This window comes from Stenotrophomonas sp. Br8, from assembly GCF_014763005.1.
Lineage (GTDB): Bacteria > Pseudomonadota > Gammaproteobacteria > Xanthomonadales > Xanthomonadaceae > Stenotrophomonas > Stenotrophomonas lactitubi.
On record NZ_JACGTN010000004.1, the window covers coordinates 228,037 to 285,707 of the forward strand.

Below are 57,671 nucleotides of genomic sequence, written 5' to 3' on the forward strand. Positions count from 1 at the left end.
ATGGTCGGCACCAGATACAGCAGGCGCGGCCGGCGCAGCTGGCAGGCCTCTTCCAGCGCATCGGGCAGCATGCCTTCGGCGTCCATCGCCACCGGCACCACGCCCCGCTGCAGTACGCGCGCAGCGGCCAGCAGGCCAGGGTAGGTCAGCTGTTCGGCGGCGATCAGTTCGCCCGGCTGGGTGCGGGCCAGGATCAGCGCGCACAGCGCGGTCTGCGCACCGGGGCAGATCACCACCCGCTCGGCGCCCACCGGGCCGAGGATCGGCGCCAGCCATTGCACGGCCGCAGCGCGGTCGTCGCGGCTGCCGGCGCCGACGTGGTAGCTCATCAGCTCGCCTTGGCCCAGCTGCTGGCCCAGGTGCTGGAAACCGGCCTCCATGCCCTGTGCGAACGGCGCGCTGCCCAGCAGCGGCGGGATGTTCATGCTCAGGTCGACCGAGGTGCTGCGGTTGCCCGCGGACATCGCGATGAAGGTGCCGCCGGCGCCCTGTGCGTCCAGCAGCCCGGCTTGGCGCAGTTCGGCGAAGGCGCGGGTGACCGTGGTCAGGTCCACGCCCACCTGCTGGGCCAGATCGCGCTGCGGTGGCAGGCGGTCGCCCGGGCGCAGCACGCCATCGTCCACCGCCTCGCGCACCTGCTGGGCGATCTGCAGGTACAGCGGTCCTGCGCCCTCACGGAAGGGGCGAACCCAGGTCCGGTTGGGGTGTTTCAGGCGGCGGCCGGCAGCAGGAGGCGTCATCGGTCGGATTTTTCCATACGTGCAGATGCACAAGTCCATACAATGCTGTATCTTGTATGGGCTTGATTGGAGTGGTTCGCCTGCTTGTAGGCGACCTCGTACCCACAGTGTAGCCGCTCCACGCCCGGGCGCTGCGCGCAGGCGAGCCGGTCAAGCGCGCATCTTCAACAGGGTTGACCTCCAATGAATATCTGCTGGAACCGCATCCGCCTGGCGCTGGTCGCCCTGGCCTGCATCGCCCTGACGGGCTGCGATTGGGTGCTGCTGGATTCGAAAGGCATGGTCGGGATCGCCCAACGCGACCTGATCCTGATCTGCATCGGCCTGATGCTGATCGTCGTCGTGCCGGCCATCGTGCTGACCTTCGTGTTCGCCTGGCGCTTCCGCGCCGGTAATACCAAAGCGAAGTACACGCCGGACTGGTCGCACTCCACCAAGGTGGAAGTGGTGGTCTGGGGCGTGCCGTTGATCATCATCGCGGTGCTGGCGGTGATCGTGTGGCAGTCCACCCACGAGCTGGATCCGTACAAGCCGCTGGACGTGGCCGGCGAGCCACTGCACGTGGACGTGATCGCCACCGACTGGAAGTGGGTGTTCGTATACCCGGACCTGGGCATCGCCACGGTCAACCAGCTCAACTTCCCGGCCAACCGCGCGCTGGCGTTCAACATCACCTCCAACTCGACGATGAACACCTTCTTCATCCCGCAGCTGGGTGGGCAGATCTACGCGATGGCCGGCATGCGCACGCAGCTGCACCTGATCGCCAACGAGCCCGGCCAGTTCCGTGGCATGTCCGGCAACTACAGCGGCCATGGTTTCTCGAACATGAAGTTCATCGCCACCGCCAGCAGCAACGAAGACTTCGATCGCTGGGTGGCCGAGGTGCGCAGCGCGCCGGATGCGCTCAGCTTCGAACAGTTCAAGGCGCTGGCCGCACCGTCGAAGAATGCGCCGGTGCAGCACTTCTCCAGCGTTGAACCGCTGCTGTTCAAGAAAGTCATCGACCAGTTCATCGGCGTCGGTGAGAACACCGCTGCTGCGGCCCCGGCCGGTACGGCCGCCGGTGCCCAGGTTTCCCAGGAGTAACGAACATGTTGGGTAAATTGACGTGGGAGGCCGTGCCGCTGCACGAGCCGATCGTGGTGGTCACGCTGGCGGCCATGGTCCTGGGCGGCCTCGCGCTGCTCGGCGCGGTGACGTATTTCAAGCTGTGGGGCGTGCTCTGGCGCGACTGGTTCACCACCGTGGACCACAAGAAGATCGGCATCATGTACGTGGTCGTCGCGCTGGTCATGCTGGTGCGTGGCTTCGCCGATGCGCTGATGATGCGCGCACAGCTGGCGGCGGCCGGGCCGGGCAGTGATGGCTTCCTGCCACCGGAGCACTACGACCAGATCTTCACCGCGCACGGCGTGATCATGATCTTCTTCGTGGCCACCCCGTTCGTGGTCGGCCTGATGAACATCATCGTGCCGTTGCAGATCGGCGCGCGGGACATGGCGTTCCCGTTCCTCAATGCTTTCAGCTTCTGGATCTTCGTGGTCGGCGCTGCGCTGATGATGATCTCGCTGGGTGTTGGCGAGTTCGCCATGACCGGCTGGGTCGCCTATCCGCCGCTGTCGGGCATCGAGTTCAGTCCAGGCGTGGGTGTCGATTACTACATCTGGGCGTTGCAGGCGTCCGGCATCGGTACGTTGCTGACCGGCGTCAACCTGTTCATCACCATCCTGCGCATGCGTGCGCCGGGCATGACGTTGATGAAGATGCCGGTGTTCACCTGGACCGTGCTGGTCACCAGCGTGATCATCATCGCCGCCTTCCCGATCCTGACCGTGGCCCTGGGTGCACTCACCTTGGACCGCTACCTGGACTTCAACTTCTACACCAACACATTGGGTGGCAACCCGATGATGTACGTGAACCTGGTGTGGGCCTGGGGCCACCCGGAGGTGTACATCCTGGTGCTGCCGGCGTTCGGCATCTTCTCTGAAGTGACCGCTACGTTCTCGCGCAAGAAGCTGTTCGGCTACAAGTCGATGGTCGGCGCTACCCTGGCGATCGGCATCCTGTCCTTCATCGTGTGGCTGCACCACTTCTTCACCATGGGTTCCGGCGCCAGCGTCAATGCCTTCTTCGGCATCATGACGATGATCATCGCCATCCCCACCGGCGTGAAGATCTTTACCTGGCTGTTCACCATGTACGGCGGCCGCGTGGAGTTCAGCGTGCCGATGCTGTGGACCATCGCCTTCCTGGTCACCTTCACCATCGGTGGCATGACCGGCGTGCTGCTGGCCATCCCGGGCGCGGACTTCCTGCTGCACAACAGCCTGTTCCTGGTCGCCCACTTCCACAACACCATCATCGGCGGCGCGCTGTTCGGCTACCTGGCCGGCTTCGTCTACTGGTTCCCGAAGGTGTTCGGTTTCACTCTCAACGAGCGTCTGGGCAAGTGGTCCTTTGCCTGCTGGGTGATCGGCTTCTACCTGGCCTTCATGCCGCTGTACATGCTCGGCTTCATGGGCATGACCCGGCGCATGAACCAGTACGACAACCCGGCGTGGACGCCGTACCTGATCGCTGCGTTCATCGGTGCGCTGTTCGTGTTCGCGGGCATCATCCTGATGCTGGTGCAGATCTACGTCAGCGTGCGCGACCGCAAGCGCAACCTCGACCTCACCGGCGACCCGTGGAATGCACGTACGCTGGAATGGGCCACGCCGTCGCCGCCGCCGTTCTACAACTTCGCCGTGGTGCCCAAGGCCGATGAGCTGGATGCCTTCCACGAAGCGAAGAAGCGCGGCCTGCCGCCGCCACCGAAGAAGTACGCGCCGATCCACATGCCGAAGAACACCGGCGTGCCGTTGATCCTCAATGTCTGGATCCTGGTGCTGTGCTTCGCCCTGGTCTGGCACATCTGGTGGATGGCCGGTGCCAGCTTCATCGCGATGATCGTCACCCTGATCGCGCGCTCCTACAACGAGGACGTGGATTACTACGTCAGCTCCGAGGAGGTGGCGCGTACCGAAGCGGCCAACCACGCCAAGCTGCAGGAGGCACGCGCATGAACCTGTTGACCCGTCCGCAACTGGACAGCGACGCGCTGGTCCACGACGACCACCATGAGCATGACCATGCCCACGAACAGGGCGGCATGAAAGTGTTCGGCATGTGGGTCTACCTCATGTCCGACCTGGTGCTGTTCGGCTCGCTGTTCGCCTCGTACGCGGTGCTCAGCACCGCCTACGCCGGCGGCCCCACCGGCAAGGAGCTGTTCTCGCTGCCGTTCGTGATGGCCGAGACCTTCATCCTGCTGGTGTCCAGCATCACCTACGGCCAGGCCGTGCTGGCCATGCACCGCCTGGACAAGGCCGCGGTGCTGCGCTGGCTGGGCGTGACCTTCGTGCTCGGTGCCTCGTTCATCGGCATGGAGCTGTACGAGTTCTCGCACCTGATCCATGAAGGTGCCGGCCCCAGCACCAGTGCCTACCTGTCGGCGTTCTTCGCCCTGGTCGCCACCCACGGCCTGCACGTGGCCAGCGGCCTGATCTGGATGGCGGTGGTGATGCACCAGGTGTATCGCCGTGGCCTGACCCCGACCAACATCACCCGCGTGTCCTGCCTGAGCCTGTTCTGGCACTTCCTGGACCTGGTGTGGATCTGCGTCTTCACCTTCGTCTACCTGATCGGAGCCTTCTGACATGGCCCACGTCGAAACCTCGCGCGCCGGCAATGCGCACGGTTCCACCAAGTCCTACCTGATCGGCTTCGTGCTGTGCGCGCTGCTGACGGTGGTGCCGTTCGCGCTGGTGATGAACCCGGTGCTGTCGCGGCCGGTCACGCTGTTCCTGCTGGTCGGCTTCGCCGTCGCGCAGATCCTGGTGCAGCTGGTGTATTTCCTGCACATGGACCGCAAGTCCGAAGGTGGCTGGAACCTCGCCAGCTTCGTGTTCACCCTGGTGATCCTGTTCATCGTGGTCGCATTGTCGATCTGGATCATCTGGAGCATGCACTACCACATGATGATCAACTGACCGTGGCCGGGGCGATCGGCATGGAATGCACGATCGCCCTGGCACCTCAGCCCTCTCTCCCCCAGGGCAGGCCTGACCGAGACCGCGCCCACCTCGTGTTGGTGGTACCCGTGATGCGTGTTGCTTCCGTTGTTCGTTCCCTTCGCCTGCCGCTGCTTGCCGCAGGCCTGGCACTCGGCCTGCTGGCCGGCTGCAGCGCGCAGTCGCGCATGGATTTCTATTCCAAGGACATCGCCTGCGAGGAGCTGGGCCAGCACTGGACCATGCCCGACAGCGCCGGCACCCTGCGTGGCCCGAAGGACCTGCAGGGGCAGGTGACCTACCTGTTCTTCGGCTTCACCAGCTGCCCCGACGTGTGCCCGACCACCATGGTCGAACTGAGCCAGGTCAAGCACCTGATGGGCAAGGATGCCGACCAGCTGCAGGTGGTGTTCGTCAGCGTGGACCCGGCGCGCGACACCCCCGAAGTCGCACACACCTACGTGCACGCGTTCGATCCGAAGGCGATCGCGCTGGTGGGCGATGAGGCGCAGCTCTCGGCGATGGCCAGTGACTTCAAGGCGTTCTATGAGAAGGAGCCCGGCCAGCTGCCGGACACCTACACGATGAGCCACATCGCCGGCGGCTACGTGTTCGACCGACAGGGCCGCCTGCGCCTGTTCGCCCCCTATGGCATGCCGGTGGAACAGCTGTTCTCGGACGTGCAGCGGCTGTTGCTGGAGCCGGAACATCCGGCCGCCGGCAGCGAAGCACTGGCCGCGTGCAAGCTGCCGCACAATACCAGCCTCGCCGCCCGCTGAGCGACGCGTCCGCTCCGGTGGGTGATGCCCGCTCCGGTGGGTGTCGACCTTGGTCGACACGATCACACATGCGCCAATCCCCCGGCCGGCCAGGAGAGCCAACCGGCCAGGGGCACCACTCAACGCCTTACTTGGTTTCTTCCCACTGCACCACGTCCGGCTCGGCAGCCTTGATGCCGGCGGTCGACAGCAGCTTGGTGGTCGCATCCAGCGCCGCGTTCACCGACGGGTACTCCACAATCGCGCGGCCCGCGGCCTTGGACACCTTCACCACGGTGCCGCCGGTGGCGGTGGCCGCACGCTGGGCCGAGGCCGCATCGGTGAAGAACACCTTCACCCGTGAGGTCGCCACCACCGGCGCACCATCATTGGATACCGCCGCCGCGAACTTGCCGGCACCGGCATCAGCGCCGCCTGCTGCTGCACCATCCAGCGAACGCTTGCTGCGCGCGCTGGTCGTGGTCGCCGCCGCCTGCGGGGTGATCGTGAACTGACCGCCTGCGGCCTGCTTCACGGTGGTCGAAGGAGACAGCTGGAAACGCGCGCCGCCCACATCGAACGAACGGCCGGTAGCGGAAGCTTTCAGTTCCTGCGCATCCACGGTGGACAGGCTCCGGGCCGGTGGGGTCTGCCCCGAGCTCTGTGCCCAGGCAGGGGAGGTCATCGCCGCGAAGGCGAGCGTGCTCAACAGAATGGTCGTCTTCATCATCAGTGCCCCAGAACGCGGATCTTGAAGAATTCGAGGTTGCCGCGCGATGCAGCGTTTGCGGCCTGCCCCATGTCGGTTACTTCCAGCGTCCAGGTGCCGGTGGCGTTCTCATCCAGGAAGGCATTGCTGGACAGCAGATCCCAGTTGGTGAAGTTGCGCTGCACGCCCCCCGTACCCGAGCCGATGGCGGTAAACGCCGGCTGCACCACGCTACGCGTGCCACTGGGCGAAACCAGCACGAACTGCAGCTGGCGGGTGTTGCTGTGGTTCACCCGGAAGCCCAGCTGCACCGATTCGATGTTGCGTGCACCATTGGCTACCTGGAAGGTCAGCCGCGCAGCCGCGTTGGTGGTGTTGCCGATGGCAACGGTGCGCGTGGTAGTGCGCCAGCCGGTGTCGACCAGCGGGCCCAGCGACTGGAAGTTCTCCGCTACCTGCACGGCACGCGCCGCATTGACCACACCGAAGCCGTACCAGTTGCTGTACGCGCGGTTGGCGGCGTTCACCGTCCAGCCCGGCACCAGCGTGCGCCCGTCGGCCAGCGTCACCGCCGGCTGGTTGGGATGATTGCGCGTGGCGGTAGTGGCCAGGATGTATTTCACATCGCGGTAGGACAGGTTCGGATTCGCTTCCAGCACCAGCGCCGCCACGCCCGACACCATCGGCGTCGCTGCCGAGGTGCCGTTCATCCTGCCGGTGTAGTTGCAGGTGCTGTCGAGGGCCGACAGGTTGCTGTCCAGCGCGTTGTAACGCTGGGCATTGGTGTTGCTGCCCTGCGCGCAGCCGGTCACGTCGGTGGTGAGGATGGCCGGATCGTAGCGAACCGCCAACTGGTTCGGCACGTACTGCCGCTGCCAGCCGTTCTCGCCACCAAAGCCGGACACCCAAAGCGCCGAACCGGTGGACGAGTACGACGAACGCACGCCGTCGGCGCGTACTGCCGCCACGGTGATCACGTTGAACAGGTTGTTGCGTGGATCGCGGCCGGCCGGCACGCAGCCGGTTCTGCGGTTCCTGGTGTCGGCGGTGCAGACGTCCTGGAACTGGTTGATCGCGGCGTTGTCGAAGTTGTTGCCCGCCGCCTTTACGTAGATGCCGCCGCGGCCGCCACGCGTGCCGGACAGGGCCTGCTCATTGGATGCCACGTCGTTCTGGCTGAAGGCGAACGGCAGGTTGGGGTTGCTGGGACCGGCGCCCCAGCTGTTGTTGAACACCTGCACATCGGCCGACTCGGCACCATCCCACCACGAGTACTCGATATTGCTCAGCTGGTTACCCCCTGCATCCGAGGCCAGCACGTTGAAGCCCTTCAGCGTGGCGGCGGGCGCAACGCCGCGGACGCCCACGCCGTTGGCACCGACCGCGCCGGCGATGCCGCCGACCATCGTGCCGTGGTTGTCCCTGTTGGGGTCGGACGGCGAAGGGTTGTTGCTGCCGTTGGCGAAGTTCTTGCCCGCCACCGCCGCCACGTTGGCCGCCAGGTCCGGGTGGGCGATCTGCAGGCCGTCATCGACGATCGCGATGGTGACGCCCTGACCGCGGATGCCATTGCGGAACAGCCCATCCACGTTGAGATCGTTGCCGGCCACGGGCAGGGTATCGCCCAGCACCGCTTGCCCGGTGTTGAGCAGATGCCATTGTCGACCGGCCAGCGGATCAGCCTGTTGTGCCTGGGCGGTAAGGGCCAGGCTGCCCAGTACCAGGGCAGTGGCCAGGGCCAGGCGCGCAGAGCGCGGTGGCGCGGAGCGTTGCGTGTGTCGCTTCATACACGAATCCTTCTGTTGTGAATCGGCATGGCAGGACGGCGGGGCGGATCTGCCCCATCGCAACGAGCCAAACGCGACACAACGAACAACTCCCTACCTCTTCACGCAGCCAATGTGCTGATGTGCCAAATGCGTCACAAACACTTATGCCGCCTGGTAATCACCACTGCGCCGCTCTGGCCTGAGCTTCGGTAGTTGCCAACCTTGGTTGGCACCAGGCATCCACGCATGGTGTGGATCTACGAGGTCATCGCACCCCCTCCCACCCCCCTGTGCTACTACAGCCCGTGCAGCCCTTCCCCGTACGGAGCACGACCATGGTCAACCCCGTCGCCCAGACCCACCGCGGCCTCGGCACAACACTCTTCAGCCTGTTGAACCCGATACCGTTCGGCTTCTTCGTGGCCGGCCTCATCTTCGACATTCTCTACCTCAACACCGCTGAAGTGATGTGGGGCAAGTCGGCGGCGTGGCTGATCACCTTCGGCCTGCTGATCGCGATCCTGCCGCGGCTGATCAACCTGTTCGCGGTCTGGCGCCGCAACGGCACCGCCACCGGCACCGACCGCCTCGATTTCCTGCTCAACCTGGTCGCCATCGTGCTGGCCATATGGAACGCCTTCGTGCACAGCCGCGACGCCTATGCGGCGGCCGTACCGGGCACCATCCTTTCCGCGCTGACGGTGGCACTGATCGCGCTCGGCTTCATCCTGCTTTCGCTGCAGCAGCCGGTGCTGCAAGGAGCCCGTCATGGCTAAGCGCATCCTGCCCGCCGTGGGCGTGCTCTCGCTGGCATTGGCGTTGGCCGCGTGTGCCGGCAAGGCCGAGTACCACCCGGCCGATCAGTCCGGTGCGCAACCTCCGCTGCCCGCGCCGCAGAACTACCTGATGCCGCCGATGCAGGTGCCCAAGGGCGTGGGCTGGGCCGAGGGCCAGGCACCGTCGGTGGCCGACGGCCTGAAGATCGAGCGCATCGCCGCCAACCTGCAGCATCCGCGCCGGCTGCTGTCGCTGCCCAATGGCGACGTGCTGGTAGTGGAGGGCAACGGCCCCGGTGAAGAGCCGGTCACCACGCCCAAGCAATGGATCGCCGGCAAGGTGAAGGCGCGCTCGGGCAAGGCCGGCAAGGGCGGCAACCGGGTCACCCTGCTGCGGCGCACGCCGGGTACCAACGCCTGGACCCAGCATGTGTACATCGAGAACCTGCACTCGCCGTTCGGCATCCAGCTGATCGGTGACACGCTGTATGTGGCCAACACCGGCAACATCATGAAGTACCACTACGTGCCCGGCGAAACCCGCATGTCCGACAAGGGCAGCGAGTTCACCGACCTGCCAAGCACCATCAACCACCACTGGACCAAGGAACTGCTGGCCAGCCGCGATGGCAGCAAGCTGTACGTGGGCGTGGGCTCCAACAGCAACATCACCGAGAACGGCCTGGCCGTCGAGTACCGCCGCGCGGTGGTGCTGGAAGTGGACGTGGCCACCAGCGGCAGCCGCATCTACGCCTCGGGCCTGCGCAACCCCACCGGCCTGGACTGGGAGCCGAGCACCGGCAAGCTGTGGGCGGTGGTGAACGAGCGCGACGAGATCGGTGCCGACCTGGTACCGGATTACCTCACCTCGGTGCAGGAGCATGGGTTCTACGGCTGGCCCTACAGCTACTACGGCCAGCACGTGGACGAGCGCGTGCAGCCGCAGCGGCCGGACCTGGTGGCCAAGGCGATCCGCCCGGACTTCGCCATCGGCTCGCACGTGGCACCGCTGGGCCTGCTGTTCTACACCGGCCAAGCGTTGCCGGCAAAGTACCACGGCGGTGCCTTCATCGGCGAGCACGGCAGCTGGGACCGCTCGCCGTTGAGCGGCTACGAAGTGGTGTACGTGCCGTTCAAGGACGGCAAGCCGGCCGGCCGCCCGGAAGCGGTGGTGAGCGGGTTCGCGTCCAAGGATGAGAAAACGCTGATGGGCGCGCCGGTAGGCATGGCCATCGATTCGGAGGGTGCGTTGCTGGTCGCTGACGATGTGGGCGACGTGGTGTGGCGGGTGTCGGCGAAGTAACCGGCCACCCGCGCATCGCAGGCTTTCTGTAGAGCCGAGCCCATGCTCGGCTGACGTGCGCAGCGCGGGGTTTCTACGCCCAGATGGAAGAGCAGCCGAGCATGGGCTCGGCTCTACAGCGCTGATGGCCCGGTGCGCAGCCCACTGAACACCGATTCGGCCGCAAACCCTACACCGCCCAGCAGTACGCCGAAGTACACCACCGACGCCACCACGAAGCCGTAGCCGGCCGCCACTGCGGCGCCATCGCGCTGGATGAAGCCGATCGCAAATGACATCAGCGCCAGCGCCGACAGCGTGTTGCTGAAGGGAATCGGCCCGGCCGGCAGCATCAGCAGGATCGTGGCGAACACCAGCGCCAGGTTGTTCAGCCGCATCATCTTCTTCGAGCGCACCATCGCTGCCAGCCGCATCGGCCGAGACAGCCGCTCCATCCGGTGCACCCACTTCAGGGCACGGCCCAGGTTGGCCTTCAGCTTGTCGGTGGCGATCTGTTTGTCGGCCAACCGCTGCGGCACCCACAACGGGCGATCGCGCACGCGGCTCAGGCCGATCAGCAGGATGGACGCACCGAATACCGTGCTCAGCCCGGGAATCGACACCGGAATCAGGAAGATCGCCGACAGCAGGATCACCACCAGCATCAGGCCCTCGTCGCCCAGCGCATGCAGCAGCGTGCCGACACGGATGTGGTCGCCGGGCAGGCCGTCGATCAGGTCTTCAATCTGCTGGGCAAGCGGGGCAGTGTCGTTGGCGTCGGGCGCTTGGTAGGTCATGCGTCGAAGAAGTGTCCAGGGAAGGGCGGTCGATAGGGCCGTCCTGCGGTGGGGACGCACAGGCCCCATGAGTATCTCCGGCCGGCGCGGCGCGGAGGTGAACCGGGCATGAGGCCGGCAGTGCCCCGCAGCCTGGCCTAAAATGGGCGTCCCCCGCACTGGTTGAAGATGATGGACATGGGTCGCAGGAAATCGACCATCGAACTGGTCGCCATCGATATGGATGGCACCCTGCTGGATCCCGCCCACAAGCTCACCCCGCGGGTGAAGCAGGCCATTGCCCAGGCGCGCGCGCTGGGCGTGCATGTTGTACTGACCAGTGGCCGCCCGGTGCCGGGGCTGGTGCCATTCCTGCATGAACTTGGCATCGATGGCGACGATGACTACTGCATCGCCTGCAACGGTGGTCTGGTGCAGCGCATCGGCCCGCGCGAAACCGTGGTCGAGTATCCGCTCAGCTTCGATGATTTCGTGTACTGCGAACAGGTCGCCCGCGAGATCGGCGTGCATTTCCAGGCACTGGACGCGCAGCGCATGTACACGCCCAACCAGGACATCAGCATCTACACCGTGGCCGACTCGCATCTCTCGCGCATGCCACTGTCGTACCGCCGCGTGGCCGACATGGACCCGGGCATGTCCTTCATCAAGCTGATGATGATCGACGAACCAGAAGTGCTGGACGCCGCCATCGCGCGCCTGCCAACCGCATTGACCGAGCGTTTCGCGGTGCTGAAGAGCGCGCCCTTCTTCCTGGAAGTGTTCGACCGCCGCGCCGGCAAGGGGCCGAGCCTGCAGAAGCTGGCCGAGCACCTGGGCATCGACCGCGCCAACGTGATGGCCATCGGCGACCAGGAAAACGACCTGACCATGCTGCAGTACGCCGGTACCAGCGTGGCGATGGGGAATGCCATCGATGCGGTGAAGGCGACCGCGCGTTTCGAGACCGCGACCAACGCCGATGAAGGCGTGGCCAAGGCGATTGAGCGGCATGTGCTTGCATGACCCAGGGCCATCCGCAACGGACGCTCCCTGCAGGAGCGCCCTCCGGTTGCATACGTTTGCAGCGTCAATGCGCGCCGATGCGCCACTCGTGGAGTGAACCCAGTGGCTGCAAAGGCTCGGAGTAGTCTGCTTGCCTTTTCAGGCCTGCGGCCAGGTACGCCGATGCGATGCCACTGCTGTCACCAAACCATACATCCAGCAGTGTGGCCCCGTCGTTCACAGTGAAAAGCGGGTGGTAGAAATCCTTGTTTTCCATGTAATCCAGCGGAACCCGGAAGCTGAAATGACAATCAGGATCTGAGCGCACGGCGTCGAGATGGACGGTTTCTTCTGGTCGATAGTTCAGGTTATAGCTATCCACCAGCTTGATGAACGCATCCGCCCTGTCGTTTTCCGAAAGGAATCCAGGGAAGGAAAATTCCTCGGATGCAAGAACGGCAAGCGCGTGTTCAAGAAGCTCGCCTGTTCTTTCAACTTTCGGCTTATCTGCCCCGAAGCGAATCGCGGCATCGTCCCGCATATCCTTGTCGGGATGCGTCTCGGCCATCTCCGAAAGGCGGTCCAGATACGAGGATACGATGGAAAAATCAACGTCTCCTGCGCCGCTACGCAATGCCAGGAGCGCGTTTCTGATGCCATGCAAGCTGGTATTACAACGGTACTCGACCTGATCATTGCTATCCAGACCGATATCAACGTGGACGCTCAGCGTGGCTTTCAGGTGCTGGGGCTGCGGAGCCGGTTGCGAGGCTGTGCTGCCTTTACGTCCCTCAACATGGCCACATGCCTTGAGGAAGTCGAGATGAGAGGCTTCCACTGCGCCGCGCTCGCGGACGCCTGCGAGCAGTCGTACCGCCCGGGCGTGAGCTTCTTCCGGATGCTCGACAAGGCTGCGAATCAAGCGCGCGAAGGCAGCTACTTGTTCTTGGACGGCAGCTTCGCTGGTATGGCCCAGGAAAGAAAGCGATTCAAGGTTGGAGATCTGCCCTGACTCTTGCACGAATCGATAAAAGCCCGAGTTCTCCGCAACGATCAGCGGCACGCAGCAGCACATCGCCTCCCACGCCACGAGGCCGAAACCCTCATGGACCGAAGGCATGAGAACCAGGCTCGCATTCTTGACGACCGACAGCATCTGCCGGCGAGAATCGACGAACTCGAGGCATTTGACCGGAACCTCGTAGCCCGCCTCCTCATTGATCATCGTCTTGAACTCGCCGATCTGGGGCGAGTTGCGATCGAAGCCGTACATGTCAACAGTGGCGTCACGCATGCGCGCACCGGGGGCGCGAAGCGCGCGTCCGATGGCCCTTGCAGCCAACGCTGCCTGCTTGACCGCGTCGTTGCCATCCTCAATCCGGCCGGAGTACAGAATTCGAGGTGCGGTTCGAGCATTGGCAGCCGGTTCAATCGATAGAAGCGGTGGCAGCAACAACTTGGGTGGCTTCATCGAAGACGATGCCCGCTGCATGTCTTTCAGGCTGTCCACAAGTATCGGGCCAATGCCGAAGCACTGATCAGCCTTTGGAAAGAGATCATTCTGTCGATTCTCTTTGCCAAGAGCGTTCTGCGAGTCGCGCATCAATGCGCTGTACCTTCCATATGCCATGTGATGCAGCAGGATGGTTCTTGCTCCGATCCGCTTTCCAATCTCCAAGGCAAGTTCACCGGTCACGACATCATGCCCAACCACTGCATCCACCTGTCCATGGGCCGCCAGCTTTCCAACCGCAAGATCTGCGTCATCGGCGATTCCAAGGAATTCCTCACCCGAGCTTCTCAGCGCAACCGCCGTGGCAGTCGATGCCAAGTCTGGGTCAACGCATGCACCACTTGGAACAAGGCAGAGCAGATGCAGTCCTGCCGTAGGGGAAAGTGCTGAAAGAAGCTCGGCATTCAGCACGTTGATGCCGCCGAGATTGGCGCGTAGATGGCTTGCTACAAATACGATCGTTGTCATTCCGTGACCCTCGCCAGTGCTGCGTTTTGATGATTGACGCACTGCCGTCGAATTTGACTTCCCATGACGTGCAGCCCTGCATGGGGCTATCGGCCGGGGCGGGCGCAACTTGAGGCGGCTTGGAGCCGAATCTATACATGGGTATACGTTCGATATGCCCGATGCCATATGTGATGTACCACCGCGCGATGGCGAAGGCGGGAATCCAGTGCAAGAATTCCGCTCGTCGAAATCATCCCGCCGCATCACCCGGAAGATCACCGCTTCCATCCGCTGCCGACCGGCGCGCACCGCGCCGTCATTCCTTCAACGCAATCGCCGCCAGCCAGCGCGCCGCACACCGGCGCTGCATCGCGCTGGGCGTGCGCCTGCGCCACCTTTCCCCTGCACCCTGGATCTGGCCATGAACACTCCACCTACGCTTCTTGCCCTGGCGATCGGCACCGCTCTCGTTGCACCACTGCACGCTGCCGAGTCGACCGACGCCGCCCATGAGACCCCCACCACCCTGAACGCGCTGCAGGTCATCGCCACGCCGCGCGGTGCCGCTGTCGCCCCCACCCAGGTGGTCGGCCCCAACCGCTACGTCATCAACGCCACCGACCTGGATGCGATGGTGTCGGGCAACAACGGCCTGTCGATGCTGAAAAACGTGCCGGGCGCGAGCTACACCGCCACCGACGGCCTCGGTCTCGACATCTCCGCCACCAGCCTGTTCGTACGCGGTTTCCGCATGAATGAAATGGGCATCACCTTCGAAGGCGTGCCGCTGAACGACAACGGCTTCCTCTCGCTTACCGGAACCAGCGTGGTCAACGTCGGCGTGCCCGATGGCATCGGCTCGATCACGGTCAGCCCGGGCGGCGCGCCGGTCAGCGTGTTCTCGAGCAGCGTCAACGGCGGCAGCCTCGAGTACCGGCTGGCAGAACTGCAGGACACACCCAGCCTGCGCATCAAGCAGGGCGTGGGCAGCAACAACACCCTGGTCACCACGGTCTCGGGCCAGAGCGGCCAGCTGGGCGAGCACGGCCCGAAGCTGCTGGTCGACCTGCAGCGCGTGTCGGCCGACAAGTACCAGGGCGCCGGCACGCAGAAGTTCCTGCGCGGCGACCTGAAGGCCCAGCAGGATGTGGCATGGGGTGACTTCACCGTGTTCCTGTCCGACAGCAAGGCCGCGGTGTGGGGCTACAACAACATCTCCTTCGACATGATCCGCAAGCTGGGCTGGAAGGCCGACAGCTTCTATCCGGACTATGCGTGGGCGTACTACGTGGCCTCGCCGGAGAACGCCGACAAATCCTGCGGCGCCTACACGTGCGGTGAGCTGTCCGAACTGATTCCGTACGACACCGGTCAGGTGACCCGTGACCGCGTCGCGTCGATCAACCACCGCTTCCAGATCACGCCAGCGCTCAGCGGCAACGTGCAGCTGTACAACGCCAACAGCCACACCCAGGCCACCTTGACCGACCCGACCGTGCCGTCACCCAACGGTGCGCCCTTCTCTGAACAGGTGCAGACGCCGCACCTCAATCGCTTGGGCGGCATGTTCAACCTGCAGTTCGAGACCGGTGCGCACACCATCACTACCGGCTTCTGGCAGGAGAAGAGCAAGGCGGCCGCCAAGACCGAGTGGTACCAGCAGCCGCTGCTGGGGGAGGGCAAACCACTGAAGGCCACCGGGCCGTTCGATGTGTACGGGCCGGAGTTCCAGACCGACAACGCATCCAGCTGGGTGACCCGTTCACGGCAGTTCTACCTGCATGACAACTACGCTGTCACCGACACGCTGGTGCTGGGGCTGGGCTTCAAGGCGGTGGACTTCAGCACCACCGGCGGTGGGATCGGCGACGCGCCGGAGCGGCCGGTGAACGGCACGCTGCGCGCCAAGAGCAACTTCCTGCCGCATGTGTCGCTGTACTGGAGCCCGACCGAGCGGACCGATGCCTTCATCGACCTGGCCAACACCATGAACGGCTATCGCGTGGCCCAGCGCGGCAACATCGGCTACACCGCATCGGCCTGGACCATCACCGACCAGGAAGAGTTCGACCGCGTGGCCGGCACTCTGCGGCCGGAGAAGAACTGGAACCTGACGGTCGGCGCCAGCCATCGCTTCGACCGGCTGACGGTGACGGCGGACGTGTTCTACAACGACATCCGCAACCGCCTGCTGTCGGCGGCGGTCGGCACCCAGTTCGCACAGATCAATACGGTGCGGCTGATGCCGAAGATGCATGTGATCGGCGCCGACCTCGGTATCACCGCCGACCTCACCGATCATCTGCAGTTCTACCAGGGCCTCGCACTGGCGCGCTCGTACTACGACAGCGATTTCGTGGTGGGCGATACCGTGTACCCGATCAAGGGCAACGCACAGCCGGGCTATCCGCAGCTGTCGCTGGTCAGCGACCTGTCCACGCACTTTGGCGGCTGGCGCTTCGGTGCCACCAGCACCTCGTACCTGCGCCAGCCCTTCACCTATGAAAACGACATCCGCGTGCCGACGTTCTGGCAGGTCAACGCATACACGGCCTACAAGCTGGGGCCGGACAGCCTGGTGCCGGGGCTGGAGCTGCGGCTGGACGTGAGCAACCTGTTCAACCGCAACAACATCGGCACCGCCACCATCGCCGGTTCGTCGTTCTCGGGGGATTACCAGACCCTGCAGCGCAGCGCACCCCGGCAGGTGATGTTCAGTACGTCGATGGCGTTCTGAGATACGAAACGGGGTCCGGAACGGGGTCGGATCCCTTTGCCACGCAAAGGGCTCCGACCCCATCCGCTGTTTGCACGATCTGCACTGATTTCGTGGCACCAACGCAAGGTTCCCACAATGTTGCTGGGTCATCCTGTACGCATGGCACAGCAGAACCCCCGTTTCCCTCCGGTCCGCAGACGCGTCCATGGACGTCCGCGTCCGGTGCCGTTCGCGGCACCGGCGGTCGACCTGGAGGCCGAGTACCAGTTCTGGCAGGTCTATGACCGCGTGGTCCGGCCCCTGCCCGGGGGCGGCTTCCGCCTGGCCTGGCTTGTGCTGCAGACCGTATACCGGGCACGGGCGCGCTATCCCGGCGACACCCACAAGCTCGCGCTGTCACGCGTGCTGTTCGGCGCGAACATGACCGCCGACCGCGCCGCCGAGCTGGAGGAACTGTACGCGCTGGTCAGCCGGCGGCTGGCGGCGGTGGCGGTACGCGGCCAGGATCCCCTCCGCATGATGGGGTCCTGATCCGTCCCGCATCACCCACCACGCGCGGCACCGCCTCCGTCAGCTGACCTTGCAGGGCATGCAGATCCGTCCCACCCCGCCGGCACCGGCACGCAGGTCAGGGTCGAAGAACTCCTCCTGGCTGCGGATCTGCCCGCAGCGGCTGCAGACCTTCTTTTCCTTCGACTCCAGTCCCTGCACCTGCTCGATCACCTGATCGACCGCTGCCGAGCGGATTTCCGTGCCGGCCACCTCAATCAGGCGATAGAGCCGGTCGGACAGTGTCTGCACCGGGTCGCTGCCGAGGTTGAAGCGGTTGATGCGCAGGAAGCGATAGCCGTAGCTTTCCAGCGTCAGCTGGCGCTCGACATCGGCCTCCACCAGATAGCGCTCGTGGTTGCCCACATGCACCGGCTTGTCGCGGCGGAAATGGAACTCGAAGCCGTCGTACTCGATCACGATCTGCAGTGCGCCGCGCACGGTCTGCACGGTCACCAGGAAGTCCACGCGCCACGCCGGGTGCTGGTAGGTCGGGTCGAGCTGGCGCAGGTAGTCGCCCACCGGGAACTGCGGAATGATCTCGACCGCATCGCCATGTTCCAACACGAACGGCGTCTGCTGCAGCCACTGCAGCACCTTCGATTCCATCGGGCTGCGCGCGTCGGTCTGCGCGGCGTCGGGCGCGGGGCGATCCAACTGGCTGGCGTAGTAACGCAGGGCATTGCCGATCGCACCGCGGAACGCATCGACCGGCATCGAATGGACGAACCAGATCGCCTCCTGCGCACGGGAGAAGCCGACATTCAGGCGCTGCACCTTCAGCTTGTCCTCCACCGCATCCACCGCGCCGCTCAGGCTGACCGGGAAGATGTAGTTCAGCGCGTCCTGGCCGGCGGTCGCCACCATCGAATAGAAGATCAGCCCGCGTTCCTCACCCTGGCAGGAGTCGACCGTCATCACCTTCAGCCGAAGCCGCTCTTCGAACTCGCGGCCGCGCGGATGATTGAACAGCGCCTTGGACAACAGCGTCTGCTGCTCGCGGAACGGCGTGATGATGCCCACCGTGGGCGGCGCCTCCGTATCCAGCAGTTCAACCAGGCGCTCGGCAATGAACGCCGCTTCCGCGTCGTTGGTGCTGCGGCTGGTGCGGTGCCCGCTGGCATCGACCTGGCTGAAGCGGATCACCTCCTGCAGCGGCCGGCTGCGGATCTTCAGTGCCTGCAGCTGGTGGTTGTAGAAGGTGGAGGACGAGAAACCAATCAGTTCCGCATAGCTGCGGAAATGCTTGCGCAGCATCACCGAGTACGAGGCCGAGAGCGAACAGAATTCCAGCACCGAGCGCTTCACATCGAACATGGCCAGGCGTTCCAGCACGTCGGCCTGCTGGCTGACGTTGGCGCGGAAGTAGTTGACCAGGTCCGAGCGGTACTTGTCGTTCAGCGCGATGCTGGCGTTGGCCGCCTTGACGTTGGAGAACTGCTTGGAGTCGCCCAGCACCACCACCTTGCGCGCACGCAGCAGCGCCGGCAGCGCCTGCGCCACTGACACCTGCGAGCCTTCATCGATCACCAGCACGTCGAACAGGTCCGGTGCCAGCGGCATGTACTCGCCGAACTCGCGGATGCTCGCGATCATCACCGGGAACGACTCGCGCACGCTCTCGAACTTGTCCACCGGGAATTTCTGCCGGTTGGCGATCACGCCTGCCAACGCCCGCGCGTCGGCGCGGTGATGGTCCATGAAGCTGATCAGGCGCCCATCCACGTGGGCATTCATCACCGAGGTATTCAGGCGCTCCAGCTTGGTCTTGGTGCCCACATAGTCGTATTGCGGCGCATCGACGAAGGCCTTGCACGTGGCCATCCAGCCCTGCAGGAAGCGCAGGGTCAGCGCCCACAGCGAGGGGTCGTCCTTCGGCTCGGCCAGCAGGGTCTCGACGATGGCCGGATTGAGCCGCGCCAGCAGGGTCATCGCCTGCCGTGCAACCGCTGCACCCGGTCCCGGCGCGGTGCCGTGGGCAATCTGTCGATAGCTGGCCGGTAGCTGCGTGCCCAGGCCTTCGGCCTCCAGCTTCATGCGCAGCGCGTTCGCACCCTGCACGATGGCCTGCAACGCTGCGGCATCGTGCTTGAGCAGCAGCGGCCGGGTGGTACCCAGCTGGTTGAGCTGCAGTTCCAGCCCGCGTACCGCATTGCCGCGCAGCAGATAGCCCAGCACCGGCATTTTCAGCTGCTGGTATTGCAGCAGCAGCGTGCCCAGCAGCCGTACCTGGTCGGCATCCAACGACTCGAACAGGTCCCAGCCGTCGACCGGTCGGTCGGCAAGGAAGGCCGTTGTCACCGCATCGCGGCGGATGCGCTCGTCCAGCGACGCCGGGGTGTAGTCGGTGCTGCCGAACAGATCGGCAAGATAGGCCTCAAGCACGTCGGCCTGGGCAGTCACCGCTTCCAGCTCGGCCAGCACGTTGGCATCCATCACCGCGTGCACCTGCTGCAACACCGCAGGTGCGCGTTCGCCCAGCTCCGCTTCCTGCTCGTGCATGGTCTTCACGGCGGCAAGCGAGACGCGCCCCAGCGTCTGCACGGTGCTGGAGATGGCCTGCCGCAGGGTCTGTGCGGTGTCCTGGCGCTCGCTCTCAAGAGCGGGCTGGTTGGCCTTCATGGCCTTGGCGAAGGCCGAAATCTGGCTGATGGTGCCGGTGGAGGTCAGGCGCTTGAAGTTGGCTGCCTGCTGGCCGAGCCGCAGAATCGGGTTGGGGAAATCACGATCGTGGCGAACCCGGCTCATCGCATCGGACAGCTTGTCGTACACCACGTCCAGCGCTTCGGTCTTGTCCGACAGCACCAGGCAGCTCTTCTTGTTGAACGCACAGTCGGCGGCAATGGCGGTGATGGTGTGCGACTTGCCGGTGCCGGGCGGGCCTTCGACCACCACGATCCGCCCCTGCGGCTCGCGCACCGCCAGCAGGATCTTGCGCTGTTCCTCGTTCAGCGGGATGGGCGAATCGAACACCATGCGCTCCACCAGCGGCAGCGCATCCCAGGCCGATTCCACCCGTTCCCCGATCGGCTCGGGGTTGCGCATCAGCACGCCTTCCACCATGCCGTGGAACAGATCCACCAGCTTCGACCCACCATTGCGGGCCTGGTCGATGATCTCCTCGAAATCATTCAGCAGCGCTTCGTCGGCGCGCTCGAATGCAGCCAGGTGCAGGGCAGGCGACAGCGCCACGGTGGCGGTAGAGGCCTCGCTGGCGGATGAGGACAGCGAGACCTCACCGCCCAGATCCACCGCGTTGGCCACCTGCCGGAACAGCGATGCCGCCACTTCGAACAGGCTCTGTGCCGGATCGAGGTACTGGATGCGCTCCTGGATCGGCGACACCCATTCGCGCGCCATGCCCACGGCCAGTTCCTGCAGCACGAAGTCGATCGCGCGCCGGTTGGCGAACAGGCGGTTGCTGAGCGTCAGGGTGTAACCGGACCCATCCTTGGCCCGCACCACGTCCAGCGGCAGATAGAACACCGGGTACTGCACGCCTGCGTACTTGAGCGTGCCCACGTAGAGATACAGCTGCAGGCCATCGCCGGTGGCGACATAGGTTTCCAGGTCGCGGAACTCATGGAAGGCGTCGGCCGCCACGAAGTTCTCGAAGAACGCCATCAGCGCGCTGATCGTCCCGTCACGGGTCAGCTGGTGCTCGCAAGCCTGCTGCAGCGGCAGTTCGTCGCCGGTGGCCAGCAAGCGCGCCAGCACCTCCGGCAGGGTCTGGTACAGATCCACAACGGAGCGGGTGACCAGGTCCGATTCAGCCGCGTGCAGCGAATCCATCACCCAGTACGCCTGGCCCTGCAGTGGGCCGGCCAGATGCGCGATCAGCGGCCGCACCACCTGCACGCACATCGCATCCACCAAGGTGCCCTGCACCGATTCCACCCAGGCTTCCGGGTCTTCCAGTGCACCGGCCATGCTGGCACGTGCCTTGTCCAGCACGGCCACGCGTACCATGGCGATGGCGGTCTCGGTGATGGCGTTGACCTGCTCTTCGACGATGCGGCGCAGCGTCGCGCTGATCGGCCGGGTATAGCTGCGCGGGCCGATGGTGAACGAAAGCTCCTCGCCGGAGGGCCGGCTGAGCAGCTTCCACAGCTCCTTGTCCAACGCCGGATACGGCGCGGTGCGCATGCCCGCGCGGAAGCCGGAATCGCTGGTCAGCACGATGCGGCGCCGCGGTGCCTGCGCGCGCTTGAAATCCGATTCAAGGAAATCGCGGAAGTACTGCGAGATCCGCACCGCGATTTCGCGCATCTTCGCTTCACCCAGATGCCCGCCGCCGCCGGTTGCCGCAGGTGTCAGCGGGGTGGACGCATCGGAGGTCGGCAGGTGCGGCGGCTGGGGAGTGCTCATGTATGGCAGGGCGGGCACCTGGCAGGGCAGGCACCGCTAGGGACTGGGCCCTGCATGGTCGCACGCGTCGCCCACGGCGGGGAGGGGGCCAGTGCCCTCCAGTACCGACGGCAGGATCATGTGCGACGTCAGCGATCGCCAGAACAGCGACTCGTCGTAGCTGTCAAAGTCGGTCCGGACCAGAATCGGCGACGGCAAACCCTGCGCGCGCAGGCGCAGGCGGATACTGGCGACTTCCTCACTCAGCCCCATGCCGAACAGCACCAGCTGCACCTTCGCATCGCGCAGCACGAACGATTCCTGCAGGCGCGTACCGAGGCCGGCCGCCAGGAACGTTCCCACCAGGTCGTAGTTGCGCCATTCCAGCACCGACAGGCCGCTGTCCACGCTGTAGATCGATTCCATGCGGATCAGGCCGCGCCGTCCTATCGTCCGTGATATCCGCTGACGGGCGGCCTCCTGCCCGCCCATGATGAGCATCCTGAGCAAAACCGCGTCTCCTTGTGTATGGGCTCGCGGAAATGGTCAGGGCGCAGGTGGCATGGCAGATATCAGATGAATCTGATTCCTTCGTGCATGCAACAGAGTGCTATGCACCTGGCTTGCCCCGGTCCAGCTGCCGGTAACCGATGGCCTCGGCCAGGTGCGCGGTCCGGATGGTCTCGCTTTCGGCAAGATCGGCAATGGTGCGTGCCACGCGCAGGATGCGATGCATCGCCCGCGCCGACAGCTGCAGGCGCTCGATGGCTTGTTCCAGCAGGTCCTGGTCGGCTTCGCTCAAGCGCGTGCACGCACGCAGGGCGGCAGGAGGCAGGTGCGCGTTGAGGCCACCACGCGACTGTTGCCGCGCATGTGCCGCTTCCACCCGCGAGCGAACACTGGCGCTGGGCTCGCCCAGCGGCGTGCTCTCGCGCAGCTCCACCGCATCCATGCGACTCACGTTGATGTGCAGGTCGATGCGGTCCAGCAACGGGCCGGATACTCGTGCGCGGTAGCGGGTGATGCGTTCGTCGCTGCACAGGCAGCGGTTGCTGCGGTCGCCGGCCCAGCCGCAGGGGCATGGGTTCATCGCCGCCACAAGTTGGAAGCGCGCGGGATAGACCACGCTGCGCGCCGCGCGGGAAATGCGGATGTGGCCCGACTCCAGCGGCTCGCGCAGGGTTTCCAGCGCACTGCGGTTCCACTCGGGCAGCTCATCCAGAAACAGCACGCCGTGATGCGCCAGCGAGATCTCGCCAGGGCAGGGCGGATTACCGCCGCCCACCAACGCCGCCGCGCTCGCACTGTGGTGCGGCGCCCGGAACGGCCGCTGTCGCCAGCGCTTCGGGTCCAGCCCTTCGCCGCTGACCGAGGTAATGGCGGCCAACTGCAGGGCATCGATCTCTTCGGAATCCGGCAACAGGCTGGGCAGGCGCGAGGCCAGCAGGGTCTTGCCGCAGCCCGGGCTGCCGATCAGCAATAGATGATGGCCACCGGCCGCCGCCACTTCCAACGCCCGGCGCGCGAGCGCCTGCCCGCGTACGTCGGCGAGATCCGGCAATGGCAGTGGTGTGGTGTCGACGCGTTCCACCTGCGGCAGCAAACGTGGATTCCCGAGCCCGGCACAGCATTCCAACAGAGTGCGCGCCACGCGCACATCGGCATGCTGCGCGAGGGCAGCTTCGGCAGCGTTGCCGGGTGGCACGATCAAGGTGCGCCCAGCTTCGGCGGCGGCGATGGCGGCGGGCAGCGCGCCGGACACCGGGCGCAGCTCACCGGTCAGGCCCAGCTCGCCGAGGAACTCGTACTGCAGCAGCGACTGCGGATCGACCTGGCCACTGGCAGCGAGGATGCCCAAGGCAATCGCCAGATCGTAGCGTCCGCCTTCCTTGGGCAGGTCGGCCGGGGCGAGGTTCAAGGTGATGCGCCGCTGCGGAAAATCGAAGCGCGCGCAGAGCAGGGCGGCACGCACGCGCTCGCGCGACTCACGCACGCTGGTCTCTGCCAGGCCGACAATCTGGGTAACCGGCAGACCGCCAGAGAGATGTACCTCGATGCGCACCAGCGGGGCGTCGACCCCGGCGCGGGCACGGCTGTGGACCAGCGCCAGGCTCATGTGTGGTTTCCTGCGGACAGACTCTCGATGGTGCGGTCGGCGGTCTGCGGGTGCTATCGGGGCTTGCAGGTGATGCGCCTAGGTGGATTCTGGCCCGCAGGCCACGCCCACGCGTAATGCGCTGCCGTATGACCCAACAAACTACGTGTTGACAAGGTGGAACGAGCGTTCTACCTTGGCGCTATGGACAAGCCCATGACCGACACCAAGCAGAAGATCCTGGCAACGGTCGAAGCGCTGATCTATCAGAACGGTATCCATGCCACGGGCATGGACCTGCTGGTGAAGACCTCCGGCGTCGCCCGCAAGAGCATCTACCGTCATTTCGAAAACAAGGACGAGGTCGCAGCCGCTGCATTGAGTGCGCGCGACGTGCGTTGGCTCGACTGGTTCATGCAGGAATGCAACAAGGCCGATGGCCCCGAAGAACGCATCCTGCGCATGTTCACCGTGCTCAAGGGGTGGTTCCAGTCGGAAGGCTACCGCGGCTGTGCGTTCATCAACACCGCAGGCGAAGTCGGAAATCCCGATGATCCGATCAGGGTGATCGCCAAGCACCATAAACGGAAACTGCTCGACTACACGCTTGAGCTCACAGGCCAGCTGGACATCAAGCAGCCGGCCACTCTGGCACGGCAACTGCTGGTGCTGGTGGAAGGCGCAATCACCATATCGCGCGTAATGGGCGACTACGACGCCGCAGACAATGCAAGAGACGTCGCGCAGTTGCTGCTGAAACAGGCCACGCGTTAGCGCCCGGGCGACACCGAATCCGTTGAAGCAACCCGTTCATCCATTTTGACTGGAGGTCACACCGTGTCCGCTGCTGAAACCCGTCCCCCGCTTCCCCCCTTCACCCTTGAATCGGCGATCCAGAAGGTTCGCCTTGCCGAAGATGGTTGGAACACCCGCGATGCCGACAAGGTCGCGCTTGCCTACTCGCTCGACACCACGTGGCGTAATCGTGCCGAGTTTACCGACGGTCGGGAGGAAGCCCGGCAGTTCCTTGCGCGCAAATGGAAGAAGGAGCTGGAGTACCGCCTGATCAAGGAACTATGGGCCTTTACCGGGAACCGTATCGCCGTGCGCTATGCGTACGAATGGCGCGACGATTCCGGCAACTGGTTCCGCTCGTATGGAAACGAGAACTGGGAATTCGGGGCGGATGGTTTGATGGTGCGTCGCTTCTCGTGCATCAACGACATGCCCATCAAGGAAAGCGAGCGCAAGTTCCACTGGCCGCTGGGGCGTCGCCCGTATGATCATCCAGGGCTGTCCGATCTGGGCATGTAAGCTTGCTGGGTCTGTCGCAGCGGCTTGATCCAGCGCACGCCCAGCTCGCGAGGGTGCTGATCTTGGCCGCAAGCGGCTGCGCAGCAGCCATCACGTAGTGGGTCGCCAATGGAGAAAGCCGCGCGCGAAGGCTTCTTTGGCCTGCTCAAACGCGAGCGGATCTATCGAACGAACTACACCCCACTGGATGCGGCACGAGCGGATGTGTTTGACGACATCGAGCGACTCCCCCATCCATGCGGCGAAGGATCGTCCAGCTAGATCGGAAGTTTGCAGCCCTTCTACAACCGTCCGTGATTTCGGGGTAGAACCCCACCCACCTACTCGGAGATCGGCCGCAGGCCATCTATTTCGAGGATTCCGCTGAACAACGTCGCGGGATTACACAACTAAGTGCCCAGCTTCCCGCTAACGGAATAGAGAGGCTCCAACAGCCATTCATAGAGTTTGCGGCGCTCGCCCATGATGTCGGCTTCCAGCTGCATGCCAGGACGAAGTGGTTCCGTCTTACCGTAAGCCAGCACTCCCTGTTGATCCAACGAGACCAGGACTCGATACAGGGACCGCTTTGCATCGCCGTCCTTCTGGGATCCCGTCAGCGCGCTGCGAGAGATGCGGATGACCGTTCCTTCGTGGGCTCCAAACTTCTGGTAAGGATAAGCTTGATAGCGCAGGAGAACTCGGTCGCCTGATTTGACGAACCCAATGGCCGAACTGGGCACCAGCAGCTGTGCTCTAAGCTCGGACCCCTTGGGAAGCAGGCTGAGAATGGGCTGTCCCGGCTGCACCGCCTGGCCTGCCTCGACGAGTCGATTTGCCACCAATCCCGTTACCGGTGCTCGAAGCAGCAGCTCTCCGTCGGCCTCCATCCGGACGGTCTCCTGACTCAATGCAGCCAGATCACGTTCAGAAGCCGCCTTGGCGGAGAGCCTCTGATGGGGAATTTCTGCAAGCCGCTGTTCCAGTTCGGCCAAGTTCCGCCGAATTGAGGTCGCTTGGCGTTGAAGCGCTTGTTGTGCGTTGACCGCCTCGAGCATCGATTGCTCTTGTTGGTTGATCTGAACCAGGCTTACGTAGCGCTCAACCTCGACGCTCCGATATCGGGCGAGGGTCTCGCGACCAATTCGCACCTGCTCGCCGCGGGTGTGGATCTCTGCCTCGATCTGCGAAAGCTCGCGCAGCAGCGCAGTGCGTTGGGCCTTCGCACCCTCCTGCTGTGCTGAGAGCTGCCTGTCCTGAAATCCGCTCATCGCCTCCACACTGGTCATACGGGAGCGTTGTGCCTCAAGCAAGGTCGACACGGCATCCTGTCCTGAGGAGGTGACCCGCGGCACGTTGATCGTCAGCAGCCCGTCCTGGCGTTGGACGTGATCCCCTTCTTCAATATCCAGTCTCGCAACCACACCTGCCGACGGAGCGACCATAGTGGAAAGCCCGAGATCGGGCACAAGCTCACCCAAAACCCTCGATCTGCGTGAATACTCGGCCAAGCAAAGGAAGCTGACGATGGCCAAGGCAGCCATCGCTGCGAACACCGCCAGAATCCAGAAGCGGAGCGGTTGCGCCAGGGATACTCCACCAAGCCAACTTCGCCGCTGGGCATCGATGGCTTCTTTGCGGAATAGGCCACTCATGCCGGGACCTCCTCGACGCCACCTTGTGCCGCCTCCATGGAGCTTGACGCGTTCTGCGTCAGGACGCGTGCCACAGCACCGGCGTGCATGATCAGCACCCGGTCGGCACTGGCGATGGTCTCTGGGCGATGGGCGATGATCACCCGGGTCAGCTCAAGCCGCCCGACGGCTTCATTCACCAGCCTTTCCCGCTCAACATCCAGATGGCTGGTTGCCTCGTCCAGGAAGAGCAACCGGGGCTCGCGATACAGCGCGCGTGCGAGGATCACCCGCTGCTTCTGACCGCCAGAGAGGGTCGTCCCCATGTCGCCGATCAGGCTGTTGTAGCCCATGGGCATCGCTGCGATATCGTCATGCACGGCGGCCAACTGTGCGGCTTCACGCACCCTGGCTTCATCATGGTGATCGTCTTCGAAGGCGATGTTCTCGCTGACACTTCCCGCGAAGAGCTGGTCATCCTGCATCACCGCGCCGACCATGCGGCGATACTCGCTTACGCTGATCTTTGACAGAGGCACGCCTCCGATGCGGATCTCACCTTCCGTCGGCTGGAGAAGGCCAAGGAGTATCTTGACCAGTGTGGTCTTTCCGCAGCCGGATTGGCCGATGATGGCGACGGATTCACCAGGATCCACCACAAAGCTGCAGTTCCTCAGCACCCATGGTTCTCCTGGGGCATAGCGGAAGCCAAGCCCTTCGACCTCAATTCGGATGCCGTCCGGCGACAGAGCGCTGGTGCTGGAAGTGAGGCTCTCTGGTTCGGCGAGAACAATGTCGGAGAGTCGTTCGCCGTGCAGGCGAAGCATGCGGAATTCCACCCACTTGTCGATCAACGCTCCCACCCGCTGTGAAAACTGGTCTTTGTAGGCGAGGTAAGCAATCAGCATGCCGACGGAGAACACGTTTTCCATCGCCAGTAGTGCACCCAGCCAAATAGCCGCAACGCGCTCCAGCCCAAACAGCAAGTGATTGGCGCCACCGAAGCTCAGCCCAAACTTCGAGAGCCAAACGTCTTGATTGACCGTTTCGTTCATAAGGTTGAAGTAGCCTGCTTGGCGAACGGATTCTCGGCCGGCGACCTTTACCGATTGAACTCCGCGAATGGACTCAAGCAGATGGCTCTCTTGGCGTGCACCGGCGATCAATTGCTTCTCTGTGCCTCGCCGGAGGGGCGCGAAGGCACAGGCACGCGCGACTGCATACAGAGCAACCGCAAGCAGCGTGACCAGCGCAAGCTTCCAGCTGTAGAGCAGCATCATTCCCAGCGTAATAATCGCCATTAGGCCATCAATAAGCGCCTCTACGAAGCTTGTCGTCAATGTCTGCTGGATGGATTGGACGCTTCCCATCCGTGAGGTGACATCACCTAGATGGCGCTTCTCAAAGAAGTCCAAGGGCAAATGCAGCAGGTGCCGGAAGACGTTCCCGGTCCATTGGAGGTTAAGCCGGTTCGACAGGTAGATGACCGCTCGGCCTCGGATCTGCCCGATGCAGACCTGCAGCAGCAGCGCCAAGGCAAACCCCGTGCCCAGTACGGTCAGCAAGTCTCTGTCATGGGCAATGAGCGCTTGGTCGACGGTCCATTGCATGAAGAATGGTGCTATCAGGACGAACACCTGAAGAGCAAGGGACAGGAGCAGCAGCAAGCCAAAGGCCTGCCAGAGCCCGTCGATCCTTCCTGTCAGCTGTGCAAGCGAGACGGCCGGCGGGCGAGGGGTAGCCCGGAACTCGGCAGTTGGATGCAACTCCAGAACGATTCCAGTGAAGTGCCTTGAGACTTCCTCCAAGGAAAGCTTGCGCTTGCCAAAGGCCGGATCCAGAACGGTAACGCCATTGCGATGCACCTTGTTGATCACGACGAAGTGATTGAGGTCCCAGTGCGCGATGCAAGGCAGTAGAAGTTGGCTCAAGTGCTCCAGGTCTAGGCGTAGTGGGCGGCAGCGAAAGCCGAGCGCTCCCCCGATTTCAATAATTTGAGCCAGAGTCGCACCCTTAAGAGAAAGGGCATGGCGGCGACGGAGTTCTCGGAGTCCAATCTTGTTGCCATGATGTGATGCAACCATGGCCAAGCATGCAAGTCCGCATTCCGCCGCTTCGGATTGAGTGACGGCGTCAATAAACTAAGATCTTCAGAAAGTGTGAAAGGAGGATTTGAAAGTCCTTGTTGTACCACTGCTGTAGCAGATGCACACGGCGCATGGTCTCTAGCGGATAAGGCTGTCGGCCACGACGCCCAGCACCCAAGTAGTGCGGGTCAACGAATGCCTACAACCCCTCCCATGGCACTACCTGCTCTACTTCGGCAAAGAAGATCGCGCGCCGGGTCGGCTTGCTCTGGCGCAATCCATCAGGCTGCAGGCGAGCGGCCGGCACCACCGGCAGAGCATCCCTCTGTGTACACCGGCGCAAGAGCTGAAGAAAGTAGAAGGGCTGCGAAAGCTGGTCCATTTTTCTATTGCGCTTTTACACGAAATTAATTGTCAGGTGGGCGAACCTTTCTCTGCTCTGTAGCTGCCACAAGTGCCCCATAAGCAAGTGAGCCTACCACTACAGAGATCAGTCCCGTGCTCCATATATTTCTAGAGCCAATTATTGCCCAGATAATTATGGCCCCGGCGCCCCAGGTCATGAGGAAGTTCAGAGAATTGATAGACCACCGCAAGCCGAAGTGATGCTGAAGTTGATCCACACCAATGGATCGGCCAACCTTCTTTAATAGCCATAGTGCAAGTAATGGTTTCGGATAAATCATGCAGTCTATTCCTCTTGCTATGAATTCTTTCAGTCAGGTGCCGTCGATTTTCACGGCGGCACCCTTGAGAATTATCTTTCTCTTTTCGTAACTGGAACGGGCTTGCGATAGCCGGTAATCGCACCCGCTACCAGGCCGACAGCAAAGCCAATAGGGCCACCTGTCAAGCCACCAGCAGCAGCCCCCACCGCCATATCTCGAAACTGCTGGTGACTCTCTGGAGTGTAAATGCTTGCTCCTTGATTTCCGCCGCTAACCTCGATTACTTCTGCATGTGTCAGATTACGCATTATGGAACTCCTAGTTAGATTGCGCAGATCCCCGCGCCCGGGGTCGAGATTTTTTTGACAAATCCCCAGGAAAAGCTTCTGTTTTCCATCAGTGAATCGGGTCTTCGACGCCCGGCCACCCTGTTGACGGTGGCGCTATTAGAGTTGCCTGATGTTGTTGCAAAAGCCAAGGGGTTGGGGCAATGCCGTCAAAACCCGGGATGTCTTTGGCGTTGTTGCATAGGGGGGGGGCATTTCATGAGCCCTTGCGGGACATCGCATCCGGCGGGCATGGGCCGCTTCGTCAGGTTCTTCCGGTAGAGGATTCAGTGCGTGGCAAATACGACATTGCTTGCCCGGCGAGGAAGTTCAGGTGCCCATGCGATGTTGAATCACCCCGGTTTCTGTAGACACCCCGAAGCTTCATTGTGAATGCTGCTTTTCGAACTCCACCGGAGACAGCCCGTTGTTGTGTCCTTTCTGTCGTCTGGTGTTGTAGAACATCTCGATGCAGTTGAAGACGTAGGACTTTGCTTCCTTGCGTGTCACGTTGATCCGGCGTTTGAAGCGCTCGCGCTTGAGAAGTTGGAAGAAGTTCTCGGCGAGCGAGGCCGTTGTGTCGCAGGCACTGGCGGACAAGCTGTTTCCGGGGGGCGGCGCCGTCGGCAAGTTCCTGTATGCCGATGCGCAGCACCCCATCCAGGTGGTCGGCGTGGTCAAGACGCTTTCCCGGCCTGTTCTGAAGACCGATGCAGACAATGACATGTCACTCATCCTGCCGTTGATTCCGGACGGGCCCCGCGTGATGTTCACCATCCGTGCTGCGGATGGGCGAGTGGCGGACGTGATTGCGTCCAGTGAGGCCGCGTTGTCGCAGCGCGATGCGAACCGCACCATCGCCCGCAGCATCTCGTTCCGGGAGCTGCGCGCCGACTACTTCCGCCACGATCAAACCATGGCGATCATGTTCCTGAGCTCCGGGTTGGCGCTGTTGGTGGTAACTGCAACGGGCGTGTATGGACTGGCCAGCTTCTGGGTCCGCAAGCGGTATCGTCAGATCGGTATCCGGCGCGCACTGCGCGCCCGCAAATCCGACATCCTGCGGTACTTCCTGGTGGAGAACCTGATTCTCACCGCCGCCGGGTCTGCTGTCGGCACCGCACTGGCCATCGGTCTGAACATGGCCGTGGCCCGGTACTACGAGGTAGCCAGGATCGAGGCGCCATTTCTCGCGATTGGCGTGCTGACCGTGCTTCTGTTGGGCCAGGCCGCAGCCTATGCTCCGGCCCGACGAGCAGCCAAAGAAGCCCCGGTAGCGATCCTGCAGCGCGTGATGCTTACTGGCCGGTCATCCGGCTAGTGCTTCTGCCAGCGCACCGTTCCTTACGAGCGGTGCGGGTCAACGGTAGCGTCGAGCCCGCACCGCTGCTTGCGGGGCACGCGCCCTGCGACGCTACGCAACCTCGCCTCGAACCACGACGGCTCGTCAGGCGCCACCAGCAACCGCGCGCGGCTCGGGTCCTGGCTCAGCCAACGGCGGAAGTTGGCGTGCAGGTATGCGATATCAGGCGCACGCCGCAATGCATCCGTAGGGATTCGGATCACCACGCGCGGCGATGCGTTCTCCACCGCCAGCACCCGAACGCCCTTGCACCGGATTTCGAAGGATGTCGCTTCGGAATAGCGCGTGTGCAGTTCAAAACCTTCCTGGGCCTTCGCGGCCACGAAGCCGAGCGCATCACTTCGCAGCAACCGGTAATCGAACGCATGCAGCGTTTGATAGGCCCACACCTGCTCGCCTGCAGGTTTGGGCCAGTGCATCCACACTACGATGGCCAAGAGGACGCACAGTGCCGCAGCGGCAAGGCCGCGCCTCTTCATTCGTAGCGCCGGGAATGGGAAGAAGGCCACGTTCACAAGCGCGCTGTCACTCCCCTGGCCGCACCCGTTCGTGGATGAAGGCGGTAAGTGCGATATCGGCCATCACCAGCCCCTCCATCACCCGGTCGCCCACGTACTGATCGGGCTTACCGTTTTGGCGCGTGCGCTCGGCCGCCAGCAGGATCTCCTGCACGACGCGCTGGCCCGTCAGCGCGCAGTCGGCGTCGGACAACTGCATCTGCCTGCTGCGCAGGTGATGGTGTTCGGGCCACGGCTGACCGTCGGCCGCAGCGCCTGCGCCGATGCTGCGAAGGATGGCGATGAGGCTGTTGGGGTCCAGGGCAGGGGCGGGCGAGGGCGCTTCCTGGATGGGGCGCGGGTGAGGGGAGTGCGGTGTGGTCATGGCAGGCTCCGTGCAAGCAGGCAGAAGCCGCCACCGATAAAGGTGGCGGACGATGCGTGGCTCGAAAACCGGTTGCTGTTGTAAGGCCGGCGGGTACAAGACCCCCACGCACCGCCCGCCATAGCCGGCAGACGGATTGCCAGCCGGCACCACGCGGGGTGGTGCCGGCTGACAAGCGTAAACAACAACAGCAATCGGGTTTTCGACGCCCGGCCACCCGTTGTCGGTGGCCCTACCAGAGTTGCCTGATGTTGTTGGAAATGCCAAGGGGTTGGGGTCAATGCCGCCAAAGCCCGAGACGTTTTTAGCATTCTCGCATAGGGGCCAGCGCTGCGAGACGCGTTGAGGGCAGGACTCTTGGCCTTTGTGTGATGAGTCCGCCCGGTTCATCCTCTGGACGACACTAGGTGAGGGAAATACGACAAAGCTCAGCCATGGCGCCGACGGTTGCCTATGCAAGGGGACTTGAGAATGTCATTGCCTGAGTAGTGAACCAGAGCCGTCACTAGTGCTAGGTCCGCATTTGGTCGCCTAGCTTTCGTCTCATATTGACCTTAGTGCCATTCTTGCCCGGGCTAGAGCTTGAGGCAAATCCGCGATCCTTGAGCGCATTAAGCAACCTCGGGACCCCATCAGTATGGGGTATCTCGACGCTCCGGCCTTCAGCCAATCTGGCCAGGTCTCCACCAAGGGCGATCAAAGCAACTGACGCCACCGGCCAAGATATGACCGGCATCGCTTGCACGAGAAGGCTCATTGTCCATTTTTTCTCATAGGTCCCAGACTGCAACTTCTTGGAGGCCAATTCAGCGAGGCCGATCTGGAAAGCCATGCCAGCCTTCGTGGCTTGCTCGGCTAGATGACCAAGAACTTCTTCCTTCTCGTTGAGTAGATCCTCGCCCATTACCGCAAAGACTCGCAGCGCATCGTCAATAGGCATTGCGCCAACTAGGTAGAGGCGAGTGGCAAGCGGGAAATCGATTCGCGACTCCAATTCAGTTAGGCGTACGTCATTCCATTGGCACCCAACATAGGAGGCCAATGCAGTGAAATCCCGCTCGGCGAGCACGGTCCAAATGCTCTCACAAAGCTCAAGCCGACCGTGTTGAGCCAATAGGCGCAGCCGGCTGTCAGAGACAGCGTCGGTCAGAATCTCGGAAGCGGTAATAACCATGGTTGAAGTAAGGGCGAGAACTGCCTCGTCGTCTAGGTTGGACTCGGTTGCAATCCACTCTTGTAAGCGCTCATCTTCCTCTTTGCCAGTCCACAGTGCCCGACCAAGCGTCTCTGCATCCTGCGTGGCGTAGTCACTGAGAATGATTCGGATCGCTCTCTCATCAATCTCATCTTTCAAGTTGTCGCCAGTGCGTGGCCTTTGAGCCTCGTATGATTTTAGAGCGCCGACCCTGTCTGTGATCCTGTTGGCACGCATGGCGCTATCCCATAAGTGCGGATCAAGATCATCCAGTGCAGGGAACGAGCACGAAGTCAAGGTAAAGTAGCGACGCGCCAGCTTTTCGTTGTCCTTGATCGCTTTAGTTGCCATCAGAACCACATCGGCTGACTCATCCAGCTTCACCGCTTGGGCGACCAGTTCGCTAATAATGGTGTCTGCGTATTTCGTAATGAATTCGCGAAGTCCGGAAATGCGCTCTGATGCAATCAGTTGAGATATTGTAACCGGCGGCTGATGTTCTGGGGGCTGCTGACCATTAAGGGCCACAAGCCTTAGCATTGATACACTAGGTGAAAGCGCGTCCAGCGCAATCAGCTCGGAAAGCACTTCTGGCGACGTTCTTTGATTAAGTCTACTGAAGCGTACCTGCGCTTCGCCGATCCACCGCCACCCAGGGGATGTTCGGGGTAGATGCGTAATTAGCAACGTCACATCATGAAGCGCTTCAATACGCTTCTTGAAAGAGGAGTCGGACTCACTGATAGCTTTAAGCTGAGCAAGTTCAAGCGCGCTGAGAACGGCCAGGACGCGGCTGGGGACTGGGGAGTCTAACGATGGATCTTGACTCGTGAGGATAGAGCTGAATAGGTTGGATCGAAGATGGAAGACGGCTTGAACTAGCGCCGCCGCTTCATTTCTTTCAATTAGGACGTCGAGAGATTGAAGGAAGCGAGGCAGGTGGTCTAGGGCGTCGCTTAAGATGCGTTGGAGGTGATCAACGTTAGTGGGTATTTTTGTGTCACGGTAGCTGATTGCTAGGTGGAGCAACAGCTCAGCGATGATGCCTCTGCCCTGATCAATGTTCCGTGGCCGAATCTTCTTCAGAAGCTTGACGGGTTCCTTAATATTTGCCTGCACATCGCAAACCTCGCCCTGCCTAAGCTTCAGGACTAGCTCCATATCATCGCGGCCAATCGCATGGCCGTAGAAGTGTCAAAGATAATCGGCGTAGTCCTCATCAAGGTGGCCAGCGACTAGTAGGTAGCGAATAGTTTCATTTTCCGACAGTTCCTTAGTGTATTCCTCCTGGTAACCGCCGCGCAGGGCATCAGAAAGCGGAAGCTTGTGCAAATCTCTTAGCGCTTCGTGCGTTGCTGCTATTTGGCTTTGGAGTTCGCCGTTGTCGGCCTCCACTACGCCGAGTCGCTCAAGGTAATTCGTCTCGAGAAGAACCGACGGCATATGGAACCGCTGGCCTGTGCGCGAACCACTCGCTACGAACTGCATCGTTTGGCTAGCTGTCGCCAGTTCCGTGAACCTGCCATCCTCTAAGAACTCCATGAAGGAAACGTGATTGCCATTCCAGTGGATATGGCTGGCATTGTGAGAGTTAGCGTGCAACTGGGCGTGATACCAAACGCATGCCCTTAGCTCCGATCTACTGGTCGCGGCGTCTTTGATCTTGCGCGCCTGCAAGCGCTCGATTTCGGCGATTTTAAGCCTTAATTCCTCGGAGCACTTGTTTCGCCACGACGAGTAGCCAGAGATTAGCTCATACAGAAATCCTGTGCGCTTTGAGAGTTGCCAGTACTGATCCGAGTGAAGGTTTTTTACAACAATGAGCGCGAATAGTTTGTTCCAAGCCAACGGGAGATCTGTAGCCAAAATATTCGCAAAAATATCGAGTTCGTTGACTATGTTCTTTACAAGTCGCATATCGTCGACACGATAGGAGACGGTCTCCACGAGTTCGTCGTCAATTCGCTGCGCGAATGATTTTCCGTCTAGAATTCGCTGACCTAAAAGTTCGATCATCTTGGCATGCGAGTTCTCTTTATTGATCACTGGCACCACCGGAAGAACGACATCGAAGAACTTGGTCTTCTCGCTTCCCGCAAAGAGCTCGTCATTCAGTGCATAGATAAAGCGGATATCTCGCTTTATCTGGGGGGACTCGTTTACTATGGCGTTGATTTCGCGAAGTCGAAAGAAAACATCCTGTATTCCGAATCTGTCTAGATCTTCAATTATCACTACATCAATGTTGCTGCTCTGAAAGCAATATATTATTTCATCAACATTCTTGTGGAGTACAGAGCTGTGCTGGAGGCTTTCGATTTTGCCGCCCTTAATTGACCAGCCGTCGATGTTGAGCAATGACATGGATCGTACGAGCTGATATACGATCCACACTGCTGCGGCGAACACCATCGCAAGTGCCCAAGAGGGCGGTAGCCATGCTAATTTTGTGGCGAGCCAGTTGAGAGTTAAGTTTTTGGGCGGATTGGCCCCGAACAAGTAAAGCCTAGCTCCAGCCAGGATGGCCAGACTAAGGCAGAATGTAGTGAGCCAGGCTCGGTAGCGGGATGGCTGGATGATTCGTTTAAGGCGAGTGCGAGGGAGGCTGGTTGCGGGGACCGAGTATAGGAGCTGCTGAACGATGGTTTCCTCGATGCGGTCGATTAGGAGGCGCACATCCTCATCGGCAGATTTTTGTGCTTTGGAACGCGCACTACCGAGCGGCGGCATCTCCGCTTCATCTGCGCTTTCCGCAACGATGCCATCTTTCCGAAATGTCGCTAGCGAGACCGACGCGTATGTAAAGCCGCGGTGGTTCTCCTTGAATGTTCGGATAAGACTGCTCTTCCCCGCGCCGTACCCGCCGGTGATTGCGATGTTGCGCACATGCGGATTGGTCATGGCTCTCGCCATTTCCTGCTCGTAGCGCCTAGATTGCGCTGGTTCAAGCAGAACCGGTGTAAGCGTCTCGAGTCCCTGTTCTTCCGAAGGTAGGCGCTTGAATGCTCGAGTGGCAGCCAGAATGTGCAGCCAAGCTCCCTTCAGTCGCTGCCTGAACTGATATGCAGGCGCAGTCATTCCTGTGGCCCTCCTAGCGGAGAGTAAGCATCAGAGCTTAGGAACGGCAACACGCGTACCGCTCCATGACTGAGTCGAATTTCCATGTATGTCCCCTTATCCCGGCGCTATGGAGGCCGCAAGCTAAGTCTAGCGTTTATCGATGTACCGCGGACCATCGGAATGGGCCGCTTCTCGCCAAGTCGTGTGTGGAGTCTTTTTTTTGTTCGGAAGAGAGTTTGATCTAACCTTTCAAGATCCCTAAATTCCTTAAGACGCCAGTGCGGAAGCACTACTTGTGCGCATGTATCTGTCAGCGCAGGAAATTGAGCGAGGGATGCCCTTGTCGAATGCCCTGCCTGAGCTGAACATAGGGCTTTTTTGGTGGGCGCTATCGGAAGGCGCGATCTGCCCCGCAGGCTGGCCGGTGACGGCAAGGATGGCCGGTGCGTAGTTTCTGATTTCCTTCAGCGTGATTAGTTGGGTGAGGTATAAGTCGGGCTACTGCTTTGGAAAGTCGAAGTGAGTGTAGAGAGAGGGTGCGCTCATGCGCTTACCGGACTGCCTGCGCTATTCATCGCGAAACTGGCGACTCGCGGAGCAAGCTTGGAATGAGGTCCACTTCTCTCCGGGCTGACGATACGTCGCTCTTAGCGTAAGCAGTTGTGATGTGCGCCAGACCCATTTTTAATTCTCTTTGGCGGTTGAGAGGAAAGAAGACGCGCGCAACCGTGCCCTGCGGAAGAAGACGCCGACTTGTCGAGTCAGCCTCATTCCTCCATCAGTTGATGATCTCCCCACTCCCGGACGCAACAAACTCCCTCAACTGCCGAACGAACTCCGCGTCGTAGAGCTCCCACTCCGTAATCTCCCCAACAACCCGCAACGGCTCCGCACTCCGATACGACCGCGTCGGATTCCCGGGAAACTTCTTGTTGGTCACGTTCGGGTCGTCCTCAAACGGCCCGGTCGGCTCCACCACATACACACGCGGTCGCCCCTCACCCTTGGCCATCTCCGCAGCCAGCCCGGCGCCCTTTGCAATTGTGGTGAAGTAGATGTGGTTCATCACCACGCTGTCGCGATAGTTGGAGCGGAAGCCCGCGCTCAGCAGTTCGCCCACCGAGAGGTCAGCCCGGGTGCCGTGATAAAACGGCCCGGCAACCTGGTCGCAGGTGTCATGCGAAACGGGTGTCCATTCGGTGTCCTGTGCCATCGGCACTACCCCTACCTGTCCTGCCGGATCGACAGGCCGGCGAGTCTAGGGCGCCGGGCGGGCCTTGCGGCAAGGCCCCATCAGGGAAATACTCTGTAAGTGGGAGGCGCGGTGCGCCTCCTTTTTTCATTCTGCCTTGCCGCGGCCTTCCAGCTCGCGCACCGCTGTTTCCAGCGCATCCAGCTTCTCGCGGGTCTTCAGCAGCACCGCACGCTGCACTTCAAATTCCTCGCGGGTCACCAGGTCCAGCTTGGCCAGCCCCGCCTGCAGCGCGCTCTTGAAGGTGGCCTGCAGTTCCTCGCGCGATTCGCGCAGGCCCGGCGGCACCAGGTCGCTGAGGCGACGGGCGAGGTCATCGATTTGGTTCAGGTCGATCATGGGGTGCTCCGTGGGGTGGTGGGCCTGCGCATCCGGCGCGGCCACAGCTGTTCGGCAGTAAGGATACTGCTGGCCCCGGGCTGCCGGACAGGCGCTGCGGGTTTCGCACCGGCCGCGTTCAGGCGCTATCCTCCACGCCGGAATACAGGAGATAGACGATGAAGATGGTCATGGCGGTGATCAAGCCGTTCAAGCTCGACGACGTGCGCGAAGCGCTGGCCGAGCGCGGGGTCACCGGGATCACGGTGACGGAAGTGAAGGGCTTCGGTCGCCAGAAGGGCCATACCGAGCTGTACCGCGGCGCCGAGTACGTGGTCGACTTCCTGCCGAAGGTGAAGCTGGAAGTGGCGGTCACCGACGATCAGGTGGACGTGGTGGTGGAAGCCATCGTGAAGGCAGCGGGGACCGGCAAGATCGGAGACGGCAAGGTGTTCGTGTACGACCTGGGCAGCGTGGTGCGTATTCGTACGGGTGAGCTGGACGCGGACGCGCTGTAAGCCGTTTTTGTAGAGCCGAGCCCACGCTCGGCGGGTGCAAAGAGCAGCCGAGCGTGGGCTCGGCTCTACAGAAAAGTGGTCGAGCAAGCTCGACCTCTACCGGCGCTTCGCCCACTTGTAGAACCGCTTCCAGCCCTGCCGCACGGCCGCCACCCAACCCGGGTCAGCCACCAGCGCGGCCTGCGCGGCACTCGGCGCCTGGCCGGTCACGCGCTGGCGCATCTTCAGCAGGTTCTTCATGTCGCTGCGGCTCAGCTGCCGGCTCAGCGGGTTGCGGCGCAGCCAGCGCGGTACGCGCCAGGCCGAGGTGAAGTCCAGCAGCACCGGAACACCGGCGCTGACCACCACGTTGGTGCCATGCAGGTCGTTGTGGGTGATGCCGGCGGCATGCAGGCGGGTGATCGCGTGCTGCAGCTGCTCGAACACTTCATTGCCCACCGCCTGCGCGGTGCTGAGCGTCTGGCCGGGGATGAATTCCATGCCCAGCGCCAGGCCGCCGAGGGTGCCGAGCAGGGCCGGGGCGTGCTTCCAGCCGCCCAGGCGTTCCAGCATGCGCGCCTCGCGGCGCACCATCAGCCGGGCGATCGGCGACACGGGGGTGCCACGGTAGCGGGAGTAGTCCTTCACCACCGCCGGACGGCCGTCCAGACAGGTGCGGTAGACATCGGGGGCGAGGAAGCGTTCACCGCGCTTGAGCAGCAGCGGCGCCACGGCGTCATCGCCGCAGGACGGGGAGGGGGTAATGGAAGGGATCATCTGGGGTCTCGGGCGACCCGGTGGGCGGCGCTGAAGCGTCAAGCGAACCGGTACGACTGGGGGAACTGGCTAAACTTTCGTTAAGTCAATTTTAGTACCGGCGAGTTCGCTATTCCACGATTTGTCGGAGAAATGTCGGCGCCGTGGCTGGAACAGTTCGTCACATACATTCGGACAATTCTGTCTCACTTTTTTAAAAGGCATTGAATTTCAATGGCTTGCAAGGCCGGCCGTCTCCGCTCACACGGCAGCGCTGCGCGCCGCGCACGCCCGGCTTGACCCCGGCGCACGGCCTGCCGACCATAAGCTGTTACACGCGACATCGACGGCCGCACCCACCCGGCACGTCCCCGTCTCCTGCCGCGTTCCCCCACTGATGCCGGCCCTGCGGCCGCATCGCCCTGTTTCCCTGTCCGGCGTGTGCTGGAGGAAAGTGTTTTGATCATCAAAATCGTACTTGCGGCGCTGTTCGTGTCCTGCGTGCTGTACATCCACTTCCGTGGCAAGGTCCGTGCGCGCTGGTCGCGCCAGCTGCTGGACCATTCCAGCTTCATGGCCCCGATCAACGTGGTCATGTACATGTTCTCGAAGGTGCCGACCACGCCGTTCCTGGACCCGGGCAAGGAATTCCCGCAGCTGGAGCCGCTGCGGCAGAACTGGCAGATGATCCGCGACGAGGCGCTGGCGCTGCGCGATGCGCAGGCGATCGCCGCCTCCAGCACGTTCAACGATGCCGGCTTCAATTCGTTCTTCCGCCGCGGCTGGAAGCGCTTCTACTTGAAGTGGTACGGCCCCTCGCACCCGTCCGCCAAGGCGATGTGCCCGAAGACCACCGCGCTGCTGGAATCGCTGCCCGACGTGCGCGCGGCGATGTTCGCGCAGCTGCCGTCGGGCAGTGAGCTGCGCCCGCACCGCGACCCGTTTGCCGGTTCGCTGCGCCTGCACCTGGGCCTGGCTACGCCCAACAACGATGCCTGCTACATCGAAGTGGACGGCATCAAGAAGAGCTGGCGCGACGGCGAGTGGATGATGTTCGACGAAACCTACATCCACCATGCGCACAACGAGACGCCCGATGACCGGGTGATCCTGTTCTGCGATATCGCCCGTCCGCTGCGCTTCGGCCTGCCGGGTCTGTTCAACCGCCTGGTGGCGTCCACGCTGCTGGCCGGTGGGGCATCGCCGAACCTGCCGGGTGACCCGACCGGTGGCGTCAACAAGGCCTTCGGCAGCGTCTACAAGGTGCGGCTGAAGGCCAAGGCCCTGCGCGAGCGCAGCGTGGTGGCCTACCAGGTGATCAAGTGGGGCCTGGTGGTGGCGGTGATCGCTGGTATCTGGGCGCTTTGAGGGAAAAGCAGCCGAGCGTGGGCTCGGCTCTACAGGACTCCGCGAGGCATGTTGTAGAGCCGAGCCCATGCTCGGCTTGGTCTACCGCAACCTGTCCGAAGAGCAGCCGAGCATGGCTCGGCTCTACAGAAGGCAAAAACCCGCGCTGTCGCCAGCGCGGGTTTTTGTTTTTGGGCCCTGCGCGTTCTGTTGTAGAGCCGAGCCCACGCTCGGCTGCATTTCGCGCAGAAGCAGCCGAGCATGGGCTCGGCTCTACAGGATCAACCCTTCAGCGCCGCCTTCACGAACGGCGGGGTCACCAGCACGCCGGTGTGCAGCGCGGCGGTGTAGTACAGGGTGTCGAAGGTCTTGGCGGCCGAATCGGCCTGGCGGAAGTCGAAGCTGCTGTCGCCCTTGCGCGCCAGGGTCACGCTCCACCAGCCGGTGGGGTAGCACGGCTGCGGGAACGGCAGGGTCTTGAACGAGCCGAAGCCGGCCTTGCCCATTTCGGTACGCATTTCGTTGATCAGCTCCAGCTGCATCAGCGGCGACTCGGACTGCTGCACCAGGATGCCGTCGTCCTTCAGGGCTTTGAAGCAGCTCTCGTAGAACGCCTTGTTGAACAGGCCTTCGCCCGGGCCGACCGGATCGGTCGAATCGACGATCACCACGTCCACGCTGCCAGCCGGGCAGTTGGCCATGTAGGCCACGCCGTCATCGAACATCAGCTCGGCGCGCGGGTCGTTGTTGGAATCGCACAGTTCCGGGAAGTGCTTGCGCGCCATCACCGTCACCTGCTCGTCGATGTCGCACTGGGTCACGCTCTCCACGCCCTTGTGCTTGAGCACTTCGCGCAGGGTGCCGCAGTCGCCGCCGCCGATGATCACCACGCGCTTGGGCGCGGCGTGGGTGAACAGCACCGGGTGGCTGATCATCTCGTGGTAGAAGAAGTTGTCCTTGCTGGTCAGCATGATGGCCCCATCGATGGTCATCAGGTTGCCCCAGTCGGTGGTCTGGAAGATCTCGATCTTCTGGAACGGCGACTGCACTTCGTCCAGCTTGCCGGTGATGCGGTAGCCGATGGCCGAGCCGGTGCGCTCGAAGTGTTCGATGTACCAGTTGCTGTTGTCAGTCATGGGAAAGCATTCCTGTTCGGAAGGGATGGAGCCGGGCTGAAGGCGGGGTGCCACGCATCCGGACGGATCGGCCCGTTCAGGTTGGAACCTGCCGCGGGCGCGGGCGCGCATGATAACGAACCTGTGGGCATATAGGCGTTATCATGCCCCCCCTTTTATTTGCCACAAGGCCGACTGCAATGACCGATTGGTCCCTCGACCAAGCCCGCAAGACCTACTCGATCCCGCACTGGGCGGATGGTTATTTCGACGTGGATCAGGCCGGGCACATGGTGGTGAGACCGACCGGGGCGGATGGCCCGGTGGTGTCGCTGCCCAAGGTGGTGGATGCCGCGCGCGCGGCCGGCGCCAAGCTGCCGCTGCTGGTGCGCTTCCCGGACATCCTCGGCCAGCGCCTGGGCAAGCTGCAGGCGGCGTTCGCCCAGGCCCAGCAGGATTGGGACTACCCGGGCGGCTACACCGCCGTGTACCCGATCAAGGTGAACCAGCACCGCGGCGTGGCCGGTACCCTGGCCAGCCACCACGGTGAGGGCTTCGGCCTGGAAGCGGGCAGCAAGCCGGAACTGATGGCCGTGCTGGCGCTGTCGCGCCCGGGTGGCCTGATCGTCTGCAACGGCTACAAGGACCGCGAGTACATCCGCCTGGCCCTGATCGGCCGCAAGCTGGGCCTGCAGACCTTCATCGTCATCGAGAAGCCGTCCGAGCTGAAGCTGGTGCTGGAAGAATCCAAGGCGCTGGACGTGAAGCCGGGCCTGGGCGTGCGCATGCGCCTGGCCTCGCTGGGCGCCGGCAAGTGGCAGAACAGCGGTGGCGACAAGGCCAAGTTCGGCCTGTCCCCGCGCCAGCTGCTGGACCTGTGGAAGTCGCTGCGCGATACCGAATATGCCGACTGCCTGAGCCTGCTGCATTTCCACATGGGCTCGCAGATCTCCAACGTGCGCGACATTGCCAACGGCATGCGCGAAGCCACCCGTTACTTCGTCGAGCTGTCACAGCTGGGTGCGAAGATCACCCACGTCGACGTCGGCGGCGGCCTGGGCGTGGACTATGAAGGCACCCGTTCGCGCAGCTTCTGCTCGATCAACTACGGCCTGAATTCGTACGCCAGCAACATCGTGCAGCCGCTGGCCAACGCCTGCGAAGAACACGGCCTGACCCCGCCGCGCATCGTCACCGAGTGCGGCCGCGCGATGACCGCGCACCACGCGGTGCTGATCGCCAACGTGTCCGAAGTGGAACAGGCGCAGGAAGGCCGCGTGCCGGATCAGCACGACGACGAGCCGGCTTCGATCCGCCACCTGCGCGAGATCCACGAGGAGCTGGACGTGCGTCCGGCGGTGGAGCTGTTCCAGGAAGCGCAGCACTTCCACGCCGAAGGCCTGTCCAGCTATGCGCTGGGCCAGATCGACCTGCCGCAGCGTGCGCGGATCGACGATCTGTTCTATGCCATCGCCCACGGTGTGCGTGCGCGCCTGAGCTACGACGAGAAGAGCCATCGCCCGGCACTGGATGAACTGAACGAGCGCCTGGTCGACAAGTACTTCGTCAACTTCAGCGTGTTCGAGTCGATTCCCGATGCGTGGGCGATCGACCAGGTGTTCCCGATCGTGCCGATCGAGCGCCTGAACGAAACGCCGGATCGCCGCGGCATCATCGCCGACATGACCTGCGATTCCGATGGCATGGTCAAGACCTACGTCGAGAACGAAAGCCTGGACAGCTCGCTGCCGCTGCACGCGATCAAGCACGGCGAGAGCTACCGCATCGGTTTCTTCATGGTCGGTGCCTACCAGGAAATCCTCGGCGACATCCACAACCTGTTCGGTGATACCGATGCGGTGGAAGTGCTGGCCGATGCCGATGGCTATGCCATTACCCAGCAGCGTCGCGGCGACACCACCGATGTGATGCTGGATTACGTGGGCTACAAGCTGGATGACCTGCGTGCAGCCTACGCCGACCGCGTGGCATCGGCAGACCTGTCGCCGGAGCGCGCGCAGGAACTGTCCGAAGCGCTGGAAGCGGGCCTGACTGGTTACACCTACCTATCCGACGAACCGCTGGTCTGATGGACGGCGCCGGGCCTGCCCGGCGCCACCGTTGCCGATGAGCGCACGCGCGATCTTCCACCTGTTCCTGCATGCCGCCGTGCCAGCCCTGCTGGCATGGCTGTTCTGGCGCAAGCGCTTTGCGTCGGCGTGGCTGTTGCTGCTGCTGGGCTGGATCATCGACCTGGACCATCTGCTGGCCGACCCGATCTACGCCCCGAACCGCTGCAGCATCGGCTTCCACCCACTGCATACCGCGCCGGCGATTGTCGTGTATGCGGGCCTGTGCGTGCCGAAGAAGACGCGGCTGGTGGGGATTGGCCTGATGATCCACATCGTGCTGGATGCCATCGACTGCTGGTGGATGCACCACCGCTGATGCTTGATGCGTGTCGACCAAGGTCGACACCTACCGGGGTGCACGATAACCCACGGAACTGACGCACTAGCTTTGGTAGATGCCGACCTTGGTCGGCGCTCTTGATGCGTGTCGACCAAGGTCGACACCTACTGGGTGGCGCGTGATCCGGTAGCGCCGGGCCATGCCCGGCGAGCGCAGCGGCGCGTCACCCCACCGGCAACCACAGCGTCGCGCGCAACCCCGGTTGCGCATTCTCCAACGTCAACCGTCCGCCATAACTGGCAGCGATATCACCCACGATGGCCAGCCCCAGGCCGCTGCTGCTTTCGCGCTCATCCAACCGCACGCCGCGCTGGGTAACCTGCGCCAGCGCCTCGGCTGCCAGACCCGGGCCGTCATCGCGCACGTCGATGCGCAACTGCCCTTCGTCCGCACGCGCCGTCACTGTCACGTCCCGCTGTGCCCACTTGCCGGCGTTGTCGAGCAGGTTGCCAAGCATCTCTTCCAGGTCGGCGCTGGCACCGGCGAACTGCAGGTCGTCGGCAATACCCTCGGCCTGGAACTGCAGTGCACGCTCGCCATGCACCCGTGCCATCAACCTGCACATCGCCTGCGCCACCGCTGCCACCGGCGTGCGCTCGCGATGATCGGCGGTCAACCCGGCGGCAAGATAGCGGTCGACACTGGCCTGCATGCGCGCGCCCTGCTCGCGCAGCGTTGCGCGCCACTCGCGGCCTTCGCCATCGGCTTCGGCGGCAAGCACGCTCAGCGGTGTTTTCAGCGCATGCGCCAAGTCCTGTGCACTGGTACGCGCGCGCGCCACCATCCGTTGCTGGTGGTCCAGCAGCGCGTTGAGCTCGTCACCCAGCGGCGCGATTTCAGCGCCCAGTCCCGCCGTATCGATGCGCTGTGCATCGCCGCGGCGCACACGCTCCAACTGCGTACCGAGACGTTGCAGCGGGCGCAGGCCGAAATGCACCTGGCTGGCCAGTACCGCCAGCCAAGCAGCGACCAGTACCGCCAGCGCCATCGCGCTGCGTTGGCGGAACGCGGCGACGTCGGCGTCCAGTGCGCTGCGGTCGGTGGCGACCACGGCAACATAGGGTTGGTTCGCGCGTGGCAGGCGCACCTGCTGCACGCGCGCGCGCAGCGACTGCTGCAGCGGGCCTGGCAGATTGCGTTCGGCCGGGCCCGCAACCGATGCGGCCAGTGTTTCATCCCACAGCGATCGCGACTGCAGCAGCACCTTGCCGCTGCCATCGGCGATCTGCCAGTACGCGCCGGAGAACACGCGCTGGAATCGCGCGTCGTTGGGCTCCTGGCGCAACTGCAGTTGGCCGTCGGCATCAATCTCGGCCTGCGCCAGCAGGGTCAGCATGTCCTGCTGCAGTTCGTTGTCCAGGCGGTCGCGCGCGCTGCGCTTGAACAGTTCGCCCAGCAGCGCACTGGCCAGTGCCGAGACCAGCAGCAGGCCGATGCCACCGGCCAGCAGCAGCCGGCGTCGCAGTGACGGTTGCCGGCTCACGGCGCGGCCAACCGCCAGCCCTGGCCGCGTACGGTCTGGATCAGGTCGGCGCCGAGCTTGCGGCGCACGCGCCCCAGCAGCACGTCCAGCGCATTCGAATCGGGGTCATGACCGCCATCGAACACGTGTTCACCCAAGCGGTCACGGCCGATCACCTGGCCGCTGTGGTGGATGAAGTAGCTGAGCAGGCGGAACTCCTGCGGGCTCAGTGCCAGTGCCTGGCCATCCAGGTCGAAGCGCCCGGCATTGACGTCCAGCTGCAGCGGGCCGCACTGCAGGCGCGGGCTGGCGTGGCCATGGCTGCGACGGATCAGCGCGCGCAGGCGCAGCACCAGTTCGTCGGCCTGGAAGGGTTTGGTCAGGTAGTCGTCGGCGCCGGCATCGAAGCCGGCCAGCTTGTCGTGCCAGCGTCCGCGTGCGGTCAGCACCAGCACCGGGAAGTCGCGGCCATTGCCGCGCCAGCGCTCGATCACGCTCAGGCCATCCAGCCCGGGCAAGCCCAGATCGACGATGGCGGCCTGCAGGTCTTCCACCTGGCCGATCTCCTCGGCCTGGCGACCATCGGCAACCACGTCGACCACGTAACCGGCCTGCTCCAGCAGCGGCTGCAGGCGCTCGGCCAATGCAGCATCGTCTTCGGCCAACAGGATGCGCATCAGTCGTCCAGCTCCGTCTTCAGCAGCCTGCCGTTGCGCGCATCATAGTCCAGCTCCACCACCACGCCGTCGGCGCGCAGGATCTCCACTTCGTAAACGCCATCGTCCAGCTCCACTTCCAGCAGCTGGCCGGGGTGGCGCTTGAGTGCATCGCGCACCACGCTTTCCAGCGGCACGTAGCGGCCCTGTTGCACGGCCCGGCGCGCGACCTGCTGCGCCGGGTCCTGGGCAGGGCCGGTGGCGGTCGGGGCGCTGGCCAGCGCCAGCAGCAAGGGCAGGGAAGACAGGATCGGCACGTGGATGATGGGGAATGGGGAACAGGCACCAGTGTGCCGCCGCCGACTAACGGTTGGCTAACAGCGCTGGCTAAGTGGCTGTTAACCGCGCGGCGCATCGTGGCGTTGCCGGGATGGTCCGGCACCAAACAGGAGAACCCCCATGTTGAAGTCGCTCACCCTCGCCACTGTCGTCGCGTTCGCCGTCACTCCCGCCGCCCAGGCCGCACCGCTGGGCATGGCCCAGGTCGAACAGACCCTGCGCAAGGCCGGCTACACCCAGATCCATGAGATCGAGCGCGATGACGGCCTGTGGGAAGCCGACGTCAGCCGCGCCGACGGCCGCTTCAGCGAGGTGTATGTGGACCCGAAGACCGGCGAGATCTTCGACGAGCACGATAGCCGCGCATTGCTGAGTACCGAACAGGTGCTGGCCATGGCGCAGTCGCAGGGACTGCGTGAAATCCATTCGCTGGAACGCGACGGTGCGACGTGGTCGCTGGAAGCCCGCAATGCCCGCAACCAGCGCGTGGAAGTGCGCCTGAGTGGGTATGACGGCCGCATTCTGCACAGCGAGCGCGATGGCTGGCTGGATTGATGCCTGCTGGGGTGGGTGTGTCGACCAAGGTCGACACCTACCGGGTAGAGCCGGCCGCCGGCTGGGTTGAGCTGCGCTTCGGTAGATGCCGACCTTGGTCGGCACAGGGCCGGAAAAGCGTGTCGACCAAGGTCGACCCCCACCGATTGATGGCGGGTAGAGCCGGCCGCTGGCCGGATTGAGCTGCGCTTTGGTAGATGCCGACCTTGGTCGGCACAGGGCCGGAAAAGCGTGTCGACCAAGGTCGACACCTACCGATTGATGGCGGGTAGAGCCGGCCGCTGGCCGGATTGAGCTGCGCTTCGGTAGATGCCGACCTTGGTCGGCACAGGGCCGGAAGAGCGTGTCGACCAAGGTCGACACCTACCGATTGATGGCGGGTAGAGCCGGCCGCTGGCCGGCGGCTGCACGGTGTTTCCGACATCCGGAGGTTGCCGGCCAGCGGCCGGCACTACCAAGCCCTTACCAGCCGTAAGGCGGCGGGTAGTCCCAATAGCCCGGGCCACCACCGTAGTAGCCACCACCACCATACGGCCCAAAGAAGCCCGGGCCCTTGCCTTCGCTCACGTGGATGTTGACGTTGACCCCACGGGTCTTGCCTTCATCGTTGGTGTAGTTCTTGCTGAGGTTGAGCGTGGCGGCGTTGTAGTGGGTGTTGCCGTAATTCTTGGCGTAGCCGATGCCGGTGGTGAAGCTGCCGGACACCTTGACCTTGTCATCCGTCACGTCGGCGATCCTGCCGTCGCCATTCACGCGCGGGCCGGTCTTGTCGCCGTAGAACGTGCCCGGCGGATCCTGCTGCAGGGTCGGATCGTTGAGATAGCGGATCGGCGTCTGCGGCACGGACAGGTCCAGGCCGGAGGCCTGCGGCGCGGTGGCGCCGGCGGCGGACTGCGCCAACGCGGTCCCGGGCAGGGCGGCCAGGCACAGCAGCAGGGTCAGGGGGCGGATCATGACGGCGCTCCAACGGAGAGGGGCCGCGCAGCACGCGGCGGTACAGGCCGACGCTAGCAGGCGTTGCTTGAATGATGCCTGTCGGCGCCCACTTGCGGTAGAGCCAGGCCATGCCTGGCTGCACGCTACAACCGCCCGAACCCGAACAGCGCCGCCAGCGGATGCTTGCGCCGCTCGATCCCGGCCCGCAGCAGTCCGGCGCCGATCATCGAATAGGTGATGCCGTTGCCGCCGTAGGCCATGGCGAACTGCACCCGCGGGCCCCACTGCTTATGCGGCCCGAAGAACGGCAGGCCGTCGGCGGTCTCGGCAAAGGTGCCCGCCCACGAGAACGCCGGCGTCGGCTGCAGGTGCGGGAACCACTGCAGCAGCTGCTTCATCAGTTTGCGGGCCTTGCTTTCCACCCGGCCATCGCGGCGGGCGGGAATATCGATGGCATCGTCCAGCCCGCCCACCAGCAGCCGGCGGTCGCCGGTGGCGCGCAGGTACAGGTAGGGACGCGCGCTCTCCCAGACCATCGTGCGCTGCAGCCAGCCCAGTTCGTCGGCGTTGATCGGGTCGGTGATGAAGGCGTAGCTGCTGCGGTTGCGGGCTACGCGCGGGTCCAGCCATTGCTGGTTGGCATAGCCCATCGCCAACACCACGTGGCGGGCGCGGATCTGCATGCCGGATTCGGTGCGCGCAGTCACGCCGCGCGTGCTGGGGGTGAGGGTATGCAGCACGGTGCGGTCGTGGACCACGCCGCCGCGCTTGCGCACACGCTCGAGCAGGCCATAGGCCAGACGGTACGGATCCACGCGCGCGGCCTGGCGGGTCAGCAACGCGCCGCCGGCATCGACGCTGAAACGTTCCTGCAGCGCATCGCGGTCCAGCCAGCGCGCATCCAGGCCGATGCCACGGCGCGCCTCGCCTTCGGCCATCAGCCGCGGTACGTCACGGCGGCGACTGGCCAGGTACAGGCTGTCCATCTGCTTGAAATCCACGTCCTTCAGGCCGCGTGCCACTTGGCGCAGGGCCGGGATCGCATCCGCGCATGCCTGGTAGGCCAGCGCCGCAGCGTCTTCGCCATACTGCGAAGTCAGCTCCAGCAGATGGGTGTCGATCTCGTACTGCAGCAACGCGGTACTGGCTGCGGTGCTGCCCCAGCCGATGTCGCGCTGCTCGATCACTGCAACGTCGTGCCCATGGGCCGACAGCTCATCGGCGATCAGCGCGCCGGTGATGCCGCCACCGACCACCAGTACATCGCACTGCAGATCCTGTTCCAGCGGCGGAAAGGCCTGGATCAGGCCGTTGCGCACCGCCCACCACGGGTAGCCACTCTTCAGGTCCATGCGCGTTGGTGCTCAGGCAGTGGGGTGGCCGGTATGCGGGGTCTGGATCAGTTCGGACAGATCGAAGCCCTGCAGGCGTGCGGCTGCCAGATAATGTTCCTGCACGGTGGCATCCAGCCGGGGCTCACGCGCCAGCAGCCACAGGTACTTGCGATCGGGGCTGCCGACCAGGGCAACGCTGTAGTCCGGCGCCACCTGCATCACCCAGTAGTCACCCTTGGCGAAGGGCAGCCAGCGCAGGCCCTTGGGCAGGAAGCTGACTTCCAGCCGCGCGCTGTCGTTGTCGATCGCGCACGCCTCACCGGTGGCTTCCTCGACCTCGCCGTCCATGCGGCAGCGGTTGGTGACGCCCACGTTGCCGTTGTCGAGCAGCTGGTAATGGGCCGACACGTCGGTGCAGCCCTCCGGCTCGTGGCGCATCGGCAGGCGGGCGATCTCGTACCAGGTGCCCAGGTAGCGGGGCAGCTTGAGGTCGGTAACGGTCTTCAGGGGCGGCAGGTCGGTCATTGTCAGGCGTGGCAGGAGAGGGCCTCCACGATGACGAGGACACTGCCACGGGCGGGTGAAGCCGGGGCGAGGGCCATGTCCAGAACATTCCGTCGCCCCGGCGGAGCGCGTGCCGTCATCGGCGCAGCGGTATGCTTCCGCCAGCGCCGCGTTTTTCCGATCCAACCGCAGTGGAGGTGCCGATGTACCAGGTGATCCTGTTGAAGAGTGAAACCCAGTTCGCCCGCGAGCAGTGGCCGCAGGTCGACGATCTGGTGGATTTCGAAGGCGTGGCCTACAGCCTGCGCGCCGGGCCGCGCCAGCCGTTGCCGACCGAGCATGCCTGGCACCCGATCGCGGTGTACGCACCGGATGAGATCACCGAGGAAGAATTCCAGGAGTGGTACGCGTTGCAGCAGCCACAGGTGGAAGAGCTGCGGCTGAAGTACTGAGCCGCCGCCACCCACCAGCTCCTGCGCATCCGCCGTTTACAGCACCTGCCGTATAGTCGCGCGCAGGCGCGGTGGTCCGCGTGAACCGGTGTGGCTGGCTTGTCTTCCTTCTTCCGAACGATCCTGGTGCGTGGCCCGTGGTTGGGCCTGCTGTTGTGCTGCACGTTGCTGCTGGCTGTGCCGGCGCTGGCCCAGGATGATGACCCCACACCGAAGCAGCAGCTGGCGCAGATCGACAGCACGCTGAAGGATGTTGCACGCAAGCGCGTTGACGCCGAGGCCACCGAAACGCTGGGCACGCTTTCGGAAACTGCATCACAGGCCAAGCGCGATGCCGAGGCGCTGGAAAAGACCCTGCAGCCGCAGCTGGACCAGCTCAACGAGCAGCTGACGCAGCTGGGCGATGCGCCCAAGGACACCACTGAACCGCCGGAGCTGGCCGCGCAGCGGCGCACGCTGACCCGCCAGCGCGATGCCCTGGTGGCATCGATTGCCCAGGCGAAGTCCAGCGCCGTGCGTGCGCAGCAGCTGAGCGCGGACATCGACAAGCAGCGCAACGCGCAGCGCACCGAGGAACTGGGGCGCAAGGTCGCCTCGCCGCTGTCGCCAACGCTGTGGCGACAGGTGGCCGACCAGTTGCCGAACGACATCGCCCGCGTCACGCCCTTGGCCCAGCAGGGCCATGCTGCGCTGACCACGGCCATCGCCACCCATGGTTGGGGCACGCTGCTGCTGGGGCTGGCGGCGGCACTGGTGATGATGTTCCCGTTGCGCCTGTGGCTGCGCGCGCTGGGGCGCCGCTTTGCCGCGTCCGAGCGTGCCCCCGACGGCCGCCTGCGCCGCTCTGGCCTAGCCATGTGGCTGCTGCTGGTGGGTACCCTGCTGCCCGGCTACGCCGTGGTGGTGCTGGTGGCTGCGCTGGATGCTATCGGCGCGATTCCGCCGCGCCTGCAGAGCGTGGCCGAAGGCGTACAGGCAGCGACGTTCGCTGCGGCCTTCATTTCCGCGCTCAGCGCCTGCCTGCTGGTGCCCAAGCGGCCCTCCTGGCGGCTGCTGAACCTGGATGACACCGCCGCGCTGAAACTGCGCAAGTATGCTTGGGGTGCTGCGGCACTGGCCTGGTTGAGTACGGTGCTGGTGGCACTTGATCGCGCCACGCGCACCAGCGATGTCACCACGGTGGCGCTGGACGGCGTGATCGCACTGACCTACCTGGGCCTGATCATGGCCATGCTGGTGACCCTGGCGCGCCTGCACCGGCGTCAGACCGCCGAGGCCGAGGCGAAGCTGGAAGCACAGGCCGACGGTCTTGGCGCACAGCTGCCGGTACGACGCAGCAGCTGGCTGGTGCTGGCCCGCGTGGCCGGCAACATCGCCGTGGTCGCCGCGATCATCGCCACCCTGCTGGGTTATGTGAACTTCGCCAAGTTCGTGAACCAGCAGCTGATCGGCGGCAGCATCGTGGTGCTGGCGGCAACGCTGCTGTTCAAGTTCGTCGACGATTTCTCCACCTGGCTGCTCAACGCCGACAGCAAGGTTGGCCAGACCATCCTGCTCAGCACCGGCCTGAGCGTGTCGAAGCTGGAACAGGCGGGCGTGCTGCTGTCGGCGATGCTGCGCACCCTGGTGGTGTTGATCGCCCTGCTGGCGCTGGCCGCACCGTTCGGCAACATCGGCACGATCGTTGAACGCATTGCCTCGCTGGCCAATGGCATCGAGATCAACAAGGACCTGACGCTGCAGCCGGGCCGCATCGTCACCGGCGTGCTGGTGCTGCTGGTGGGCATGGGCCTGACCCAACTGCTGCAGCGCTGGTTGACCGATACCTACCTGCCCAAGACCGAACTCGACCTGGGTGCACGAAATTCGATCAGCACCATCGCCGGCTACGTCGGCATCATCCTGGTGGGCCTGTGGGCGCTGACCGCGATGGGCCTGAACCTGAAGAACCTGGCGCTGCTGGTCAGCGCGCTCTCGGTGGGTATCGGCTTCGGCCTGCAGGCGATCATCCAGAACTTCGTCTCCGGCCTGATCCTCCTGACCGAACGGCCGGTGAAGATCGGTGACTGGGTGAAGCTGGGTGACCAGGAAGGTGATATCAAGCGCATCAACGTGCGTTCGACCGAGATCCAGGTGAGCGACAAATCCACCTTGATCGTGCCCAATTCCGAGTTGATCACCAAGACCATCCGCAACATGACGATGGGCAACAACCAGGGCCGCATCCAGATCCAGTTCGCGGTGCCGGCCAGTACCGACGTTGCGAGCCTGCGACAGGCGCTGCTGGATGCCTACGGTGCCCACAACACGGTACTGCAGCAGCCGGCGCCGTCGGTGTACATCGACAGCATCGCTGGCGGCCAGATCACCATCAACAGCTTCGCCTACGTGGCCAGCCCGCGACAGGTGTATGGCACGCGCAGTGATCTGTATTTCAGCCTGTTGCAGATCCTGGCCGAGCGGGACATTCCGTTGTCCACGCCAACAGACATCCACATCACCCGAGATCCGCAGCAGTAAGAGGGTGGGTCGGCAGGGCTGCGCCCTGCACCTGCCGAAGCCGAAGCAACGGCAACAGCAACTGCCGAAGCAAAAGCGGGTTTCCTGTGGGATGGCGGGGGACGCCGCAAGTACGTCCCTGTAGGCTTGGGCGCGCCATCCATGGCGCTTACACCCCCGCAACCGGACCCACCCCGCCTTCGACAGTTTCCCGCGATCTGTCGGAATGGCACGGCGCGCTCTCGGTGGGTGTCGACCGCGCTGCGGTTGGTGGGTGTCGACCTTGGTCGACACGTAGATCCACGCCATGCGTGGATTCTTTTCGTTCAATTGTCGAAATATTCGATTTCGATGGACATTCATCCACGCATGGCGTGGATCTACTGACCACCGGGAAACTGTCGAAGGTGGGGCACTGTGGGTTTGCGGGGTGTGAGCCGCATGGATGCGGCGACCAAGCCTACACGGACGTACTTGCGGCGGCCCCGCAAACCCACAGTGCCCCGCCATCCCACGGGTTGCCCGCTTTTGAAGTTGCCGTTGCCGTTGATTCTGCAGGTGCAGGGCGCAGCCCTGCCGAACCCCCTTTACCCCCGCGGTCGCCCGCGTGAGGGCACCAGTGCGAACGTATCCACTGCCAGCTTCTCGGCGTGGTTCAACCACGCGCGGATTTCCAGATCGTCCACTTCGTGGTCAAGACCGAACGACACATTGATCTTGCCGTCGGCATCGGGCTGCACCCACTGCTGGGCCAGCACTACTTTGCGCTGCGAGGACACCGCTTCGATCCAGAAACCGCGATCCGGACGCGTACTCGCCACCAGCTGCAGCATGTACTGGCCGGCGCGGGTACGGCGGCCCTTCTGGGTGATCATGTGCGCCTGGCGCACGCTGGGGCGGGGGCCCTGGAACGCATCCAGCGGTGCATCCACGTCGATGCCGTTGCGCAGCTGACCATCGCGGTACAGCTTGATGCCGTTGTCGCGGTTCACCAGCAGCGCGCACCAGTCACCGTCGGCCGAGCCATCCTCGAACGCGGTGCAGCGATCAACGTAGGCGAGCGTGTTGTCCGGGGCCGCGTCGTCGAACTGGCGTGAGGTATTTTCCAGGTACACCGATTTCAGGTCCCAGTCCTTGTCGTACTCCAGCAGCACCGGCGGCTGCACGTGCTGCAGGCCGACCACGACCTGGTCATCGCCGTCGATCTTCAACTGCCGCGTCGGTTCGCCCAGCCACAGCGAGCGTGCGAAGGCGAGGTACTGCGGATAGTCGCGGCCGCCATCGCGGCGTGCGGCGGCGCTGGCACTCGGTGCGCGCTTGTCATCCAGCAGCGAACGGCCAAAGCCCATCGTCTGCAGGTTCGGATCGAGCAGGCTGAGCAGGGTGGCACCCGAGTCCAGCGTCGAGCCGTCTTCGGCGGCCAGCTGGCGCGGGGCCACGCCGTCACCGAGGAACAGCAGCAGGTTCTCGCGCTTCTGCTTGGTCAGGATATGGCTGAGGTCATTGGGCATGGCCAGGTGATCTGAAGCGATCACGATCAGCGTGTCCTTGCCATACGGACTGGCCTGGATGCGCTCGACCAGCTGCGAGATCAGGCGGTCGGTGCACTTCAGCGCATTGAGCATGCCGATGTTGCCGTGCTGGCTCTGGTAACGCGTGCCTTTGCAGGCCACCGGCAGATGCCCGGCCGGGTGGTGCGTGTCCATGGTCAGCGTGGTGAGCATGAACGGTGCGTCCTGCCGCGACAGCTGCTCGAAGCGCTGGTAGGCAGTGTCCAACAGCACGTCGTCATGCACGCCCCATGCCGAGTAGTGGATGCGGCCGATCTTCTTCTGCTGCTTGAACCACGCCAGGTCATGCACTTCGTCGAAGCCATGGCTGGCCAGGAACTGTCCCTTGCCGGCGAACTGGCCGTTGGCGCCGCCCAGATAGTGGTTGGTGTAGCCCTGCTGCTTCAGGTAGTCGCCCAGGCACACGGCCTTGGGCAGGAAGCTGCCCATCCGGTCCATGCTGTTCTCATCGCCCTGCGAGGTGGTCAGCGGCACGCCGCACATCGACGACACCAGGCCGGCGATGGTCCAGCCGCCGCCTTCGGCCGAGGCCAGCCCGCGCACATCCAGCGACTTGGCCGCCAAGCGGTTGAGATTGGGCATCAGGCCGGGAAACACGGCCTCATCCAGATAGGTGCGCTCCAGGCTCTCGCCGTAGATCCAGACGATGTTGCGTGGGCGCTGCAGGGCCTGCGTGGGCACCTGGTATTCGGGGGCGATACGGGCGAAATCCACCGGGCGCAGCTGCTGGTACAGGCGTTGGCCATCGCGCGCCAGCGGGCTGATCATGATCGTGGTCACCCACAGCGCGGCGAAACCGGCAAACCACGCACCACCGGCCGTGGGGCGGCGCCAACGCTTCACCCGCGTAGCGAACAGCGGCAGCAGCGATACCGCCGCCAGCACGATGAAGCCGGCGATATACCCCTTGAAGTCGGCGACACCGGCGCCTTCCATGTCCGCGCCCAGGTGGTACAGGGTGGCGGCGTTGAGTCCGTCACCGGACAGCTTGTCGATCAGCCACCAGGCACTGAGCGCCAGCAGCAATAGCGAGAACAAGCCGGCTTTCCACCACACCCACTTTGCGGACGCGAGGAACAACCAGGACAACAACAACAGCGACAGCAGCAGAATCCAGAGCATGGGCAGCTTCGGCAGTGACGGGGTGGCGATGGACGTCGTACCGACGCGTGTCCATCCGACCGGCGCTGCTGCAAGCACATCTGCATGACAGGCCGATGACCCGATAGTGCATGCACGAACCTGACTGAAATGTTTGTTGAAATCGCGCGTGCGATATCACGCTGCGAACGTAAATCGAGCGTGAAAACTCACGCTCGATTGCATTAAAAACCGCATGAATGCGCTGTTTTCGTAGATCCACCACACGCGTGGATACGACAACGCATCAACGCTATCGGTGCCCGCGTTCCTCGCGCGAACGCGCACGCCGATCGAACAGCAATGCGCTGGTCACGATGCCCAGCCCAAGCACCACGCCGATCAACAACAGCACCAGTGCGATGGCGGGATAGCCGAGCACATGCCAGCCGGTATCGATCTTCATCATCATCGCCGCGGCCATGATCAACGCCGCGCTGATGATGCCGGCGGCCACACGGTTGGCGATCTTCTGCAGGTTTTCCATCAACCGCGACTCTTCCAGCCCGGTCACCTTCATCTGCAGGCGGTTCTCGGCCAACAGCGCCATGATGTCCGACAGCTTGCGTGGTCCATCGCGCAGCAGTTGCTGCACCTCTATGGCTTCGCTGGCCAGGTTGGCGGCCGACAGCGATTTCTTCAGGCGCGCGCGCATCACGTGCTGCAGCTGGCGCTCGACGATGCGCCGCGTATCCAGGTCCGGTGCCAGCAGGCGGCATACGGTTTCAAGATTGAGCAGCGCCTTGCCGAGCAGGCTCAGCTCCGGCGGCGTACGCAATCCGGACGAGGTGGCGATGCGCACCATGTCCAGCACCACGCGCCCTTCGGAGAAATTCGCGCTGGCCGCATAGCGCGCGATCAGCTGGCCGGTCTCGCGCAGGTAACGCTCTTCATCGAACGCCTCCAGCCGGGTGCTGATGCTGATCAGGTCGTCGGCCACTTCCTCGCCACGGCCATCGACGGCGGCGAACAGGATCTTCAGCAGTCGCTCGCGCAGGCGCGGTGGCATGTGCGCGACCATGCCCAGATCGAAGATCGCCAGGCGCCCATCGGGCAGTACCCGCAGATTGCCCGGGTGCGGATCGGCGTGGATCTCGCCGTGCACGAAGATCTGGTCCAGATAGCCGCGGATCAGCGCCGCCGCCAGCGGGTCCATCGCCTGTTCGGTACGGCGCACATCGGGAATGGCATCCACGCGTACGCCGCTGGCCAGTTCCATGGTCAGCACGCGATGACTGCAGTAATCCCACAGCGGCTGCGGAATCCACAGGCGCCGGAACGGCTTCAGATGGCGACCGAAGCGCGACAGGTTCTCAGCCTCGGCGTGATAGTCCAGCTCCTGCATCAGGGTCTTGGAGAACTCGTTGAGCCAGTCGCGCAGGCGCACGCGGCGACCGATCTGGGTCAGATGGTCGGCGGCCAGGGCGAAGCTGCGCAGCACTTCCAGGTCCGAACGCAGCTGCGCGGCCACTTCCGGCTTCTGCACTTTCACCGCGACCTCGCGGCCGTCATGCAGCACCGCGCGATGCACCTGGGCGATCGACGCGCAGCCCAGCGGTTGTGGGTCGAATGCGGCGAACAGCTTGTTCACCGGCGCGCCCAGTTCCTGTTCGACGATGGCATGAATGCGTTCCACCGGGATCTCGGCGACCTTCTCCTGCATCCGCTCCAGCGCGGTGGCGAACTCCACCGGCACCATGTCCGGGCGGGTGGACAGCATCTGCCCGAGCTTGACGAAGGTCGGCCCCAGCGCTTCCAGGTCACTGACGAACTGCTCGGGATTGCCGTCGGGGGGCACATCGGCATGGCTGCCGGCAGCGTCCAGGTTCATGCCGGAGAACACGCCGGAATGGCGGTAGCGCATCAACAGGCGCAGGATCTGGCTGCGCCGGTTCATGCCCCGGATGAGCGGGGGATTGCCTGCGGCGGTGGGCGGCTTGCTCAAACAGAACTCCTCGAAAGCGACGACCCGGCGGCCGTGATCCGGCGGTCGGGTAGCGCCGGGTCATGCCCGGCGGGATCGGAATACGCTTGCAGTGTCCCTGTGCAACGGTAGGCGCGCGGTGAATCCGCTACCGCAGGCGGCGCAGGATCGGTCAGAATCCGCTCATTCCCTTTACTGGATCCCCCATGGCCGGTGCCAGCCTGTTTGCCCTGCTCGACGATATCGCCTCCCTGCTCGACGACGTCTCGGTGCTGACCAAGGTCGCCGCCAAGAAGACCGCCGGCGTGCTGGGCGACGACCTGGCGCTGAACGCGCAGCAGGTGACCGGCGTCAACGCCAACCGCGAACTGCCGGTGGTGTGGGCGGTGGCCAAGGGTTCGCTGGTGAACAAGGTGATCCTGGTGCCGGCGGCGCTGGCGATCAGCGCGCTGGAAGCCTGGCTGCACAGCCGCGGCTGGAACGTGCCG

Annotated in this window: 48 protein-coding genes and 3 pseudogenes (2 of these 51 only partly in view); 22 read left to right on the plus strand and 29 right to left on the minus strand. The window is 63.6% G+C overall.

All coding sequences use genetic code 11. The features are described from left to right. Positions 1 to 740, minus strand: partial view of a PLP-dependent aminotransferase family protein gene (locus H3005_RS04900; protein WP_191077670.1) — the 5' portion only. Its footprint begins 676 nt before the window's first position; 740 of the gene's 1,416 nt are visible here — the first part of the coding sequence; it begins with the start codon at positions 738 to 740; the stop codon falls past the left edge of the window. 183 nt (positions 741 to 923) lie between these two features. On the opposite strand from H3005_RS04900, the gene cyoA reads away from it, so the two are divergent. From cyoA to H3005_RS04925, 5 genes are all read left to right on the plus strand, one after another. Then, positions 924 to 1,829 (plus strand): ubiquinol oxidase subunit II, encoded by a 906-nt coding sequence (gene cyoA, locus H3005_RS04905; RefSeq protein WP_100553898.1) that lies wholly within the window; start codon positions 924 to 926, stop codon positions 1,827 to 1,829. A gap of 5 nt (positions 1,830 to 1,834) precedes the next feature. After that, positions 1,835 to 3,811 (plus strand): cytochrome o ubiquinol oxidase subunit I, encoded by a 1,977-nt coding sequence (gene cyoB / locus H3005_RS04910; RefSeq protein WP_191077671.1) that lies wholly within the window; start codon positions 1,835 to 1,837, stop codon positions 3,809 to 3,811. Then, positions 3,808 to 4,443: a cytochrome o ubiquinol oxidase subunit III gene (gene cyoC, locus H3005_RS04915; RefSeq protein WP_080149637.1), complete on the plus strand. Its 636-nt coding sequence runs from the start codon at positions 3,808 to 3,810 to the stop codon at positions 4,441 to 4,443. The genes cyoB and cyoC overlap by 4 nt, the downstream gene beginning before the upstream one ends. A gap of 1 nt (position 4,444) precedes the next feature. Continuing rightward, positions 4,445 to 4,777 (plus strand): cytochrome o ubiquinol oxidase subunit IV, encoded by a 333-nt coding sequence (gene cyoD, locus H3005_RS04920; protein WP_025877422.1) that lies wholly within the window; start codon positions 4,445 to 4,447, stop codon positions 4,775 to 4,777. A gap of 113 nt (positions 4,778 to 4,890) precedes the next feature. Next, on the plus strand, positions 4,891 to 5,577 hold the full coding sequence (locus tag H3005_RS04925; protein ID WP_100553895.1) for an SCO family protein: 687 nt from the start codon (positions 4,891 to 4,893) through the stop codon (positions 5,575 to 5,577). Between the two features lie 127 nt (positions 5,578 to 5,704). Here the strand turns inward: H3005_RS04925 and H3005_RS04930 are convergent, their stop codons facing one another. Further along, complete coding sequence (locus H3005_RS04930) at positions 5,705 to 6,286, minus strand: DNA breaking-rejoining protein (RefSeq protein ID WP_180165140.1); 582 nt, start codon at positions 6,284 to 6,286, stop codon at positions 5,705 to 5,707. Continuing rightward, a complete protein-coding gene (locus H3005_RS04935; protein WP_191077672.1) occupies positions 6,286 to 8,052 on the minus strand; it encodes a S8 family serine peptidase in 1,767 nt (588 codons plus the stop codon). Before H3005_RS04935 ends, H3005_RS04930 begins: the two co-directional genes overlap by 1 nt. 317 nt (positions 8,053 to 8,369) lie before the next feature. Here H3005_RS04935 and H3005_RS04940 point away from each other — a divergent pair, with 317 nt between their 5' ends. Next, a complete protein-coding gene (locus tag H3005_RS04940; protein ID WP_191077673.1) occupies positions 8,370 to 8,810 on the plus strand; it encodes a DUF2231 domain-containing protein in 441 nt (146 codons plus the stop codon). Then, positions 8,803 to 10,113 (plus strand): sorbosone dehydrogenase family protein, encoded by a 1,311-nt coding sequence (locus H3005_RS04945; protein WP_100553890.1) that lies wholly within the window; start codon positions 8,803 to 8,805, stop codon positions 10,111 to 10,113. Before H3005_RS04940 ends, H3005_RS04945 begins: the two co-directional genes overlap by 8 nt. A gap of 113 nt (positions 10,114 to 10,226) precedes the next feature. Here H3005_RS04945 and H3005_RS04950 read toward each other — a convergent pair whose 3' ends face one another. After that, entirely contained in the window at positions 10,227 to 10,889 is a 663-nt protein-coding gene (locus H3005_RS04950) for an exopolysaccharide biosynthesis protein (RefSeq protein ID WP_191077674.1), read from the minus strand. A 171-nt stretch (positions 10,890 to 11,060) separates the two neighbouring features. On the opposite strand from H3005_RS04950, the gene yidA reads away from it, so the two are divergent. Continuing rightward, on the plus strand, positions 11,061 to 11,894 hold the full coding sequence (gene yidA, locus H3005_RS04955) for a sugar-phosphatase (protein ID WP_191077675.1): 834 nt from the start codon (positions 11,061 to 11,063) through the stop codon (positions 11,892 to 11,894). Between the two features lie 64 nt (positions 11,895 to 11,958). Here the strand turns inward: yidA and H3005_RS04960 are convergent, their stop codons facing one another. Next, positions 11,959 to 13,854 carry a glycosyltransferase gene (locus H3005_RS04960; protein WP_165781010.1) on the minus strand — a complete coding sequence of 632 codons (1,896 nt, stop codon included), beginning with the start codon at positions 13,852 to 13,854 and terminating at the stop codon, positions 11,959 to 11,961. 403 nt (positions 13,855 to 14,257) lie between these two features. Between H3005_RS04960 and H3005_RS04965 the strand changes: the two genes are divergently transcribed. Together H3005_RS04965 and H3005_RS04970 are read left to right on the plus strand one after the other, a co-directional pair. Beyond that, complete coding sequence (locus tag H3005_RS04965) at positions 14,258 to 16,573, plus strand: TonB-dependent receptor (RefSeq protein ID WP_191077676.1); 2,316 nt, start codon at positions 14,258 to 14,260, stop codon at positions 16,571 to 16,573. Between the two features lie 204 nt (positions 16,574 to 16,777). Then, the gene (locus tag H3005_RS04970; protein ID WP_331273733.1) at positions 16,778 to 17,086 is read left to right on the plus strand and encodes a hypothetical protein; all 309 of its coding nucleotides are present in this window, start codon (positions 16,778 to 16,780) and stop codon (positions 17,084 to 17,086) included. 39 nt (positions 17,087 to 17,125) lie between these two features. On the opposite strand, the gene H3005_RS04975 is transcribed toward H3005_RS04970, so the two are convergent. The 3 genes from H3005_RS04975 to H3005_RS04985 form a co-directional block, all read right to left on the minus strand. After that, entirely contained in the window at positions 17,126 to 21,472 is a 4,347-nt protein-coding gene (locus H3005_RS04975) for an AAA domain-containing protein (protein ID WP_191077678.1), read from the minus strand. Between the two features lie 36 nt (positions 21,473 to 21,508). Beyond that, the gene (locus tag H3005_RS04980) at positions 21,509 to 21,952 is read right to left on the minus strand and encodes a hypothetical protein (RefSeq protein WP_133119703.1); all 444 of its coding nucleotides are present in this window, start codon (positions 21,950 to 21,952) and stop codon (positions 21,509 to 21,511) included. A gap of 109 nt (positions 21,953 to 22,061) precedes the next feature. Further along, a complete protein-coding gene (locus tag H3005_RS04985) occupies positions 22,062 to 23,567 on the minus strand; it encodes a YifB family Mg chelatase-like AAA ATPase (protein WP_191077679.1) in 1,506 nt (501 codons plus the stop codon). Between the two features lie 183 nt (positions 23,568 to 23,750). Here H3005_RS04985 and H3005_RS04990 point away from each other — a divergent pair, with 183 nt between their 5' ends. From H3005_RS04990 to H3005_RS05000, 3 genes and pseudogenes are all read left to right on the plus strand, one after another. After that, positions 23,751 to 24,320: a TetR/AcrR family transcriptional regulator gene (locus tag H3005_RS04990; RefSeq protein WP_180165154.1), complete on the plus strand. Its 570-nt coding sequence runs from the start codon at positions 23,751 to 23,753 to the stop codon at positions 24,318 to 24,320. Between the two features lie 63 nt (positions 24,321 to 24,383). Next, on the plus strand, positions 24,384 to 24,860 hold the full coding sequence (locus H3005_RS04995) for a nuclear transport factor 2 family protein (RefSeq protein ID WP_191077680.1): 477 nt from the start codon (positions 24,384 to 24,386) through the stop codon (positions 24,858 to 24,860). 111 nt (positions 24,861 to 24,971) lie between these two features. Next, positions 24,972 to 25,168: pseudogene (locus H3005_RS05000) on the plus strand (IS3 family transposase); the annotation flags it as partial. A gap of 81 nt (positions 25,169 to 25,249) precedes the next feature. Here the strand turns inward: H3005_RS05000 and H3005_RS05005 are convergent. The 5 genes and pseudogenes from H3005_RS05005 to H3005_RS05020 form a co-directional block, all read right to left on the minus strand. Continuing rightward, entirely contained in the window at positions 25,250 to 26,494 is a 1,245-nt protein-coding gene (locus H3005_RS05005) for an HlyD family efflux transporter periplasmic adaptor subunit (protein ID WP_191077681.1), read from the minus strand. Beyond that, positions 26,491 to 28,611 (minus strand): peptidase domain-containing ABC transporter, encoded by a 2,121-nt coding sequence (locus tag H3005_RS05010; RefSeq protein ID WP_331273739.1) that lies wholly within the window; start codon positions 28,609 to 28,611, stop codon positions 26,491 to 26,493. The genes H3005_RS05005 and H3005_RS05010 overlap by 4 nt, the downstream gene beginning before the upstream one ends. Before the next feature lie 49 nt (positions 28,612 to 28,660). Continuing rightward, positions 28,661 to 28,867: pseudogene (locus H3005_RS20895) on the minus strand (hypothetical protein); the annotation flags it as partial. A gap of 450 nt (positions 28,868 to 29,317) precedes the next feature. Further along, the gene (locus H3005_RS05015; protein WP_191077682.1) at positions 29,318 to 29,536 is read right to left on the minus strand and encodes a hypothetical protein; all 219 of its coding nucleotides are present in this window, start codon (positions 29,534 to 29,536) and stop codon (positions 29,318 to 29,320) included. Positions 29,537 to 29,938: 402 nt separating this feature from the next. After that, positions 29,939 to 30,127, minus strand: a pseudogene (locus H3005_RS05020) (IS3 family transposase); the annotation flags it as partial. Between the two features lie 4 nt (positions 30,128 to 30,131). Here H3005_RS05020 and H3005_RS21120 point away from each other — a divergent pair. After that, a complete protein-coding gene (locus H3005_RS21120; RefSeq protein ID WP_331273734.1) occupies positions 30,132 to 30,875 on the plus strand; it encodes an FtsX-like permease family protein in 744 nt (247 codons plus the stop codon). Positions 30,876 to 30,898: 23 nt separating this feature from the next. Here the strand turns inward: H3005_RS21120 and H3005_RS05030 are convergent, their stop codons facing one another. The 6 genes from H3005_RS05030 to H3005_RS05055 form a co-directional block, all read right to left on the minus strand. Continuing rightward, positions 30,899 to 31,336, minus strand: coding sequence for a cold-shock protein (locus H3005_RS05030; protein WP_331273735.1), 438 nt, complete (start codon positions 31,334 to 31,336; stop codon positions 30,899 to 30,901). Positions 31,337 to 31,442: 106 nt separating this feature from the next. Further along, a complete protein-coding gene (locus H3005_RS05035; RefSeq protein WP_191077685.1) occupies positions 31,443 to 31,799 on the minus strand; it encodes a hypothetical protein in 357 nt (118 codons plus the stop codon). A gap of 511 nt (positions 31,800 to 32,310) precedes the next feature. Beyond that, the gene (locus H3005_RS05040) at positions 32,311 to 34,155 is read right to left on the minus strand and encodes a hypothetical protein (RefSeq protein WP_191077686.1); all 1,845 of its coding nucleotides are present in this window, start codon (positions 34,153 to 34,155) and stop codon (positions 32,311 to 32,313) included. A 33-nt stretch (positions 34,156 to 34,188) separates the two neighbouring features. Further along, positions 34,189 to 36,072, minus strand: a complete 1,884-nt coding sequence (locus tag H3005_RS05045) for a hypothetical protein (RefSeq protein WP_191077687.1) — start codon at positions 36,070 to 36,072, stop codon at positions 34,189 to 34,191. A 760-nt stretch (positions 36,073 to 36,832) separates the two neighbouring features. Then, entirely contained in the window at positions 36,833 to 37,267 is a 435-nt protein-coding gene (arr, locus tag H3005_RS05050; RefSeq protein ID WP_191077688.1) for an NAD(+)--rifampin ADP-ribosyltransferase, read from the minus strand. 126 nt (positions 37,268 to 37,393) lie between these two features. Then, positions 37,394 to 37,645 (minus strand): accessory factor UbiK family protein, encoded by a 252-nt coding sequence (locus tag H3005_RS05055; protein WP_025874558.1) that lies wholly within the window; start codon positions 37,643 to 37,645, stop codon positions 37,394 to 37,396. 158 nt (positions 37,646 to 37,803) lie between these two features. Here H3005_RS05055 and H3005_RS05060 point away from each other — a divergent pair, with 158 nt between their 5' ends. Further along, complete coding sequence (locus H3005_RS05060; protein ID WP_025874559.1) at positions 37,804 to 38,142, plus strand: P-II family nitrogen regulator; 339 nt, start codon at positions 37,804 to 37,806, stop codon at positions 38,140 to 38,142. Positions 38,143 to 38,238: 96 nt separating this feature from the next. On the opposite strand, the gene H3005_RS05065 is transcribed toward H3005_RS05060, so the two are convergent. Beyond that, the gene (locus H3005_RS05065) at positions 38,239 to 38,898 is read right to left on the minus strand and encodes an RIO1 family regulatory kinase/ATPase (protein WP_089237465.1); all 660 of its coding nucleotides are present in this window, start codon (positions 38,896 to 38,898) and stop codon (positions 38,239 to 38,241) included. A gap of 441 nt (positions 38,899 to 39,339) precedes the next feature. Here H3005_RS05065 and H3005_RS05070 point away from each other — a divergent pair, with 441 nt between their 5' ends. After that, on the plus strand, positions 39,340 to 40,245 hold the full coding sequence (locus H3005_RS05070; protein ID WP_049465655.1) for an aspartyl/asparaginyl beta-hydroxylase domain-containing protein: 906 nt from the start codon (positions 39,340 to 39,342) through the stop codon (positions 40,243 to 40,245). Positions 40,246 to 40,505: 260 nt separating this feature from the next. On the opposite strand, the gene speE is transcribed toward H3005_RS05070, so the two are convergent. Continuing rightward, positions 40,506 to 41,360 carry a polyamine aminopropyltransferase gene (gene speE / locus H3005_RS05075; protein WP_191077689.1) on the minus strand — a complete coding sequence of 285 codons (855 nt, stop codon included), beginning with the start codon at positions 41,358 to 41,360 and terminating at the stop codon, positions 40,506 to 40,508. Positions 41,361 to 41,539: 179 nt separating this feature from the next. Between speE and speA the strand changes: the two genes are divergently transcribed. After that, positions 41,540 to 43,429, plus strand: a complete 1,890-nt coding sequence (gene speA / locus H3005_RS05080; RefSeq protein WP_088101771.1) for an arginine decarboxylase — start codon at positions 41,540 to 41,542, stop codon at positions 43,427 to 43,429. 37 nt (positions 43,430 to 43,466) lie between these two features. Continuing rightward, positions 43,467 to 43,787, plus strand: coding sequence for a DUF6122 family protein (locus H3005_RS05085; RefSeq protein ID WP_191077690.1), 321 nt, complete (start codon positions 43,467 to 43,469; stop codon positions 43,785 to 43,787). Between the two features lie 187 nt (positions 43,788 to 43,974). Here H3005_RS05085 and H3005_RS05090 read toward each other — a convergent pair whose 3' ends face one another. Genes H3005_RS05090 through H3005_RS05100 form a run of 3 tightly spaced genes read right to left on the minus strand, consistent with a single transcriptional unit; the run spans position 43,975 to position 46,240 of the window. Continuing rightward, entirely contained in the window at positions 43,975 to 45,294 is a 1,320-nt protein-coding gene (locus H3005_RS05090) for a HAMP domain-containing sensor histidine kinase (RefSeq protein WP_191077691.1), read from the minus strand. After that, on the minus strand, positions 45,291 to 45,950 hold the full coding sequence (locus tag H3005_RS05095) for a response regulator transcription factor (RefSeq protein WP_191077692.1): 660 nt from the start codon (positions 45,948 to 45,950) through the stop codon (positions 45,291 to 45,293). The genes H3005_RS05090 and H3005_RS05095 overlap by 4 nt, the downstream gene beginning before the upstream one ends. Next, positions 45,950 to 46,240, minus strand: coding sequence for a PepSY domain-containing protein (locus H3005_RS05100; RefSeq protein WP_191077731.1), 291 nt, complete (start codon positions 46,238 to 46,240; stop codon positions 45,950 to 45,952). The genes H3005_RS05095 and H3005_RS05100 overlap by 1 nt, the downstream gene beginning before the upstream one ends. A 148-nt stretch (positions 46,241 to 46,388) precedes the next feature. Between H3005_RS05100 and H3005_RS05105 the strand changes: the two genes are divergently transcribed. Beyond that, on the plus strand, positions 46,389 to 46,823 hold the full coding sequence (locus tag H3005_RS05105; RefSeq protein WP_191077693.1) for a PepSY domain-containing protein: 435 nt from the start codon (positions 46,389 to 46,391) through the stop codon (positions 46,821 to 46,823). A 462-nt stretch (positions 46,824 to 47,285) separates the two neighbouring features. On the opposite strand, the gene H3005_RS05110 is transcribed toward H3005_RS05105, so the two are convergent. From H3005_RS05110 to H3005_RS05120, 3 genes are all read right to left on the minus strand, one after another. After that, complete coding sequence (locus tag H3005_RS05110) at positions 47,286 to 47,777, minus strand: hypothetical protein (protein ID WP_099819724.1); 492 nt, start codon at positions 47,775 to 47,777, stop codon at positions 47,286 to 47,288. Between the two features lie 125 nt (positions 47,778 to 47,902). Next, positions 47,903 to 49,111: an FAD-dependent oxidoreductase gene (locus tag H3005_RS05115; protein ID WP_191077694.1), complete on the minus strand. Its 1,209-nt coding sequence runs from the start codon at positions 49,109 to 49,111 to the stop codon at positions 47,903 to 47,905. A gap of 12 nt (positions 49,112 to 49,123) precedes the next feature. Then, complete coding sequence (locus tag H3005_RS05120) at positions 49,124 to 49,618, minus strand: lipocalin family protein (RefSeq protein WP_099819722.1); 495 nt, start codon at positions 49,616 to 49,618, stop codon at positions 49,124 to 49,126. Between the two features lie 182 nt (positions 49,619 to 49,800). On the opposite strand from H3005_RS05120, the gene H3005_RS05125 reads away from it, so the two are divergent. Further along, positions 49,801 to 50,049 carry a hypothetical protein gene (locus H3005_RS05125; protein ID WP_191077695.1) on the plus strand — a complete coding sequence of 83 codons (249 nt, stop codon included), beginning with the start codon at positions 49,801 to 49,803 and terminating at the stop codon, positions 50,047 to 50,049. Positions 50,050 to 50,139: 90 nt separating this feature from the next. Beyond that, positions 50,140 to 52,569 (plus strand): DUF3772 domain-containing protein, encoded by a 2,430-nt coding sequence (locus tag H3005_RS05130; protein ID WP_191077696.1) that lies wholly within the window; start codon positions 50,140 to 50,142, stop codon positions 52,567 to 52,569. A 566-nt stretch (positions 52,570 to 53,135) separates the two neighbouring features. On the opposite strand, the gene H3005_RS05135 is transcribed toward H3005_RS05130, so the two are convergent. After that, positions 53,136 to 55,241, minus strand: a complete 2,106-nt coding sequence (locus H3005_RS05135) for a phosphoglycerol transferase I (RefSeq protein ID WP_191077697.1) — start codon at positions 55,239 to 55,241, stop codon at positions 53,136 to 53,138. A gap of 271 nt (positions 55,242 to 55,512) precedes the next feature. Beyond that, on the minus strand, positions 55,513 to 57,156 hold the full coding sequence (locus H3005_RS05140; RefSeq protein ID WP_223880075.1) for an AarF/UbiB family protein: 1,644 nt from the start codon (positions 57,154 to 57,156) through the stop codon (positions 55,513 to 55,515). Between the two features lie 233 nt (positions 57,157 to 57,389). Between H3005_RS05140 and H3005_RS05145 the strand changes: the two genes are divergently transcribed. After that, positions 57,390 to 57,671: the start of a DUF808 domain-containing protein gene (locus tag H3005_RS05145; protein WP_099819718.1), read on the plus strand. Its footprint extends 645 nt past the window's final position; only the first 282 of its 927 coding nucleotides appear in the window; the start codon lies at positions 57,390 to 57,392; its stop codon lies off the right edge, out of view.

What these genes read in the sequence shown, in the direction of transcription:
- cyoA (WP_100553898.1), top strand. Translation starts at nt 924, where the DNA reads ATGAATATCTGCTGGAACCGCATCCGCCTGGCGCTGGTCGCCCTGGCC.
- cyoB (WP_191077671.1), top strand. Translation starts at nt 1,835, where the DNA reads ATGTTGGGTAAATTGACGTGGGAGGCCGTGCCGCTGCACGAGCCGATC.
- cyoC (WP_080149637.1), top strand. Translation starts at nt 3,808, where the DNA reads ATGAACCTGTTGACCCGTCCGCAACTGGACAGCGACGCGCTGGTCCAC.
- cyoD (WP_025877422.1), top strand. Translation starts at nt 4,445, where the DNA reads ATGGCCCACGTCGAAACCTCGCGCGCCGGCAATGCGCACGGTTCCACC.
- H3005_RS04925 (WP_100553895.1), top strand. Translation starts at nt 4,891, where the DNA reads ATGCGTGTTGCTTCCGTTGTTCGTTCCCTTCGCCTGCCGCTGCTTGCC.
- H3005_RS04930 (WP_180165140.1), bottom strand. Translation starts at nt 6,286, where the DNA reads ATGATGAAGACGACCATTCTGTTGAGCACGCTCGCCTTCGCGGCGATG.
- H3005_RS04935 (WP_191077672.1), bottom strand. Translation starts at nt 8,052, where the DNA reads ATGAAGCGACACACGCAACGCTCCGCGCCACCGCGCTCTGCGCGCCTG.
- H3005_RS04940 (WP_191077673.1), top strand. Translation starts at nt 8,370, where the DNA reads ATGGTCAACCCCGTCGCCCAGACCCACCGCGGCCTCGGCACAACACTC.
- H3005_RS04945 (WP_100553890.1), top strand. Translation starts at nt 8,803, where the DNA reads ATGGCTAAGCGCATCCTGCCCGCCGTGGGCGTGCTCTCGCTGGCATTG.
- H3005_RS04950 (WP_191077674.1), bottom strand. Translation starts at nt 10,889, where the DNA reads ATGACCTACCAAGCGCCCGACGCCAACGACACTGCCCCGCTTGCCCAG.
- yidA (WP_191077675.1), top strand. Translation starts at nt 11,061, where the DNA reads ATGGACATGGGTCGCAGGAAATCGACCATCGAACTGGTCGCCATCGAT.
- H3005_RS04960 (WP_165781010.1), bottom strand. Translation starts at nt 13,854, where the DNA reads ATGACAACGATCGTATTTGTAGCAAGCCATCTACGCGCCAATCTCGGC.
- H3005_RS04965 (WP_191077676.1), top strand. Translation starts at nt 14,258, where the DNA reads ATGAACACTCCACCTACGCTTCTTGCCCTGGCGATCGGCACCGCTCTC.
- H3005_RS04975 (WP_191077678.1), bottom strand. Translation starts at nt 21,472, where the DNA reads ATGAGCACTCCCCAGCCGCCGCACCTGCCGACCTCCGATGCGTCCACC.
- H3005_RS04980 (WP_133119703.1), bottom strand. Translation starts at nt 21,952, where the DNA reads ATGCTCATCATGGGCGGGCAGGAGGCCGCCCGTCAGCGGATATCACGG.
- H3005_RS04985 (WP_191077679.1), bottom strand. Translation starts at nt 23,567, where the DNA reads ATGAGCCTGGCGCTGGTCCACAGCCGTGCCCGCGCCGGGGTCGACGCC.
- H3005_RS04990 (WP_180165154.1), top strand. Translation starts at nt 23,751, where the DNA reads ATGGACAAGCCCATGACCGACACCAAGCAGAAGATCCTGGCAACGGTC.
- H3005_RS05005 (WP_191077681.1), bottom strand. Translation starts at nt 26,494, where the DNA reads ATGAGTGGCCTATTCCGCAAAGAAGCCATCGATGCCCAGCGGCGAAGT.
- H3005_RS05015 (WP_191077682.1), bottom strand. Translation starts at nt 29,536, where the DNA reads ATGCGTAATCTGACACATGCAGAAGTAATCGAGGTTAGCGGCGGAAAT.
- H3005_RS05030 (WP_331273735.1), bottom strand. Translation starts at nt 31,336, where the DNA reads ATGCACTGGCCCAAACCTGCAGGCGAGCAGGTGTGGGCCTATCAAACG.
- H3005_RS05035 (WP_191077685.1), bottom strand. Translation starts at nt 31,799, where the DNA reads ATGACCACACCGCACTCCCCTCACCCGCGCCCCATCCAGGAAGCGCCC.
- H3005_RS05040 (WP_191077686.1), bottom strand. Translation starts at nt 34,155, where the DNA reads ATGGAGCTAGTCCTGAAGCTTAGGCAGGGCGAGGTTTGCGATGTGCAG.
- H3005_RS05045 (WP_191077687.1), bottom strand. Translation starts at nt 36,072, where the DNA reads ATGACTGCGCCTGCATATCAGTTCAGGCAGCGACTGAAGGGAGCTTGG.
- arr (WP_191077688.1), bottom strand. Translation starts at nt 37,267, where the DNA reads ATGGCACAGGACACCGAATGGACACCCGTTTCGCATGACACCTGCGAC.
- H3005_RS05055 (WP_025874558.1), bottom strand. Translation starts at nt 37,645, where the DNA reads ATGATCGACCTGAACCAAATCGATGACCTCGCCCGTCGCCTCAGCGAC.
- H3005_RS05060 (WP_025874559.1), top strand. Translation starts at nt 37,804, where the DNA reads ATGAAGATGGTCATGGCGGTGATCAAGCCGTTCAAGCTCGACGACGTG.
- H3005_RS05065 (WP_089237465.1), bottom strand. Translation starts at nt 38,898, where the DNA reads ATGATCCCTTCCATTACCCCCTCCCCGTCCTGCGGCGATGACGCCGTG.
- speE (WP_191077689.1), bottom strand. Translation starts at nt 41,360, where the DNA reads ATGACTGACAACAGCAACTGGTACATCGAACACTTCGAGCGCACCGGC.
- speA (WP_088101771.1), top strand. Translation starts at nt 41,540, where the DNA reads ATGACCGATTGGTCCCTCGACCAAGCCCGCAAGACCTACTCGATCCCG.
- H3005_RS05085 (WP_191077690.1), top strand. Translation starts at nt 43,467, where the DNA reads ATGAGCGCACGCGCGATCTTCCACCTGTTCCTGCATGCCGCCGTGCCA.
- H3005_RS05095 (WP_191077692.1), bottom strand. Translation starts at nt 45,950, where the DNA reads ATGCGCATCCTGTTGGCCGAAGACGATGCTGCATTGGCCGAGCGCCTG.
- H3005_RS05105 (WP_191077693.1), top strand. Translation starts at nt 46,389, where the DNA reads ATGTTGAAGTCGCTCACCCTCGCCACTGTCGTCGCGTTCGCCGTCACT.
- H3005_RS05110 (WP_099819724.1), bottom strand. Translation starts at nt 47,777, where the DNA reads ATGATCCGCCCCCTGACCCTGCTGCTGTGCCTGGCCGCCCTGCCCGGG.
- H3005_RS05115 (WP_191077694.1), bottom strand. Translation starts at nt 49,111, where the DNA reads ATGGACCTGAAGAGTGGCTACCCGTGGTGGGCGGTGCGCAACGGCCTG.
- H3005_RS05120 (WP_099819722.1), bottom strand. Translation starts at nt 49,618, where the DNA reads ATGACCGACCTGCCGCCCCTGAAGACCGTTACCGACCTCAAGCTGCCC.
- H3005_RS05125 (WP_191077695.1), top strand. Translation starts at nt 49,801, where the DNA reads ATGTACCAGGTGATCCTGTTGAAGAGTGAAACCCAGTTCGCCCGCGAG.
- H3005_RS05135 (WP_191077697.1), bottom strand. Translation starts at nt 55,241, where the DNA reads ATGCTCTGGATTCTGCTGCTGTCGCTGTTGTTGTTGTCCTGGTTGTTC.
- H3005_RS05140 (WP_223880075.1), bottom strand. Translation starts at nt 57,156, where the DNA reads ATGAACCGGCGCAGCCAGATCCTGCGCCTGTTGATGCGCTACCGCCAT.